Genomic DNA, 56630 nt, shown 5'->3' with positions numbered 1-56630 from the left:
GGAGGTTTTGCATGATGATATTGTCTTTATGTGTGTCCGCACGTAAGCTTGGATATTGCTTGGCGCACCAATTTAAACAGATATCGCCAATGCCTTTATGACTTCCGTCGGAAGCGATACGGTGAATCACATAATAGGGATCATCATTCAGCCAGGCTCCATCTTCGATAATGGCATAAAAGGGGTCGGGACTCGGAACAAAACAAAATGTTCCGATGATTTTTCCGTGCTCATTTTCACATGCATAGCAATGTCCGTCGGTGATTTCTTTGGCAATCAGTTCACGCTGCGGGTAGCCGTTGATCCACTGGTTTCCGTTTCCTACGGATGCCATAAACTTGCGGGCATGATCGAATATCTCCATCAGGCGGTCTAAGTCAGAAAGTTGGCTGGGACGAATTTGTATCATATCTGTAAACTTGTTAAGTTGCTTAATTCCAAAATACAAATGTACATCATTATTTTTTATATTATCCTTTTCTTTTTCCTTTCATTAGAAATTCTTCAAAGAATGTATCGCGGTAGCTGTTGCCTATGGCAATCTCATAATTGCCTATATAGATGTCATTGTTATCAAATGAATCGATGTGACGGGTATTGACGATATAGGACTTGTTTACACGGAGGAACAGATCCTGGGGCAGGAGCTCGGAGATGCCTTTCATATTCATACGGGTTATGATGCGCTGCTCCGGTAATTGAAGGATTACATAGTCTTTCAATCCTTCGATGAAGAGAATATCGGCATAGTTTACTTTGAAATATTTCCGTTCGGACTTGACAAAGAAATACTCGGAAGATACATTGGCTTCGATGGCCTCTTTTTCTTCTTTCATCAATAATGAATGATAGGAGAGAGCCTTCTGTACAGCTTTCTGGAAACGTTCTGTTTCTATCGGCTTGACCAGATAGTCGATGGCATCGACTTCATAGCTATCCAGTGCATATTCCGTATAGGCAGTGGTGAAGATGATAAGTGTTCGTTTGGAGACAGTATGTGCGAACTCTATGCCGGTGATACCGGGCATCTGGATATCCAGAAAGATTAGATCGACAGAATGTTCTTCCATAAACCGTGCAGCGGACACTGCATTGTTGAACATGCTCAGTAAGCAGAGCTCTTTATTTTCTTCTACCAGCATTTCCATAGCCTCGCGTGCCAGGGGTTCATCATCTATTATAATACAATTCATAAGTTCAGCTTTAAATTTACTACATATTTGTTTTCTGTCTCGGACACTTCCAGTAAATAGCGACCGACATATAAGAGTTCGAGCCGACGTCGGATGTTTGTTAGTCCGATTCCGCCTACACGGCTCTTGCCTGTTGCTACGGCAGGCTTGGAGTTTTCACATTGGAATTCCAATTGATTATCATCAACCTTGAAGAAAAGGTGAACGTATGACGGATGTTCACTATCGAAATTATGTTTCACTGCATTCTCTACAAAGGGAATGAATAGTAAGGCCGGCAATTGTATGCCATCGATATTACCTTCCTCTGTGATATCGTAGTCAAAGTGGTCACGCCGTACTTTTTCCAGATTCAAATAATCGTTCAGGAAATGGATATCGGAACGGAGAGGTACATGTTCGCGGAAATTATCATTCATCTGGTAACGCAATAAATCTTCAAGCTTGAATAATACTTTAGATGCTTCTGCGGGATTTTTTCGAATGAGTACATTGGCATTATTCAGCATATTGAATAAGAAGTGAGGATTTATCTGGTTTTTGAGAAACTTCAATTCAGAATGCAGAGTGGCAGATTGGATCTCATCTACACGCTGGTTATAGAGTATCCAGTGACGGAGCAGGAGTATGGCGGACATTCCGGCTACGGTAAATCCCATGGCTAATACTCCTGATATAGCATTTACCACGATAGGCAACAGACCGTTATCGGATGAGGGAACAGAAATGTCGATGGTGAAAATTTGGAATATGGCTACAGCTATAATGACTATCAGACTAACTCCGGATACACCGAGGGCATATATCAACAGGCGATTTTTCAGCAGGAAGCGAGGGAATAGCCAATAAAGATTGATATAGAAAACTGCATCAATGGAAATAAAATAGATGGCCCATCCCAGCAACCTTTGAGGGAAGCTGAGTGGTCGCATGGGGACATTCCAAAGTATGTTTACTGTAATCATAAATACCACGAATTGCAGAAACAGATGCCTTGCCGTCCGATAACGTGGAGCAAGCAGGAAATTGGTAAAACGGTTATTGATCATTTTCCACCTCCTTTCAATTCAAGCTGAATGCTTTGGTCGGTTAATTCCAGCCGGTAGTTCTCTCCGTATTGCAAATCAAGACGTTGCCGGATTTTATTTAATTCCTGTTCCGGTTCCAAGCAAGGTATGGATACCTGGCAATTGAACTGAATATTCTCATCTTCTGCGTGCAGATGGATGTCAATGGATGCAGGATGTTCTTCCTGCGTTTCGATTTGTTTTACGGTGTACTGTATAAAAGGGATGAAAAGCAATGGGAATACAAAAGTGCGTCCTGTCTCTCCCGATGCGTTCATGTGGAAATCAAATTTGCCGGAGACAAGTTGTTCCAGTTCCAAATAATTGGTGAGGAATTTGATTTCTGTATTTAACAGCACTTTTTCCCGGTTACAGTCATACAACTGATACCGGAGTATCTGGCTCAGTTTCATTAACATTTTCGAAGCCTTTCCCGGATTTACCAATGCCTGCTCTCCTGAATAGTGGAGTACCCGGAATAACATGGAAGGACTAATTTGTTCTTTCAGATGTTCTATCTCAGACTGCAACCTGATTTTTTCCAATTGCATCACTCGTTGGTTTTCCAGTATCCAAAGCCGCAGCAAGACAGTCATGCCACCGCCCATGATACTGAGGAGCGTTAATGGGAAAGAGGAAAGATAGTCCATCACAAATGCCACTTTAGAGTATCCGACATAAATGTTAGGAACTAAAAAGATATCGGATACAATATACTCCTGTGTAGCTTGAAAGATAAAAACTACGATTAAAGCGGTTGAGAGGGAAAGAATATATGTCAGATATCTTTGTTTGAGCAAGTAACGGGGTACCAGATAGAGCAAATTGAAGTAGAAAATGGAACCATAGAGCAGAAACATATTGAAGATAAGAAGATAGGTCCACTTACCCAACATCTCTATATAGCCCTGACAACTGAATAATACCAGATTACAGGCTATGACAAGTAGTGCCGCGATGACAGTGATATGTCTGGCTACCCGGAAGTGCGAACTGACGAGGAAGCGGTATAGAAAAGAATTATCATTGCCTATAATAGGTATTACTTTCATGGAAGTATCTTTCATTTGAGATGACGAAGATAGAATAAATTCATATAAAACACTGGATTATCCTAAATTAAAACTCTATTTTGTAGCTGATATTGGTCAGACCTGTTTTCTGTTCACTTGCCTCTATCTTTCCTGTTTTTATATTATAAAGATGCTGGATGAACTCTTTGCTGCCCGTAAAGTTGAGGCCTTTCACGGAGAATTCATGAGATACATGTCGTTTATTGATGCGGTAGCTTACTGTATAATTACCAATCAACATTGGAGAACGCTGAATGGAATATGCCCGCGTTTCATCATACTGCACTTCTTTATCGGGGTGATCCATCGTTGCTTCCACGTCTATCGGAGCATAGCGTTCTCCGCCTTGCAGAGTGAGCTTCAGGTTGACACTGAGAATGTTTTGTTTGTTGCGTCCCAGCATCCATTCTTTGCCGATTAGCCCGTTCAATACATATTTTCGGTTAAAGCGTGTGTTGTGCCAGACACCGTCGCCACCGCAATAACGGGAATCGAACAGGGAGGCAGTTATCATGTAGTAGAGGCCTTTGTTCAGTGCCCGTTCCCAAGTGAAGTCTACACCGAAGTTGCGCCCTCGTCCTTTGTTCACTAAAGCATTTTCCACGAAAAATTCATCTCGGTTAAGTACTGAAAAAGAACTATCGCGCATGACAGGCACATCGTATAGGAACTGAATGTAAGGTTCCACTTTCAGACTTGTATTTTCTGAAACCTTATAGGCGAATGAAAGCATCAGATGGTGTGCTTTGGTGAAATCGAGGTTTTTGTTTACTGATCGGTCACCGGTACTTTGCGTCTTTACAAAGTAAACGTCCATTTTTTCCATACGGCTATACATACCATAAGCCAAAGCAAAGGAAGTCCGAGTATTTGTTTGCCATTTCAGGCTGGCACGTGGCTCAAGGGTCCAACGATTATTCAGTGTGAGTAATTGTCCGTGCAGGCCGAAGTTCAGGCTTAGTTTATCGTTTATTCCCCATGCAGAACTGTTGTAGGCTGAAATCAAACTGGTGTTTCCGTCTCCTTTTGAGATTGTTTCCAACGGTTGATCAATGAATGGAGCGAGTTCTAAATTCATGTTGTAGAACATTTGTGTAAAGGTTAATCCGGTTTTATTGGTAAAACGGTTATTTACTTTCCGGTTCAGTGACGAAGTCAGTATCAGGTTTGTGCTTCTGCTATTCTGATCGATGTTAGGTGAAGGATTAAATTCTCTGTCATAAGTGGTTTGTATGGCCTCTTGGTCGGAATAGGTTCCGGCAAGTGTGGTTTTCAGCAACGTGTTTTCATTAAAGAAGTAGCGATGGGTAACACCTCCGGCTGCCATGTACTGCGTAGAACGTCCCTGTCCGGCATCTTCCAGGTAATCCCATTTATCCGGATTCTTCTCGAGTGAGCTTTTATATTTGTCAAGTAATGCAGTACCCCATACGGCAAAGGTACCTGCGTGGCGGGTGGGGAAGTTTAGTTTGAAGTTCAGGTCTTGATAGTCCATCTTTCCACCTAAGTCAACGTTCAGTAATCCTGTAGTGGAGTAGCGGTAATTGAAGATATACGAAGCCTTATGTTTCTTGTTTAACGGACCTTCGGAGGCGAAATCTATTCCCATGATGCCTATCTGGAATGTGTTTTCATTTCGCTGGTTGTTTCCGTTGCGTAGCTTCATGTCGAAGACACCGGAAACAGCATTGCCGTATTCTGCCGGAAAAGCACCTGTGAAGAAGTCGGAGTTTCCTAAAACCTGTGCACTGAGTGAGGACAGAATTCCACCTCCTAAAGTGGCGATATCTGCGAAATGGTTTGGATTGGGAATTTCCACATCTTCCAGTCGCCACTGCAATAAATGCGGGGCATTACCGTGGATAGATATACCATTATTGGAAACGCTTGGCGTTACTCCGGCAAATGAAGCAACCAGTCGGGCCGGATCATCAAATCCACCTGCATAGCGACTCGCTTCTTCCACGCTGAGCATACGTGCTCCTGCAACAGCCATTTTATTCATGGCTTCGTTCCGGTTGTGCGCACGGACCACTACTTCGCTCAGTTCGTTTACGCTTTCCTGCAAAGCTATTTCCAGATAAACTTCCTTAGCGGAAGTCACCAGGATTTCCCGTACAGTCGCTGACTCATATCCCATGAAAGAGGCTTGTACAGAATGACGGCCTACCGGAACTTTTGGAAGTGCGAAACGTCCGAGACTATCGCACATCATCCCTAATCCCGGAATATCCGTCAACTGTATCGTAGCATACGGAATAGGATGTCCTGATGCCCGGTCATTGACTACTCCTCGCAGTGTTTGTACGGGGCGTCCACTACTTTGTGGGATATTCTCATTATCAACCGATGCTTGTCCGGGGATATTAGAAATTTCTTTTCCGAAAGAGCAAATTGAAATTAGTAATGCAATTATTACTAATACTTTAGTTTTATCCATCTTTATCGTTTTTGGTTTAATGCGACAAAGATAGGTCTCTGCAATACGCTACTCTTTTATTTGAGACGAACCGGATGGCTTTGTAGACGAAACTCGGAAATAGCGGCTAAAGCTTGCTCTGCTTTTTCTTCAGGCACAAAAATGTGATCATGGTAGTACGCAGCAACCACATTGGCACTAATATTCTTTTCTGCCAATTTAGTTGAAAATGCGGCTGTTAATCCAACAGCGTCCAAGCTTGAATGTACATTTAGGGAAATGAGCTTATAAACAGATTCATAATCTATATTTTTATCAATAGCCTCTTGTTGGGTGATGATAAGCGTCAGTCCCTCTTTTTCATGGAAAAAGCCGATGGGGTTCAATTGATGTACATCATCCCAATGGAATTCGGGAAAAGTACAAAAAACAAAACTGCGTTCATCCAGAACAGGATCGATACTGGATAATAATGTCCCTAAATCTTTGATGCCTGCCATAACGTATTGATTTATATTCTTTTTCTTCTCGTTGATGAAGTGATTCTTAATATGCCTTCAATTGCAAAAATAGTACTTTTTTTATGATTTAACGGAAGAACCTTTATACTTATGGCTCCTTCTTGTCTTATCTATTACAAAAACCTTACCAGTTGTATAACTCATACGTGTTGAGTTGTATAACCCAGGCTGTATAAGTTGTACAACTAGTAAACCTTTCGTAGTAAGTAAGAGAAAAAAGGTAGTAAGCTATTTGCTTTCTAACTTAACCCATGATTTACAGTTTATTTCTTTCAGAAATTCCTTATCATGTGATATGGCGATTACCGTTCCTGTATAGTCCCGGATAGTTGCTGTAATGATCTCGATACTTTCAATATCCAGATTATTGGTTGGTTCGTCCAGTATGAAAACATCCGGGGTGTTATCTGCAATCATCAGGCAACAGAAGGAAAGGCGCATCTTTTCTCCACCACTAAGTAATCTGCAAGACTTGTTCCATGTAGCTGCCGGGAAGAGATAACGATTCAATATCGTTTTCAGCTCATGCTCCGGCAGATGGCGCCGATTGAAATATTCCGCCTGTTCCAGAATACTATATTCATTATGGATAAGAGAATATTCCTGATCCAGATAAACTGTGCTGAAATCAATACGGTCAAGTGTTCCACTGACGGCAGAAAGATCTCCGCAAAGTAGTTTCAACAATGTGGTTTTGCCGCTGCCATTATTGCCTTCAATATAGCAGCGGTTGCCACTCCGTAGTTGAAAACTCAACGGGATTTTCCACATAGGCTGGGGAGCGTCCGGATATTGAAAGTTCAGTTCCTTCGCAGTAGCCAATATTTTACCTTCATGCAGGGTGGAAGCATTGAAATTCGTTTTTAATTTCTCCGCAAGAGGTAAAGCACTCTTAATGTGCTGCATGTCCTGTTGCAACTTCTCCGCTTTTTCAGTATGCACACTTTTCAGTTTATTAGTGCTTGCTTCCGCTCTGTTCTTCATAGCACCCATCATAATACGGGGGATTCCTTTTTTGATGGCAGCTTTCTCACCCCGTACATTTTGTTTTGCCTTCTGTTCTGCCAATTCACGGGCTGTTTTCCGGGCAAGTCGCAGAGCTTTTTGCTTTTCTTCTAATTGTTCTTGCAAAGCATTCAACCGGATGCCCTTTTGTTCTTTAAAAAAATCATAATTACCACCATAGAAAGTCAGTCCGGTAGAAGATAATTCACAAATGGTAGGTAATAGGTTTAGTAAAGCCCGGTCGTGGCTGATGACAAGTACAATGGCAGGAGTACGCTGTACAAGATCATATAGCCGTTGTCTTCCTGCTGTATCTAGATGATTTGTTGGTTCATCCAGTAAAATAGCGGCAGGTGAGTGTAGTTCCATACCGGCAAGGAAGATACGTGTTTTTTCTCCTCCACTTAATCCGTTCATCAGGCGGGAGAGGGGAATACTATCCATTCCCCAGGCCGACAAGGCAGCTTGGGTACGTTCTTCAATATTCCAGTCATCATTTAGTGCGGTGAAATGTTTTTCGGATACATCTCCATTCAGGATGGCATGTAAAGCTTCCAGTTTGCCATCTATCCTTAAAGCCTGTGCAATAGTCTGATCATCATATTGCCCGAAATGTTGTGGCACATAGTAAAGATGTTCCGGATGACTGACAGTTCCCCTTGTAGCGGATAAATCTCCTGCAATAATCTTCATTAAAGTGGACTTTCCACAACCGTTGTTTCCGGTCAGTGCCATTTTATCCCCCGGATTGACAATGAGGTTCAAATGTTGGAACAGGATTTCTTTGTCGGAATGGACATAACTAAGGTCTCTGATAATAATACTCATGGTAAATACTGTGTTTAAAGAAGTGAATACACTGTATCAAAAGGACTTCTGATACAATAAAATCTCGATTTTGGAGGGAATAGACAAACACAGTATTGGCTAAACATTCACGTTTGTGATGCTCAGCATTCTGAATTATAAAGCATGTGAAAAGTGATGTTTACCGAAATGTTTGTCTTTACTTAGAAATTCTCATCGTAGCAATTATTAGTTAGTGGGCGCAAAGATAAACATTTCTTTTGGAAATAGCTTTTTATAGGAAAATTTTTATTTGTAAAATAAATCCATATATTTGCAAAATATGTGATATGGCTCGTTAGAGTTCAAGTAATCATTTTATTCAATTTACAGTTATCAATCAAATATGAAATCTACTGATTCCGAACAAGAAGAAGTCGGTATGGAACTGGAACAGTACCGTACCCGGCTCGAACAGATGGTCGAAGAGAAATCCAGAGACCTGATTGCCATTCAGGAGAATCTGGAAGCAACCAATCGGCGGCAGGCATTGTTTATTAAGGTACTGCAAATACTTCAATTGGAACCAGATATTCCCACAGCCATGAATATGGCACTTGCAGAAATCGGTCGTTATACCGGCGTTGATCGTTTGGCAACATGGGAAAACCACCTTGACGGAATTACGTACGGATGCACCAATGAATGGTGTAACGATGGTATTGAACCGGCTATAGATTACTTGCGGAGTATGACTATTGAAGCGGGGAAGCCTTGGTTCGACATGCTCGAAGAAAACCATATCATCTGTACGTCTGATATTTATTCACTCGATCCCTTTATTACTCAGATGCTTGAAATTCAGGGTGTAAAAGCTATTGCTGTTTTTCCTTTGTCACAGTTGGGGGTGCATTTCGGCTTCCTGTCATTTAACTTTTGCTGGAATAAGCAGTGGGACGAAAAAGATGTGGAACTAATGAGCCAAATATCGCAAATTGTATCTACCGCTACGAAACGCTGGCAAGTAGAAACTTCCCTGCAATTGTCTCAGCGAACCATGCAAAAAGTATTGGATAATATCAATGCCAATATCTTTGTTTGTGATTATGATACACAGAAGGTGCTTTTTGCAAATAAGCCTTTCAGGGAAGAAGCCGGACAGGTTTCGGAAAATGCAGAATGCTGGAAAATGCTGAATGCAGGGTTGAATGGATTGTGTGCGCATTGCCCGAAACCACAGTTGCTCGATGCTGATCGCAAATTTACAGGTGTTCATTTCTGGGAAGACTATAATCCAATTACTGAACGTTGGTATACCATCCAGAGTATGGCGATAAAATGGCTCGACGGACGATGGGCAATCATGGAATTGGCCACTGATATTACTACTCGTAAGCAGGTGGAACTGGAGCTGATTCAGGCTAAGGAAAAAGCGGAGGAGTCGGATAGACTGAAATCAGCATTCCTTGCGAACATGAGCCATGAAATACGCACTCCTTTGAATGCTATCGTGGGCTTTTCAAGTCTGCTTGCCGAAGCCGATGATGATGAGCGTGAATCGTACATGTCTCTGGTAGAGGAGAACAACGAACTGCTGCTTAATCTTATTTCTGATATTTTGGATATTTCTAAAATTGAGGCCGGTACAGTAGAGCTTATTATAACAAGAGTGGATGTGGCCCGACTTTGCCGCGAAGTCATTTCCACCTGCTCGCATAAAAAACATGATGAGGCGGTGGGGTTACGTTTTGACGAAAGTTCACCGCAGATAATGGTTGATGCCGATAAGAATCGAATTATGCAGGTGCTTTCTAACTTCATAACCAACGCTTTAAAATTTACAACCAAGGGATCGGTCACTCTTTCCTATAGATTGGAAGATGACGGTCTGTTGCATTTCTGTGTAACGGATACCGGTAAAGGTATTCCTGTTGAACAGCAGCATGAGATTTTCAGTCGTTTTGTAAAACTCGACTCTTTTTCACAGGGTGCCGGTCTTGGTTTGTCTATATGTCAGAGTTTAGTAGAACAGATGGGAGGACAGATTGGAGTAAACTCCCGTGAAGGAGAAGGTTCGTGTTTCTGGTTTACACATCCGTATACACTCGATGCTTCATTGGATTCGGATGCTGCAATAAAGGGTGGAGAGCAAGTTATAAAGATCGTTTCAAGGAACTATAAACCTCTAATTCTGGTGGCCGAGGATATAGATAGTAACTATTTGTTGATCGAGGCGCTTCTCAGAAAGGATTACCGTCTGTTGAGAGCACATGACGGCAATGAAGCTATAGACCTTTTCAATACTCAAGCTCCTGATCTCATTTTTATGGATATGAAGATGCCGGGTATGAACGGGATAGATACAGTCGTTATGTTAAGGGAAGGCGGTGCTCAGGTGCCCATCATTGCACTTACGGCATTTGCTTATGACGATGATAGGGCATTGGCACTCAATGTGGGTTGCAATGACTTTTTGACCAAACCTGTTTCGCCACTCGAGTTACGTAGGATGGTCAGTAAATGGATAGAGAAATAAGTTTTGGAAGTATTATTCCATAGAAGACGCGTCAAATGACAAAGGCAGCAAAGCGCCTACACTCTTCATTTCGTAAATACCCTTTTTCCCGAAGAGTAAAATGCGCATCGGTTGTTTGAAGCGTTTTTCTGTTTCAAGCATCACTTGACGGCATGCACCACAGGGTGGAATCGGATCATCCAAAAAATCCCGTTCATTGCGTGCAGCAATGGCAAGTGTTTCTACTGCCTGATCGGGATATTGGGAGTTTGCATAAAACAGGGTAGTACGTTCGGCACAAAGTCCCGATGGATAAGCTGCGTTTTCTTGATTGGTACCTGTGACAACTGTACCATTTGCCAAATGTGCAGCGGCACCCACGGAGAAGTGTGAGTAGGGGGCATAACTGCGTTGGGTAGCTTCGCGTGCGGCATCCATCAGTTGGCGGTCAGCATCACTTAATTCATTATAATCGTATATTTTAATGTCAATTTGTAAGGTCAAATCTTTCATAAGGTAGTGATGTATATTGTAATTAATGTTACAAAGTTAGAAAAGAGATTGGTAATTCCAATTCTTTTTAAGATTTTTGTACTTCAACTTTTACTGATATGAATAGAATTAACGCTATCAGACTCACTGCGATCCTGGCACTTCTGGTTTGTACCGTTGCCGCCCAGGCGCAGCGTCGGAATACCCGTTACGTGGAATATATAGAGAAGTATGCTCCGCTTGCCGTACAACAAATGAAGGAACACAAGATACCTGCCAGTATTACCCTGGCACAAGGGCTTCTTGAAAGTGGTGCCGGACAGAGCGCACTGGCACGCAAAAGTAATAATCATTTCGGCATTAAATGCGGTAGTAACTGGCGTGGGCGTACGGTGCGTCATGATGATGATGCTCGCAATGAATGTTTTCGTGCATACAGCAATCCCAGGGACTCTTATGAAGATCACTCCGCTTTTCTGAAAAGGGGCGCGCGTTACGCTTTCCTGTTTGATCTGAAAGTTACAGATTATAAAGGTTGGGCACGTGGTCTGAAGAAAGCCGGATATGCAACTGATCCCTCTTATGCTAACCGACTGATAACAATCATAGAGGATTATGATCTTTATAAGTATGACAGTCGTGGCATGAGTAAGCGTGAAGCCCGTAAGTGGGCAAAGGAATTGAAGAAGAAACCCTGGCTGGCTAATCCGCATCAGGTATATATAGCTAATGACATAGCTTATGTTGTAGCTCGTGATGGCGATACTTTCCGTTTTCTGGGTAAGGAATTCGATATCAGTTGGAAGAAACTGGTGAAGTATAATGATTTGCATAAGGATTATACATTGGAAGCGGGTGATATTATCTATTTGAAAAGTAAGAAAAAGAAAGCCTCTAAGCCACATACAGTTTACATTGTGAAAGATGGTGATTCCATGCATACCATTTCACAAAAATATGGTATACGGTTGAAGAACCTGTATAAGATGAATCGGAAAGATGATGAATATATACCGGAAGTAGGTGACAGATTAAGATTAAGATAAAATAGATTGCATATACTAAAAATGACCGCTCATAAGCGGTCATTTTTAGTATATGGCAGAGACTTGTAACAGAAATATAATTTGCTTGTAACCGGAAAGTCCTTCTCTTGGGCATACTTTTGCATTTTCTTTTAAAATATTCCGATTATGGCGACAGGTGACTCTTTTTACGAGGACGAGTACTTGCTTTCCTTGCTCAGACAAGGCAGTCAAGATGCATTTACGCAGATATATAATAAGTACTATTCTATGCTATACTCCTTGTCTTGCAGGTATTTGCAAGACAGAGAACTCGCTGAAGACGTGGTTCAGCAGGTATATTTGCGCTTATGGGAATCCCGTTCTTCTGTTTGCATTACGGTGAGTCTGAAAAATTACCTTTATACAATGGCGAAGAATCATGTTCTGAATATGATTCGTGATAAAAATGAATGGATAGTCAGGCAATATGAAAACATCCAGCAAGAAAATGATATTGTAGACGATGGTTTGCAGGAAAAGCTGGAGGAAGAAAGAAAACTGAGTTGCTTCTACCGGGCTGTGAAGCAATTGCCGGGAGCTAAGCGGGAGATATGTTTGCTGAAGATATATGAAGGGTTGAATAATCAAGAGATAGCTCATAAACTGAATATACCTGTGGGAACAGTGAAGAACTATTATACACAATCCATACAGTTATTGAAATACTACCTCAAAGAATTATATTGATGAATGCAATAAAAGATGTAATGATGAATAAGGTACTTGCTGGTGAAGCCGGTAAGGAAAAGGCACGGGAGTGGGGACGTTGGCTGGCTACGAATGAAGGGCAGGCGTATCTTGCTGCGCAAATGGATGCCGATTTCTTTGAGGAAAGAGAAAATATGGATGATGGTGTCTGTGAAGAATCCCGTAAAAGGGTATTCTGCAATCTGCAAAAGAAAATTTCGAGAAGACGTTTTGCCGGACTAACTCTAAAAGTGGTAGCGGTGGTGGTACCCGTTGCAGCTGTTATAGCCATATTACTCTATCTTAATACGCAGGTTTCTCTTTTTGAACCTCCGTTTTACCAGGATATCCGTGTGGCGAAGGGAGAACGGATGCAAATAGCTTTTCAGGATGGTACCCGTGTTTACTTGTATCCCGGTTCCCGTCTTTGTTATCCAGATAAATTCGGTCTGACGGAGCGTAGGGTGACTTTGGATGGGGAAGCTTATTTTGAGGTGAGCAAGAATTCTCACAGACCCTTCATTGTTGATTTGGATAAAGCTTCTATCCGAGTGACAGGAACTTCTTTTCATTTGCAGGCCTATGCTTGCGAACCGGACATCATAGTTGAACTGGATGAAGGGCAGGTAGATTTACTTTATGGTGACCGGCAAGAATACTCTTTGCGTCCGGGCGAATCACTTATATATAATAAGGTGAAAAACGCTTGTATGCTTCAATTACAGGAAGGAGTAAGCGGGCTTATTCGTTGGAAAGAACAGGAGATCGATTTCCGGAATACTCCGATGAAGGAAGTGCTGAAAGAATTGGATTTGCATTACGGTGTCCCTTTCTGTGTCGGAGATACGGTTGTCTATCAGTATTCTTATACTTTTTGCGTGAAGAAAGCCTCTTTGGAAGAAGTGATGGAGACACTTGAAATAATCTCTCCTGTCCGTTTTCAGAAGGGAGATACCATCCGGGTACGAATGAAATAGCATTGACATGTAAAAGACATGTTCCCGTTATACACTTTAGCTTACCTTTTGTGTCAATAGTACGTATAAAGATCATATTGAATTAATTTCATTAATCATTTAACGTATAAAAATGAAACGAGGTATTTTGATTGTTTTAATGGCTTTTCTGGGCTTGACTTCTGTTATGGCTGCTCAGAAAGTAACTCTGAAGTGTAGGGAAGTTGCCTTAAAGGAAATTTTCGCCAGAATTACGAAACAGACAGGGCTGACGGTAGCCTATAGTTCGCAGGTGCTTAATGTAGATACAAAAATCAGTATTGAGACAGAGAATGCGGAAATTGCAGAAGTCTTGGAGAAATTGCTACCCGCTACAATAGGGTATAAGATCGAAAACAATTCAATTCTGATATTCAAAAAAGAAGTTTCCAAGAAAGCTTCTACAATCAGGATGAAGGGAATTGTTTTTGATAAGAAGACGCGGGAACGGTTGGCAGGCGTAACACTGGTTTTGAATGATAATCCATCCGTAGGTACCATTACCGATATAGATGGAGTGTTTCAAATAACTGCTGCCCAAGGGAGCAAGTTGAAAGTGTCCTATATAGGATATGAAACGCAGCTGGTTGCTATAAGTCCGGTCGATGAATTGAAAGTGGAACTTGATCAGGATAACTTCAAATTGGATGAGGTTGTGGTAACAGGCCAGGGGGCTGAGGTGCAAAAACGCCGGTTATCATCGAATGTAACCACTGTCAGCAGTAAGGAACTGGAACGTATGAAACAGGGGCGTATAGAGCAGGTGTTGCAAAATGCTCTCCCCAATGTGCAGATAACGATGTCCAGTGGTCAGGCAGGTGCAACTTCACTGGTAAAGTCAAGAGGTCTATCTTCTGCTTTCTCTAACTCTACTCCCGTGATTTATGTAGACGGAGTGCGTGTGGATAATATGAACACAGGTGCAACTTTGAATAACTCATTAAGCGGAAACAGTGCAGTGACCGGTTCTATCGGTGATATTCCGATGGAGAATATCGATCACATTGAGTATGTGACGGGTGGTGCGGCTACTACCCTCTATGGTTCAGATGCGGCCAATGGCGTTATTCAGATTTTTACAAAGAAAGGAGCAGAGCAGAAGACTACGTTCTTTGCCGAAACTCAATTGGAGGCGGATATTGCTTCTTCCCAGTTTTATCATTTTAAACGTACCAAAGAGCTGTTGCATCAGATAGGATTCACACAGAAGTACCGTATCGGCTTTGACGGTGGAACAGAGAAGTTCGGTTATAGTTTTGGCGGCAGCATGAGTAACGGTACGGGGACTCTGATAAAGAATGGTAACGAGGATCGTAAATATGACTTGCGTTTCGGTTCAAGAATGAAATTCAATGAACAGTTTGAATATCAGAATTCATTTGGTATGGTGATAGAAGACTTTGCGAGAAGCCGCAATGGTAACCAGGGAGGATATACCGGATTATGGTTTACGGAAGGCGCTGCGGCTACCAATTTCAGGTATACGGATGCAGCGGGCGAACTGGTGAATTATGGCGCTGATCTGGACGCTTTGGATGACTATACTTTTGCTCAGATGAAGGCTTTTGTTACGAAAGCAGAGGTATTGCAAAACAACCGTGAGTCCGTAAAGCGTTTTCAGACTTCCCAATCTCTGAGCTATGCTCCTCTGGCTAATCTGACTTTCAAAGGGGTATTAGGAGTAGATTATCGATTGAATACCAATAAGAACATCATAACTAATGAATATCTGATTCACACCCAACAGAAGCCGGAAGGAACTTCAGATGCAGGCAGTATCTCCAACTTCGACCGCAACTATTTCGGTCTGACTTTGGATTTGAACGGACAGCATAAATATCGTTATAAAGATGTTTTTAGTCTGATCTCTACGGCAGGCTTCCAGTTCTTTAGCACTTATGACCACCAGTCGGTATATAATGGAACAAACGTACGTGATGGTGCCCAGATAATAGAGGGTGCGGGAACGTTAACTTCTAATGAATGGCTAAGCTATCTGTATAATTACGGTTACTTTATTCAGGAAAATATCGGTTTCCTGGACCGCTATTACATTGATTTGGGATTGCGTTCGGACTATAATACTGCTTTTGGTGACAATGTAGGCTGGCAGTATTATCCCAAAGTAGGACTTTCTTATGTTCTCTCTGAAGAACCTTTTATGCAGAGACTGAAAGAGAATAATCTTGTAAGCAGTTTCCGTATTCTGGCCAATTATGGTATTGCCGGTAGTTATCCTCCTGCTTTTGAATATCAACGTACTGTGGCGTTCAATTCTTTCCAGGGAGGGCAAGCCGCTTCTTTTGGTAAATATGGAAATCCGGATCTGGCACCTGAAAAGAAACATTCGTATGAAGCCGGTTTTAATGCTGTGCTTTTCAATCGTGTATTGAATTTGGGATTTACTTATTATTATGCTCTGACCAAAGACGCTCTTTTCAGTATCCCGTCCCTCCCTTCATCCGGTCAGTCTGCCAACTATTTGTCTAATGTCGGTGAAATAGAGAATAAAGGTATTGAATTGAGCCTAGGGCTGCAATTAGTGGATACAAAAGATTGGAATGTTCGCCTGAATGCATCTTATAATACGAATCATAATAAAGTATTGAGTATTGGTAATGCAGTGCCTTTTGCTATTGGCGGTTTCTCTTCGCGAACGGTTCAAACGGTGGTAGCTGAAGGAGAACCGGTAGGTTTCATCCGTGGTTATAAGGCCGTACTGAATCCGGATAACTCACTGAAGGAAATTCTGCCTTTACAGAATCTGGGCTCTACACTTCCTACAGCTTATGGTAACTTCTCTTTGTCGGCAAGTTATAAGAATCTTTCGTTCATGCTCAGCGGTGATTATCAATATGGAGCTTATGTACATTCGTTCGACCGCCAGTTCCGTTTCTCAAAGGGTTTGAAAGACGATGCTATTCCAGAGAAAGCACTGGAAGGACTTGACCAGGGTGCTAACTGGCTTAATTTCACTAACTTTTTCGTAGAGAAATCAGATTTCCTGAAAATCAGGAATATCGGAATAGCTTATGATTATAAGCTGAAGAAGTATCTGAAATCAGTCAATCTGGCTTTCAATGTTTATAATCCGTTTGCCTTTACAGCCTCATCGGTAGACCCGGAAGCTGCCTTGGCAGGTGCCCGTTCGCAAGGTGCAGTAGCGGTAGGTGGATTGAACTACTCTTCTTATTCCACTCCCCGTCAGTACGTGGGAACGATACGTGTCTCTTTTTAATCATTGGTTTAACTCGTAAATAAATATAGATATGAACATTAAGAATTATATATTGATAGCTTCTCTGGCTTGTGCCTGTTCGTCTTGTGAACTTTTACAACCGAATGAGATCATTAATCCGAATGTAGATGAAGATACATTTTTGAAGACTCCTAATGCCATGACTACTTGGGTGAACGGAGCCAACCGTTCGTTTGCCACGATTATCGGTTCGTATGTGGAATTGACTGAAATACTCTCCGATAATTATTTTAATAACTATAGCCAGAGTAGTAAGGTTTTCGATTTTCCCACTATCCTGTATACGGATATAGATGTAACCAATTTGCAGCGTCACGTAGGTACATTGCGGGAAACGGCGATCCAGGGATTAGAAGTAGTGGCTAAGGCCGATGCAACTACTACAGATGAACAACGCTATAATCTCTATTATATCAAGGGATATTCTTATCTCCTGGCAGGAGAATATTTCCGGGCGCTCCCTGTTGAAAACGGGGGAGAGATAAAGGGCTGGAAGGAGAACCTGAATCTGGCTATCTCTACATTTACGGAGGCTCTGAAATTTACAAGTGATACGGATGAAACAGCATTTATCAACACCTTGATAGCCCGTGCCTATTATCGGCTCGGAGATAAAGTAAATGCAGTGAAGTATGCCAGCAATGTCTTGACGTTGTCGACGGATTTCACAAAACAGGTGACATTTGATGGGGAGAATAATGTGATAAGTTCTATTCAGGGATATATTTATGGCACCAATTTCCAACCACTGCCTCGTTTGGATTTCCTTGATCCGAAATATTTTCAGACTAAGGCAAAAGAGGCACGTCCTATCTGTATTGCCAAAGCGGAAGAACCCTATTTGATTTTGGCTGAAGCTGCTTTAGCTGACAACGATGTAAACGGAGCAAAAGGTTTTCTGAAAACATTGTTGAGGCTTGTTAACAATCGTCCGGTAGCAACAGATATTAATGATCAGTTGGAAGGACGTTATAACGGAGGGTATAAAGAATATCCTAACAGTTCGGAATACCGGGTAGCCGCATCTTCCGAGGATGAATTCAGGAGCGGACTTGTGCTCGACCGTCAGTCACCTCATTTAATTTCTGTTCCTTATATTTCCGGTACTTCCGTTACAGAAGAAATGATTGATGCCCCAACCACAGTCGATGGGCTTTTAGAAGTTCTTTATCTGATGCGACAAGAAATCTTTATGGCAGAAGGCAGACGTGCAGCCGACTTGGGCATTCGTTTTCCGGTATGTGAAACGGAAGCTGCAAATACACCTTCGGCAGCAGAATATACCACTGCACAAATTCCTTCTTTCATTCCTTTGAATCAGGATATGGATGCTTTTGAGATGGATAAGGAAGCGAAAACGGTTGTGATTAAATATAATATGAATCGGATTATCGTACAAAATAAATCTTCGGAATATGTAGCACCTTTCTTCAATTAAATAATAATCCCCTATGTAGGCATTACTAATATATAATGCCGGCATAGGGGATAATTTGTATAATATCCGGAGTTATAACTGAAGAAGTTGAGATATTAGAATGATAGTCTCATTGTACAACGTATTCCCTTTGTCTGAATGTCCGGATGATTGCGATAGTTTAATCGCCAGACATAATCAACGCGAAGGAACTTAAAGATATTCTCAACGCCCACACTTGCTTCCATATAAGGAGCCTTTCCTAATATATATGAACCCTTTGGAAAAAGATATAGCCCGTCCCCTCCATTCTTAGGATTATTCTTCTCCGTCAGATGTCCCCATAAACCACGGAAACAGAACATCTCCCTTGCTTTCAATTTCTTGATGAGAGGCAGACGATTCAGAAGATTTCCATTCATATAGTATGTCAAATCCCAGGAAACATATTCGTCACTGATAAACTCCATGGCGTTCATATTCGTATAAGCTTCCGGCTGAATGGTATAAGAAAGGTTTGCATTCGGCAGAATTAACAGCGGATACGGAACTTTGCTCCATACCTTTCCGGCTTTGGTGATAATGTCGATATATCCAAAAGCTGAAAACCAGAAACGTTTCTGTATGCCGATATCCGTACGATGATAATCGTAGGATGAGCCAAGCAGGTTTTTCTTTGCCATGCCATGACTGAAATTAAAGATTAAAGCATCAAATGTAATTGGAACACGACTATTGCGAGTCTGATAGAATTTTTCATTTTTGCCATAACGGAGCTTCAGTTCCAGTTCCGTCATATTATAGTGCTTGACATCGCTGATGGTTCCGTCTGCATTGATACGGTCGAAAACAGCATATTCCGTGGCATATTCGCGACGGTTACGAACAATGGCATTATATGCCAGTCCGTTATACTGTTCGTAAGAGTAAGTCAGCTCAGCCTGTCGCAAATAAGTTGCCCGTGTATCCTTCTGACGTCTGATACTTAGAAGGACATTATTTTTGTTGGTGTACATGTACTGCTGTCCCAACTTGTTAATATCATACATATATTCAAGCCGGATTGAATTTATCGGAAATTCCTTGCCGTATTCTTTGCGTTCATTGAATGAATATTCAACAAGGGCATTATACTTCAGCTTTTCATCTCTCGTTCCATACGCCATATAGCCATCGAAGAACCAATTTTTATTGAGTGCGGGCGTCGTTGTGCCTCTCACCCGAAAGCGTGCCCCTTCGATTGCACCAGCCATCCACATCTCATGCCCTGTCTGGCTTTTGGTGGAGGTTACAGGAACCCTGCAATCGCCGAATATCTGAGCTGTGGCTGACGCTTCTCTGCTATCTCCGATACGTGTAGAGGTGGCATGTGCATTGATATAACCTATTTGTTGGGGAGATATACCCCCTTTGTTCAGACACAATTTAAGCGAACGGGCCGGCCCTGCTACATTGGGAGTGGAAATATGATCCCCATTGCCCCAGAATCCCCAACTTACTATTTCTGCGAGTATGGGTGCCCCTCGCTTCACGGCATGTTCGTAACTCTCTATGATTACTGTTGCCGCACCACTGCCGGGTACCAGACCGTCGCGGTCGAACGGACGGCTGGCCTTGGCGGGATTGTCTTCACGTATAGAGAATGATTGGATGCCGTCGAATGAAGCCACGCTGTATAAGTTGGTTTCCTGAGCACCGCCTCATATAATGCAATCCTGCATTCCGCTACGTATAAGTGTGTATGCTAATCCTATAGCCTGGGAACCGGATGCACATGCGACTGAGGCCGTCAGGTTAATACCGCGCAGTTTGAACAGGCAGGCAAGATTCATCGTCACGGTAGAGTTCATCGACTGAAAAATGGCACCGCTGCCGCAAGCTGATGTATCCTTGAACTCACGAAACTTATCGAGCGCCTGCATGGTAGCTTCAGCTACGGAGTCGTTTCCATAGATAATGCCAATCTCATTTCTGTCCATATAATCTTGATCCAGCTTTGCATTTTCGAGGGCCGACCGTGTGGCCATATAAGCATATTGAGCTTCCTCGGGCATGAAATGCCGTAAATTGCGTGGGATGAACGGTTTAAGGTCAGGACGCTCTACCTCTGCACATAATGCGGAACGGAATCCGGCATCTTTGCGTTCCTGGCGGAAGATAATGCCGCTTTTTCCGGTATATAGCGAATCGCGTACATCTTCGAGTGTTTTTCCGAGGTATGACGGGCAGCATTTGCTTGTCTATCAGCAGGAAGTATCGTTTGACATACATATCCACTTGTTTGTCTGATAATTCTGTATAGCCGAAGAGGGGAGCATAGGCAGTGTTTAAGAGTTTGAATACTTTCCTTCCATAACCGTGCTTTACAACATCAGCGTTGGTTAATTTTTTCACGTGTAGTCTGAACATCTCTTTCGAAAGTTTGGTCACACGGGCATATTTAGACGATATTTCTTTGGGTACTTCAATGCAAACCTGCCCCCAATCCACTTCCTTTTCATATCCTAACATGGCCATGTGTTTGGGATAGTAGGGGTAGTTATATATTGTAATCATTGATCCCAGCTTATCGAAATCTTCAATAAGCATCCCTTCCTTGTCGAAATCGAAAATGCCCATCGGATCTTGTATATAATCCATACCATGTTCCTTGCCCCATTGCTCCACGGCTTTCAGCAGTGCGGCTGATACTTCCAGATCATCAATAAAGTCTATGAATCCGAATCGGACGTTCTTCGTTTGCCATTTTTGGTTGGCTCGATAGTTGATGATACCCGCTATGCGGCCAACCGGTTTTCCAGCTTCGTTATATGCAATAAAAGGTTGTAGGACGGAGTATTCCAGTCCTGCATTCTTACGCGGGTTAAATGTATTACGAATATCCATTTCCAAGTCAGGAACGTAGTATGGACAGTCTGCATACAACCAGTTTGTGAACTTCACAAAATCGTCCATTTCACGCTTCGTTTCTACTTTTTTTATACTGATATTTTCCATAATGAGGGTAAAAATATAAAAGGATTTTCTTATCACAAGGAGGATGAAATAAGTTGCGCCTTATTAACCAATGTTTGAGGGTTTCAGAATATCGTTGACCGCTATGATGTGTTTATATGGGAAACTATGACAATATTATTGATACACATATTGTCCTCTTTTTAGTTTGATTCTAAGCCATTCATTTGTTTTACATGAGGGATCATTTCGTGCAGGACTAATGAATAGTATGTTTATCCTTAGGAACAATTGGGTACCAACCTTGGTCAACAGGCTTGTTAACCAAGGTTGACGGATTCGTTAGCCAAGGTTGATAGGCCTGTTAACCAAGGTCAACACCCAATAAGACTTACTGTGGAGATGAAAAACAAGCAGGGCAAAAGTAAACGACTGCCTGTCTGTTGCTAAATAACTGCTGATGCTTTTATTGCGAATGGCATGGGATGAACTTCCTGAAGTATGATATACTTATCCGAAAATGTACAGAGTGTTCGATATCGGACACTCTGCTTTTTTCTCTATCGTCTTGTTTTCAGTTACTTACATTTTTGGCACGCATTTAGTATATATAAATAATGTGAATAATATGCCTGTTCGTTTTTAAAAGCGGAACAGGTTGAAAACTAATAAAATAATAAATAACTCAATATTCAACATGGACAGAGAAATTCCGAAAGAAGTGCGTAACAAAGAGCGCAACAAGAAATTTATTCGCTACGGTGGCATCGGCGTGGCAAGTGTAATCGTTATCAGCGTACTCATCTCATTTATGCGTACGGGAGTGAAAACAAAAGATCTGGTGTTTTCTACGGTTGATAAGGGTACGATTGAAGTCAGTGTTAGTGCATCAGGAAAAGTGGTGCCCGCTTTTGAGGAAATCATCAATTCACCTATCAATACCCGAATTGTCGAGATATATAAGAAAGGTGGAGACAGTGTGGATATAGGTACACCGATCTTGAAACTTGACTTGCAGAGCGTGGAGACGGACTACAAGAAATTGCTGGACGAAGAGCAGATGCGCAGCTATAAGTTGAATCAGCTTCGGGTGAATAATCAGACCAAACTGAATGATCTGGCTATGAAAATTAAAGTATCGGCCATGCAGCTGAACCGTAAAAAAGTGGAATTGCGTAATGAGCAGTATCTCGACAGCTTGGGTTCGGGAACTACGGATAAAGTACGTCAGGCGGAACTCAGTTATAATGTGGCCCAGTTGGAATATGAGCAGCTGAAGCAGCAGTATGATAATGAAAAGGAAGTGCTTGCTGCCGAATATAAAGTTCAGGAATTGGATTTCAGCATATTCCGCAAGGGACTTGCCGAGATGAAACGTACGCTGGATGATGCACAGATTCGCTCACCGCGTAAAGCTATTCTTACCTATATAAATAATCAGATTGGTGCGCAGGTTTCACAGGGTAGCCAGCTTGCAGTGATTTCCGACCTCAGCCACTTTAAAGTAGAAGGTGAAATAGCTGATACATACGGTGACCGTGTGGCAGCGGGAGGTAAAGCGATTGTAAAAATAGGCAGTGAGAAATTGGAAGGTACGGTGAGCAGTGTGACGCCGTTGTCGAAGAACGGAGTAATCTCTTTCACTGTACAGTTGAATGAAGATAATAACCGCCGCTTGCGTTCGGGATTAAAGACGGATGTTTATGTAATGAATGCTGTGAAAGAAGACGTGATGCGTATAGCAAATGCTTCTTATTATGTAGGCCGTGGTGAGTATGAGCTTTTTGTACGCGACTCTGATAAGGAAATCGTAAAACGCAAGGTACAACTGGGAGACAGTAACTTTGAATTTGTAGAAGTTGTCAGTGGCTTGCAGCCGGGTGACCAGGTGGTAGTGAGCGATATGAGTCAGTATAAGAATAAGAATAAGCTGAAATTGAATTAGTTCGTAACTAAAAATAAGGGTATGCTGAGGATATATTTAAAACAGGCCTGGAGTCTGTTGAAAGAGAACCCGCTAATCAGTGGACTCTCTATTGCAGGTACGGCACTGGCAATAACAGCTGTAATGATGATTATTCTCGTGGTGCAGGTACGTTTGGCTGAGTATGCACCGGAGTCCGGGCGTGGGCGTATGTTACACATCACTGCAACCCGCGCTTTTATGAAGAGTAATGAAGGAAACTGGAACAACGGAGGAATGGGAAAACGTGTGGTACGCGAGCTTTTCTATAATCTGAAAACTCCGAAGGAGGTGAGTGGCTATGCCCGCAAAACGGTCTCCGTCAGTTCGGTTGCCAAACGCACCTTTACTAAATACCGGGCTACTTATACTGACGACCGCTTCTGGAATATATTTAATTTCACGTTTCTCGATGGCACTCCTTTTACCTACGAAGACAATGAAAGTGGCATCCGCAAGGCGGTTATCAGTGAGAAACTGGCACGCCGCCTTTTCGGTAAAACGGAGGCAAGAGGGCAACAACTGCTCATCAACCGGACAGAATATACCATATGCGGTGTGGTGAAAAATGTGCCCCGAACAGCCCGTTATGCTTATTCGGATGTATGGTTGCCTTATAATTCGAGTGCCGGTATGGAAACGCCTGCCAATGTGTATGAGGGAATGGTAGGGCCTTTCAGTGTGGTGATGCTTGCACATAGTACGGACGATTTTACTGCTATCCGTGCAGAAGTGGAAAAAGTTACTAAACAGCTGAATGCAAATACATCAGAGTATGGCGTCAGCTTCTTTAATGGACCGATGAGTAATCTGGATATGGTGGTCACCAGCAACAATGGTTTTATTGATGAAATTCCCTATGGAAATTGGTTCTTGCGTCAGGGCAGCTTTATCTTTTTCCTGCTATTGCTGCCGGCACTCAATATGGTTAGCATTACGCTGACTAACTTCCGTAAGCGCCGTGGAGAGATAGGAGTGCGTAAGGCTTTTGGAGCGACAACGGGGAATATCTTCCGGCAGGTTGTCGATGAAAATCTGATTATTACCTTTATCGGTGGTGTATTCGGTTTGCTGCTTTCTATAGGCGTGTTGTTGCTGACACGCGATATCTTCTTTCCATCGGGCACACAGTTTAATTCGGATATGCTGATACGTCCGGAGACATTCCTGATAACTCTGGTCTTCATCTTCCTGCTGAACCTGTTGTGTGCAGGCATTCCTGCCTGGCGTGCCGGAAAGTATAACATTGTCAAATCGCTGAATAATCAAGAATAAACTATGATACGTCATCTCATCACTCTGATATGGAACCAGCGCAAACAGAATGGCTGGATATTTGCCGAATTAGCTTTGGTTCTGCTGGCTGTCTTTATGATTACGGATGCCGGTTACAGTAAATATACACTCTATCACGAGCCTTTGGGTTATGATATCAGTCGTTGCTGGAGTCTTCATCTGGAAGAAAAAGAATCCGGCAACGAAGGCTATACCGGTGAAGACGAACGTGGAGCCAAATGCTGGGAACGCATCACGGAATTATCTCAACGCCTGATGAATACCGGTGAGGTAGAGGCCGTGGGATGTAGTTTCTATAGTTGCCCTTACAGTCAGGGAAATTCCTGGACGAATATTGAGCCTGCCGGTGCGGACAGTGTCAATGCCTATTCCGAATCCATACATCGCCACTTGGGAGATGCAGGCTTCTTTGAAGTTTTTGGAATCCGCGACGTAAATGGTACGCGTATTCGTGACTTGGAGAACCCCGCTAAAGATGAAGTGATTATCACGGAAAAAGTGGCGCGGAAGTTCTTTGGAGATAAAGAAGCTCGTAATTGTCTGGTAAGTACCGGTGAATTGGATGAAGCTCCCGTGCTGGCCGTTGCACCCACGATTCGTGAAAATGATTTTGAACCGGCTACACCTACTTTCTATATCAAGGCTTCAGCTTCTACAATGGAAGACCTTTTTAAGTGGTATCGCCCTTCTTCACTGGAATATTCACTCCGCATGAAACGCGATATGACACAGGCTGAGATGGAAGAATGGCTTGCCTCGCTGGGTGACCGTCTGACATCGGGCAATATCTATGTAAATGCCGTAACAAGTTTCGAAGAAATGCGTGCCGACCGGATAGATTATGTTGTAACTGACTGGCAGATGGTGCAACTTATCATTGCATTCCTGCTATTGAATGTATTTTTCGGAGTTACTGGAACATTCTGGATGCGCACACAGGCACGCCGTTCCGAAACAGGATTGCGTATGGCTGTCGGTGCATCGAAAGGGCGGGTTGTATCTTGGCTGAATATGGAAGGTTTGTTGATTCTATTGTTGGCATTGGTTCCTATTGCTATCATTGTATTCAACTTCTACCACATGGATCTATTGAGTACGAAAGTACCTCATACGGCAGAACGCTGGATCATCGTATTTGCTATTTCATTGGGAACTCTCGCAGTGATGATTCTATTGGGCATTGCAGTACCTGCTCGCTGGATCATGAAGGAGCAACCGGCCGAGGCGCTGCATCACGAATAAATTAGAAATCTAATACACACAAGATGATAAGAATCTATTTGAAGCAAGCTTGGGAACTGATGAGGCAGAATCCGCTCTTTAGTACCCTTTACGTAGTCGGTACAGGCCTGGCTATTGCTATGACTATGGTTATGGCTGTGGTCTATTATGTAAAGATAGCTCCGGTATATCCGGAGGTGAATCGTATGAATACGTTATATCTTTCTAATTCACGCTTTCAAAAAGGGACGGAAGAGAATAAACATACCTATCAGTGGGCTGTATCATACAAAGCACTGCAAGATTGGTTTTATCCATTGGAAAATGCTGCCGTAGTGTCCGGAACGTTAGAGAATGACATGTCGGAAAACAGCTATATCCAGCCTGCTGACCGTAGTGGAGATTTTCAGGCAGATATAAAACTGACTGACCCTAATTTCTTCCGCATCTACTCTTTCCAATTTCTGGAAGGAAAAGCCTTTATGCCCTCTGACCTTGAAAGTGGCATTCATACGGCAGTCATTACCGAAGATTTAGCCCGCCGTTTATTTGGTACTTCCGAAGGAGTGGTGGGGCAGTCGTTTAGCCTGAATTATATCAATTATCGTGTCTGTGGCGTGGTGCGTAGTGCCAGTTATCTGACGCCCAAATCATACGCTCAGGTCTATGTGCCTTATAGTGTTTCACCGGGATATCGCGATCCTAAATATGGCATTCCTTATCTGGGTGCTTTTTATATTACTTTTCTTGTAAAGGATGATGCGCAGGCAGATGCATTGCGTGCCGAGATTCAAGAGATTATCCGCAAAGAAAACCAGATGCATCCTGATGACTGGGTAGTGGACTTCTGGGAACAACCAACTTCGCATTTGGTTAAGGTCTTCCAGTCCTATGCCAGTGAAAAGCTTGATATATGGGCTACGGTGCGCTATTTCTTGTTGATACTTCTGGTGTTGCTGCTGGTGCCTGCCCTCAACTTGAGTGGTATGATAGCAAGCCGCATGGAGAATCGTTTGCCGGAAATGGGAGTACGTAAATCGTTTGGTGCCGGGCGTAACAGTTTGCTTTCGCAAGTGATGTGGGAGAATCTACTGTTGACATTACTGGGAGGGCTGCTCGGATTATTGTTGGCCTGGCTGGCACTTTACGCTTTTCGCGAATGGGTATTTACAGTGTTCGACCGCTGGCCCGATACCGTCCCCGAAGGAATAAATGTCCGTGTTTCCGGAGAGATGTTGTTTGCTCCGGCAGTGTTTGCGTCGGCTCTGGTATTATGCATAATATTGAATTTACTGTCGGCATTGATACCAGCATGGTATTCATTGCGGAAACCGATTGTATGTTCATTGAATGAAAAAAGATAAAGGCTATGCTGAAACTTATATTGAAAAATCTTTGGGCGCGTCGCCGTCGCAATGGTTGGTTACTGGCGGAATTAATCTTGGTGAGTGTTGTTTCCTGGATCATCCTTGACCCGGTTGTGGTAGTTACTCACGATCGTAACATCCCTTTGGGATATGATGCGGATCGTCTTTGTCTTATTTCGCTTAGCACCTTGCAGCCGCAGGCACCTGGTTATGATGAACAGGCGGAAGACTCTACTGTGATTATAAATTCTTATCTGAACCTTGTACGTCTTGTTGAAAATTATACCGGAGTAGAGTCGGCTACACCTATATTAGGCTTTTGCTATCCTAATTCGCAGGGTAATAGCAATAGTCAGCTCCGCGCTGAGGGAGACACACTTGATTTGTCTATAATGTCTATCTATTTTTTGCCTCATACCCGATTCTTTGAAACCTATGGTTTCCGTCCCGTACAAGGTATGATACCGCAACAGTTGTCGGACTATAACTATACGCAGAATGATATTGTGCTGACGGAGAATGCGCTTGAACAGTTATTCCACACAAAAGATGTGCGTGGCAAGCGTTGCTGGCATCGGCAGGGAGCTGACACGGTTTATGTAGCCGTTACTGGAGCAGTGGGTACTTTTAAAACTTACAGTGAGTGGCGGCCAGTGGCAGTGAAATTCATTCCTTTGCTCTCTATTGATATGGAAGATATTGGTGAAGATGCTCAAATACTTCTGCGGTTGAAAGAAGAAGTCAGCATGCAGCGATTCTTGCACGAGTTCCAACCATGGATGGTTAAGGAGTTACGGGCCGGTAATCTTTTTGCCCGTAGTGTGAGGTCGTATGATAAACTGATAGAAGATAGTGAGGCCAGTGGTGCTACGGCTATATATCGTCGTAACCTGGCAATGGCAGCTTTCTTTTTAATCAATCTTTGTTTGGGCGTCATCGGTACTTTCTGGCTACAGACACGTACGCGCCGCGAAGAAGTAGGGGTGATACTTTCCTTTGGTGGTACACCAGGACATATCATGCGTCTGCTGATGGGAGAAGGACTGGTACTGACTTTCATTGCTACACTTATCGGGTGCTTGCTTTATTTGCAATATGCCCTCAAGGAAGGACTGGAGAAAGGCAGTAACTGGATAGATAGTACGGAGACATATTGGGTGACGGACTTCACACAGCATTTTCTTATCGTATCATTCATTGTTCTCTTTATCATGCTGGCGGTGGTATTGATTGGCATCTATATTCCTGCCCGTAAGATTAGCCGTATTCCGCCGACGGAAGCGTTGCGCGACGAATAATATCGTGGTTGTTACTACCAATTAAAAACGGACAGAGTGTTCATTATCGGACACTTGCCTGCAAACTTAAATAGTTGATAATGAATGGATGTTCCTTTTGGCATACCATTTGATTAATAAATGTGAAGAACGAATAAACAACGAATAGAATCAATTAATAACAATTAAATACTTACCATTATGATTAAATTGACTGAGATAAACAAGATTTATCGTACGAATGAGATTGAAACCGTAGCATTGGAAAATGTAAACCTCGAAGTAGAGAAAGGTGAGTTCCTCAGTATTATGGGCCCTTCCGGTTGTGGAAAATCTACGTTGCTGAACATTGTAGGCTTGCTGGATGCTCCTACAAGTGGCATCATTGAGATTGACGGTACTCGTACGGATGGTATGAAAGATAAGGAATTGGCTGCGTTCCGTAACAAGAAGTTAGGGTTCGTGTTCCAGTCTTTCCACTTGATTAACTCACTGAATGTGCTCGATAATGTAGAACTTCCTTTATTATATAGAAAGGTGTCCGCTAAGGAACGTCGTCGTCTGGCCGAAGAAGTGTTAGCAAAGGTTGGATTAAGCCACCGTATGCGCCACATGCCTACGCAGCTCTCCGGTGGTCAGTGCCAGCGTGTAGCCGTTGCCCGTGCCATTATCGGTAATCCGGAGATAATCCTTGCTGATGAGCCGACCGGTAACCTGGACTCTAAGATGGGTGCTGAGGTAATGGAACTGTTGCATCAGTTGAATAAGGAAGACGGGCGTACTATCGTGATGGTAACCCATAATGAAGAACAAGCTAAACAAACAAGCCGCACGGTACGCTTCTTTGATGGTCGCCAAGTGGAATAATCTATACGGTAATTTGTAACTTGTAATTAATATGAAGTCAACTATTCGTCAGGCCTTTACGATTCTGAAGCAGAATCCGTTGCTGAGTACCATATCCATACTGGGTACGGCTTTTGCCATCACCATGATTATGGCTATCGTGATTACTTGGCAGACGAAGTATGCAGATTTGGAACCGGAAGTAAATCGGAGCTGTTGCCTGTATTTCTCTGCTATACACATACAGGGAAAGGAGAATAAGAATTGGAACAACTTTGGCAAGCCTTCGGCTGCATTTATGAAAGAGTGCATACAACCGCTTCCGGAAGTAGAGGCTTGCACGGCTTTCGGTACGCCAAATGTGGCTCTGGTTTCTCTGACTGATGGGAACAACCGGTTGAAAGTGGATGCCATGAGTACTGATTCCGATTTCTGGAAAATCTTCAAACTACAGTTTCTCGATGGAAGAAGTTTCACAGAGGCGGAGCGGGGAGGAGACATGCAGTCGGTGGTTATTTCCGCTTCCGTAGCCCGTAAATTGTTTGGAACGGTGGAGGCTGCGGGACGGCAGATGTTGCTGAACAGGGAGGTAGTACGGATCATCGGAGTCGTGAAAGATGTTTCGGTTACAGCCAAAGATACTTATGCACAGGTGTGGAGTATGTACCATCCGGGTGAACTGGACGTAACAGGTTGGTGGAGCTATAACGGAAATAGGACTATTGCCGTATTGGCGCGTACTCCTGATGATTTCCCTGCCATCAAACAAGGAGTCGAGAAACGGGTGAAGGACATCACAATGCAGGTATGGAAGAGATGCAGATAGATATTATGGAACAACCCGATAACATTGTAGCACACGTAAACCATGTATGGTCCAATATAGGACCGGATTTGCCGATGCTGTATCTGCAATACGGAATCGCCTTGTTTATTATCTTGCTGGTGCCCTCGCTCAATCTGTGCGGACTGAGTAATAGCCGCATGCAGCAACGTGTCGGCGAGTTAGGCGTGCGCAAAGCTTTTGGGGCTACGGATGGCACGCTTATCCGTCAGATCTTGAATGAGAATCTGGTGCTGACGTTGATAGGAGGCGTGGTGGGATTGATATTCAGCTATCTTGCAGTCTATGCCATGCGCACGTGGTTGTTCACCAATAGCGATAATGTTGGTACGGCGGGCGATTTCAGTCTGAGCATGGACGCATTGTTCAGCCCGATGGTGTTTGCCTTGGCTTTTGTATTCTGCCTGGTGATTAATCTGCTGAGTGCGGGATTGCCTGCTTGGATTGCTACTCGCCGCACGATTGTGGACTCATTGAACGATAAATAGAAGGAGGAAAGCTTTATGAAATTCATATTACATAATTTGCGCATGATCGGGTCGCGCCTGCATAGCAACGGATGGGCGCTGGCCGAACTATTCCTGGTATTCATCGTGATGTGGTTCCTTTGCGACTCGCTGGGGTGCCTTAAATATACCTTTTACCGCCCCCTGGGCTACAACATCGACCACGTTTACCGGCTTAACACGATTATAAGCGGTCCCACCAGTGACACTACCCTGACGAATGCCGACAGATATTTACGCGCCTTGCAGAAACTGGAGCAGGAACCCAGCGTTGAAGCGGCCGCCCTGTGTTACTGGAGTCTGCCGATGAGTGGAAACAATAGCAATAACTCACTGGCTGCTCAGGACACTATCTGGGTGAATGGGCGTATTATCAATACAACTGGTGGATACATTGACGTCTTCCGCATGAGCGATGACCCGAAACGCCCCTTTGCCAAGATGCCTGCGGGGTGGAATAACGTAATGCTGAGCCAAGCTACTGTTGATCGTTTCAAGAAGAGAATGCCGGCATTTTCGCTGGATACTCCGTTGAGTAAGCCTGGTGATACAACTTCAGTTGTTGTACAAGCCGGAATGGTAGGTGCTTTCCGGACCTACCGCTATGGAAGCGATGCCGGTTGGTATTTTTACCGTCTGGACGAGAACTTACTAAAAACGCAGTTTGCCGATGAATGGGCGGAAATAGTCTTCCGTGTGAAGCCTGCCGCCGATGGTCCGGACTACCGGGCGAAGTTCGTCCGTGAGATTGCACCGCGACTGGATGTAGATGATTTGTTTGTGGCGGATGCCGTGCCCTATACTGAGCAGCAGTTGGAGTTTGAAGTCATGAACGGTGATACGGATAAAGTGAATAGCCAGGCTATTGTTGTGCTTTTCTTGCTTGTGAATGTATTTTTGGGACTGATAGGCACTTTCTGGTTCCGCACTCGTCGTCGTCGCAGTGAGATTGCCTTACGACTGGCAATGGGGAGTACAAAGAATCAGGTGTTCAGGTTACTGGCGGGCGAAGGATTATTGTTGCTGGCATTAGTAACAATACCTGCCATGATTATCTGTTATAATATAGGAATCGCAGAATTCACCATAGGACGAACGGAACTTATTTCTACCTGGCCGGTAGAGTGGAGTTTTGTACGCTTCCTGCTTGGTTCCTTAGGGGCTTGGTTCTTGATAGCACTTATGGTGATGGTGGGTATTTGGTTTCCGGCGCGGCAGGCGATGAAAATACAGCCGGCTGAAGCTTTACATGAAGAATAGAAAAGAGAAATAGTAAAAACAATTTTAAATAGCAAAACTTATGAAGACTTTATTTATAACTTTGAGTTTATTATTTGCCGCAGTAGCCGGCACAGTATATGCAGCTAACGAAAAGGACCCGCAGGTAAGCGAAGTTCGTAAGGTGGAAGCTTTCTCTTCTGTAAAGGTAACATCTGTAGCGACGGTGTATTTCACGCAGAGTAATTCGTATTCTCTGAAAATAGAAGGTAGGGAAGAGTATGTAACCACTACTACTACAGAAGTGAAAGGAGATTGCCTGATTATCGGTTTCAAGAATAAGAAAGATGGTGATAATAATCGCAACAAAGGTGTGACCATCTATCTGAGTGCACCCGATCTGAAAGATGTAGAGTTTACTGGTGTAGGCTCTTTCAATTGCGAAGGTGTGCTGAAACTGAATGATGTCAAGTTCGAGATAGAAGGCGTGGGTAAAGTGAATGTGAAAGACCTGACCTGTAAATCTTTAGTTGTAAAGATGGAAGGTGTAGGTAAAGCTGATATTCATGTGGATTGTGACCGTTTGCGTGCCAGTATGGAAGGCGTAGGCAGCGTTACCCTGAGCGGACAGGCACGTCAGGCAGACATCTCTAAGGGTGGCATTGGTGGAGTGAATACACGTAACTTGAAGATTGGAGAATAATGATAAAGCAATATTTTACTCAGGCCTGGGCACAGCTTCGGCAACAGCCGCTGATAAGTGCTGTCAGCATAGCCGGTACGGCACTTGCCATCTTCCTCATTATGTTGGTGGTGATGATGCAGCAGGTGAAGGTGGCGCCTTTTGCTCCGGAGAGCAACCGTGATCGTTTTCTGCATGTCCACTACATGAGTATTACGAATAAGAATTGGGGTGGTGGTAGCAGTAACGGTCCGATGGGACTCAAGACGGCACGCGAGTGTTTCCAATCCCTGAAAACACCCGAAGCTGTGACTATCTACACCTGCATGGTAGTTTCTACGCCTGTAAACTTGCCGGGACAACCCGGCACAGGAATCGACCTGCTGCAAACGGATGATGCTTTTTGGCATGTGTTCGATTTCTCTTTCATTGCCGGAAAACCCTATGATCGGGCTACATTCGATGCCGGACAGCCTGTAGCAGTGATTACCGAAAGCGTGGCACGCCGATTGTTTCAGACGTCGGATGCTATCGGTCGTGAGTTCCTCCTGAACCATGCGCCATACAAAGTGGCGGGTGTGGTAAAGGATGTTTCTACACTGGCTACCGTTGCTTACGGGCAGGTATGGGTACCTTATACTTCAACGGAAATAACCAAGGATACTTGGAGTGATGAGCACATGGGTATGATGAGTTGTACCATCCTGGCACGGAGCCGCGATGACTTCGAAACTATCCGTGAAGAAGCGGAACGACGCAGGCAAGAGTACAATGTCATTCTCGGCGAGGATGGCTATGAACTGATTTATCGTAATCGTCCTTATGATCAGGAGAAGAGTTCGATTGCGTTCAGTGCCAATCAGGAGCCCGACGTGGAGCAGCATCGCCGTCAGCGTATGATTATTTTTATAATCCTGTTGATAGTACCTGCCATCAATTTGAGTTCGATGACTCAAAGCCGCTTACGCCAACGTGTGGCAGAGATAGGCGTACGCCGTGCATTCGGATCTATGAAGATGGAACTGATGGGGCAGATTATTTCAGAGAACTTGGTCGTGACGTTGCTGGCTGGTGCTTTGGGGTTGTTGTTGAGCGTGGCGTTTGCTTATCTGGGTAACTCGTTGCTGTTTGCACAGGAATTCAGCCAGACGCTGAGTCCTCCGGCAGTGGATGCTGGTATATTGCTGCATGCGTCTACTTTCGGTTGGGCATTGCTGTTTTGCTTTGTGCTGAATTTGTTGAGCAGTGGGTTCCCGGCATGGCGTGCTTCGAGAGTGGGAATTGTAAACGCATTGGGCGGTCGCCTACATTAATCACTAAACATTAATCATTAAAGAAAATGACCAAGAAACTTCTTGTACAAATAAAGAATGAATGGCGCAATAATCTCTGGCTGGCGCTGGAGCTACTTGTGGTGAGCGTAGTGATGTGGTATGTGGTAGACTACTTGTACACCCGTGCTGCCACTTATCTGGAACCACGCGGATTTAATATAGAAAATTGTTACCTGATAGAGCTGGGTGAACTGACGCCAAAGAGTCCGGATTACATTGCCGATCGGAAATCCGAAGATACTCACAATGATATTGCCGAACTGGTAGAAAGGTTGCGTCGCCGCCCAGAAGTGGAAGCTGTCAGCCTTTCACAGAACTCCTATCCCTATAATGGAAGTAACAGTAGTGGAGAGGTGAAAATCGACACGTTGAACTCTCCCGGTTGGACTATCCGTCGCATGGTGACCCCCGACTTTGTCCGTGTCTTCCGTTATCAGGGTGCACAAGGTGAGACGCCCGAACAAATGGCTGAAATGCTGGAACGTGGTGAGATTCTTACTTCTAACAACCTTTATAGTAAATATAATCGTAAAATGACTGAATTCCTAGGTCAACGCTTTCAGCTTTTTGGTGATACAACGAGGACCTATCGTCTGGGAGCTGCATTACAAAACGTGCGTTATCATGACTATGATCAGGCCCGCAATTCGTACTGTTTCTTATGTAAGCAGTCATTCTACTATGTAGGTATGGAACTTTGTGTTCGTGTTCGTGAGGGACAGGACCATGATTTCATTCAACGGCTGAAAGCAGACAGTGAAGCTCAGTTTCGCGTAGGTAACCTCTTTATTTCAGAAATTCGTTCTTTCCATGATATACGTCGTAACTTCCAGCAGGCATGGACCAATGATATCCGTAACTATGTAATGGGTATGGGATTCCTGCTTTTGAATATCTTCCTCGGATTGCTTGGTACATTTTGGTTCCGTACCCAGCAACGTCGTTCAGAGATTGCATTGCACAAAGCCCATGGGGCGACGGACCGTGCTATCTTCAGCCGATTGCTGAGTGAGGGTTTGCTGTTGCTGGCAGTTGTTACGCCTATAGCATTGGTTATAGACTGGAATCTGGCACACATGGAACTGAATTCATGGAGAAATAACACCACGCTGGAGTGGGATCGATTATTACTTTGTGCAGCTATCAGCTTTGTATTGATTGCTCTGATGATTGCCATTGGCATTGGTATTCCGGCACGTAAGGCAATGAAGGTACAACCGGCTGAGGCTTTACATGACGATTAAATTACTTTAAAATATGATACGACTCTACTTCCTTCAAGCCCTCTATCACTTGCGTGAGAACCCTATTATTACCTGGGTGTCCGTGTTAGGTACGGCAATGGCCATCTGTATGATTATGGTGCTTGTCATCATTTTCCAGGTGCGTCTCGTAGATTGTGAGCCTGAAGTGAATCGCTCACGTACACTCTACGTACCTTATATGTCCGTCAAACTGAAAGGGAAATCGGACAATGAATCGGCTAATGCTTCTATGTCAGTGCGTACTGGACGTGAATGTTTCCGTGCGTTGACTACGCCCGAAGCCGTGACTTTAGTCAGTAGTGCTGGCAAAGTGCGTGCCTCTGTGCCTGCCGGATCGAAAGCTACTGCTGATATGGTACAGACTGATGAAGCTTTCTGGCGCGTTTTTAGTTTCCGTTTTCTCTGTGGTGCAGGATTTACCCGTGCTGATTGTGATGCCGGATTACCGCGTGCCGTGCTGAGTGCTACGATTGCCCGCCAACTCTTTGGTACTACCGATGTTGTCGGGCATACGGTGCAATTAAACTATGTAGATTACACAGTTGCAGGTGTTGTGGCAGACGTATCTATGCTTGCTACAGCCGCTTATGCACAGATATGGGTACCTTACACTGCAGCCGATGCGGAATCTCTCTCTTGGCGGGATGACACGATGGGGCCTATGCATGCGGTTATCCTTGCCCACTCATCGGCGGACTTTGATGAGATCCGAAAGGAAACAGAACTCTTACGCCAAAAGTATAATGACGGATTACGGGATGTGGAGATCTTTTATCGCGGGCAACCCGATACACAACTGGCTTATCTCTATCGCCGTTGGTACGCCGAACCTGATATTCCCGGAGTTATGTTACGTTATGGTATCGTTATCGCCATCTTATTATTGGTTCCGGCAGTGAACTTATCCGGTATGACTCTTTCACGTATGCGTCGCCGTATGGCGGAGATAGGTGTGCGTAAGGCTTTCGGTGCTACTGGCGGTGAACTGATGCGGCAAGTTTTCTTTGAGAATTTTGTACTGACGTTGCTGGCCGGTGTTGTCGGATTAGCATTGAGTTATGCAGCCACATTCCTACTGAATGATTTTCTTTTCAGTAATTCGACGAATGCTTACCTCAGTGGAGAGACAGCACTGACTCCCGGTATGTTATTATCACCGTGGGCTTTTGTAGCAGCTTTCGCATTCTGCCTCCTGATGAATGTACTTTCTGCAGGTATTCCTGCATGGCGTGCGTCGCGGATGAATATTACTGATGCAATTAACCAAAGATAGCTATGAAGAATCTACTTACACAAATTAAAAATGAATGGCGAAGTAATCTCTTTCTGCTCGTGGAGTTACTGCTGGTTTTTGCTGTACTTTGGTACATTGTAGACTGGGTTACTGTCACTGCGCGCGTTTATCGCGCTCCGATGGGCTTTGATACGGAACATTGCTATAATTTGTCTTTCAGTACCTTGACATCCAAGTCGGCGCTTTATAATCCGGAACTCACAGTTGAGGATAATATAGATGCTTTTCTTGAGATAACCGAACGTTTACGGCATCGTCCGGGTGTAGAGGCTGTCTCCATTTCACAGAACTGTTACCCTTATAATGAGGGAAGTAACAGCGCTCAGTTTTATTTGCAGGATAGTATTCATGTGGGTGCTTATCTGGTTTGGTCTGATCCAGATTTCTATCGTGTTTTCCGTTATCAGGCAGTTGATGGAGGCTCTTCCGAGCAACTGGCTGCTGCTATTTCCGACCAAACCATGATTATCACGTCCAATGTCACTGAGGATTATCCGGTACTTGATTTACCCGATGCACGTCCGCTATTGAATCGTGAAGTGGCTCTGACTTATCCCGATCGTGGGTATCATCGTCGTATTGCTGCCATTGCCGTTCCTGTGCGCCGTTCTCATTTTGAAACATCGCACGAATGGGGTGGGGCGTTTATCGGGCATAATCTGAATAGAGATGAGCTGATTAATGAGCTGGGTAACGTGCGCTATGTCCAGGTGAGTCTCCGTGTTTCTCCTGATGCAGACAATGACTTTGTAGATGCACTTATGGCAGATGCCGACCGCTTATATCGGGTAGGTAATATCTTTCTGTTGGAGGCATCTTCTTTCAGCGATATTCGTCACATCAGCGAACTTGAAGATGTGAACGAAGTGAAGACACAGCTTTGCATACTTTTCTTCCTGATGCTGAATATCTTCTTGGGAGTGATTGGTACGTTCTGGTTCCGTACGCAACATCGTCGCCGTGAAGTGGCATTGCGTATGGCAATGGGATCCAGTCGTCGCGGTATCTTTCTGCGTTTGATGGGAGAAGGCATATTACTCTTGACGGTAGCTGCCATTCCTGCTTTGATTATTGCTTTTAATGTGGGTATTGCCGAGTTGGTGGATATCAGTAAAATGCAATTTACGGTCGGCCGGTTCATGATTGCAGCTATACTTACGTGGTTGCTTATGGCGTTGATGATTGTTGTCGGTATCTGGTATCCTGCTTATAAAGCCATGCAGTTACAACCTGCTGAGGCACTTCATGACGAATAGTATTGTTTTCTTAGAAAAAATATACCTATGATAATCAGACAATCATTTACACTTTTGCGACAAAATCCGTTTTTCAGCGTCGTTTCCATCATCGGTACGGCGGTGAGTATTGCTTTTGCCATGGTAGTCTACATGGTTTATGACATTCAGACTGCCAATATTCGTCCCGAATCGCATCGTGATCGGATGGTTTATTCGTCTTATGGTTATAGCTATCGTAAGGCAGACCATAGTAATGCAAACACTGGCATGTCTTACCAGGCTGCTAGGCGTGTTTTCGGGGACCTACCCGGCGCGGAACTTGTTACTTATACCAGCTATGTCACCATGGAGTATTGCGGTGCTTCACCGGAGCAAGGCCGCCGTTGCGAGAAGCGTCGTGTCGATCTGAACTTCTGGCGTCTTTATGACATTCGTTTCGTAGCCGGTCGTCCTTTCGATCAACAAGAGTTTGATGCTTGTTCGGATGTTGTTGTCATTGCCGAGCGGTTGGCACGTGAAGCTTTCGGTTCTGCTGAAGAAGCTATTGGCAAGAGTTATTTTGTCGGTTTCCGTCCAAAACGTGTAGTAGGGGTTACGGAAGATGTAAGTTCCCTTTTCACCTTCGCTTATGGCGAGGTGTGGGTACCTTATTATACTAAAGACTCGGCTTGGGGGAGTGAAGGTTTACGTGGTGGCTTTGAAGCGATGGTATTGTGTAAACCTGATGTCAGTTTGGATGAAATGAAACAACAGATAGAAAGTTCACTGGATCGCTTGAATGCGTCACTTACTGAATATGAGTTGGCACTCCCCGACCTGAGCACTTACACTGAGCGCCAGTTCTTCCGTGATGATTTTCTTAACCCTATGGTTACTTGCATCTTTCTGGGACTTATTTTACTCATTGTGCCTGCAATCAATGTCAGTGGACTTATCTCTTCTCAGATGTCACGTCGCCTGTCGGAACTTGCGGTACGCAAAGCTTATGGTGCCAGTCGTCTTACCTTGATGTCACAGTTACTAATTGAGAACTTGCTGATGGCATTTATCGGTGCATTACTGGGCTTCCTGCTTTCATGCCTATTGTTATGGTTGGGTAAAGATTGGATGTTGGCAGGCGGATATACCAGTGGAAACTTTGAGGTTAGTATTTGGCTTTTCTTACGGCCTGCTGTATTCCTGATGGTATTGGGGGTATGTCTGCTTTTCAATTTGCTATCCGTATTTATTCCTGCATGGAATGCCACCCGCCGTCCGATAGCAGAAGTTATCAGTGGAGAATGATTGTTTAAAAACTAAAGATAAACTATTATGATAAAGTCCATTCTGACCCAAATCTGGAACCAACGCCGCTTGAACGGTTGGATCTTCGCAGAGCTGCTGATTGTTTTCGTGCTGTTATGGTATTGTCTTGACATGCTCTATGCCTTTGCTTATGCAGAACGTCAGCCTAAAGGGTATGATTTGGAGCATGTATATAAAGTCCGTATTTCCACGAATCCCACTCAGCTGGTGCTTTGTTCTTCCGAAGATAGTTTGCAAAATTTCTGGTTCAAGCCTATGGAGGAAGTATTCCGTCGTATTAAGCAAAATCCGGACGTGGAGAGTGCCTGTATCTGGCTTGGTTCTGATGCTTATACTCGAAACACTGTATTTCAGGGATACACCACAGACAGCATAAGTGTGAAGGAGGCTAATATTCGTTATGTATCTCCTGAATACTTTGATGTAATGCGTATTCCAATACAAGAAGGCACAGGAATGTTTTCTGCTGATATGAATGCCTTTGAAAGTACTTCCGGCTCTTCGCTGTCATTTGCTTCAGCCGAGTGGAATCCTGCTATCACTCCATTGCCCGCTGTCATTACATTAGAGCTGGCTGACAGTCTTTTTCACGCTCATAACGGAGTATTGGGGAAGGAATTTTTCGATTATTATACAGGTAGTAGTCTCCGTTACCGGGTGACTGCCGTATGCGACCATCAGAAGACAGATGATTATGCCCGCTATGAATCTTTCATCCTAACCCCTCTTCCGAATTGGTTTTACAGAATGCAAACTATTCCTTTTATTTCCATTCGCGTGCGTCCCGAAGCTGATACGAATGATTTTGCTACCCGCTTCTCCCGTGAAATGACTTCACGGTTGCAGGTTGCTCCGTTCTATCTGTTTGAAGTCCGTAGCTATGATGAACAGAAAGCGGAGCGTGATGCATCCGAAGGGATTACTCCGTATATTCGCAGTGCACGGCTTATCGCTGTATTCTTTAGCTTCAATGTTTTTATCGGGTTGATGGGGACTTTCTGGTTCCGTACCCGCCATCGCCGTAGTGAAATAGCTTTGCGTATGGCGATGGGAAGCAGTCGTTCCCGGATACGTTCCCGATTATTGGGAGAAGGGTTACTGTTGTTGGTGCTGGCAGCCGTTCCGGCTTTGATTATTTGTGGTAATCTGGTTATGGCGGAAGCTGTAATGACGGAACAGGCTGACGCTACCGGACTTCGCTTTGTAGTAGTCTCATTATTCACTTTCTTTCTTATGACTTTGATGGTAATTGCTGGTATCTGGTTCCCTGCAGCACAAGCGATGCGGGTGAAACCGGCGGATGCCTTGCACGACGAATAGTCAGATTTTCTTCTATATGGTGCACCTTTTCTTTTGCATAAGGTAAAAGAAAAGGTGCATCCTGTTCTGTATTTCAATATAATCCGTATATTTGCGTGGAAAATTCATAGCACATTTATTCATAAACAGAAGAAAAACGAGATATGAAGAGACGCTTATTCCTCGTGATGCTGATAGGTCTGTTTCCTTGCATTGTTTTTGCCGGACACTTTTATGCTGCAGAACGTACATACAACGTGCTTTTTATCCAGTCATATAATCACCGTACTCCTTGGAATGACCGTTTGACGGAAGGAGTGCGTGATGGTTTGTCACGTGGAGGTATAAAAGCGAAAGTTGCGACAGAATATCTGGATGCCGATTACTGGGCTTTTTCATCAGAATGTGTCATTATGCGGCGCATTTGCGAACGGGCACGTCAACGAAATACCGATATTATTGTTACAAGCAGTGACGAGGCTTTCTATACGTTGATGCATTGTGGAGATTCCCTGCCCTATAAACTACCGGTTGTGGTATCAGGTATCAAATATCCCAATGAAAAGCTGATGTCGAAGTTACCCAATGTCTGTGGATATGCATCCAAGATTGATTTCGCGCATCTGCTCGAAAATGCACGACGTGTATTTCCCAATCGTACAGAGGTTATTTGTGTTTCGGACAGCAGTCTTTTAGGGCTGAAAGGTGTTGCTGAACTGGAGCGTACATGGCTCGATTTCCAGCAGCTTCATCCGGAATATAAAATGAAAGTAATGAATGTACAGGCACAGGCTTCTAATCCTGTCATTTCCTCTATATGTTATGATTATAATGCCTATAACCGCATTGTCATTGTCCCCAAATGGACACCTTTCCTTTCTTTCATCGGAAAAAACTCTAAAGCTCCGGTTTTTGCCGGACAAAGTCTGGCATTGACAAACGGAGTATTCTGTGTGAACGATATGGAACCTTACGAAGGAGCTAATGCGGCTGGAAAGTGTGCTGCACAGGTGTTGCAAGGAGCTATCCCTTCCGTGATAGGGGTCGTGGACCTTCCCGGTAAGCTGCTTTATGACTTCAAACAGTTGGAATTCTTCGGAGTGAACTCGGATAAAGTGAGTGATAGCGGCATTATCATGAATGCGCCGCTGATGGAGCGCTACCGTGTCTGGTTTGTGCTGTTTTACTCTGTCGTGGTAGGTGCATTGGTCTTCCTTGTAATCTGGCTCTATCGCTTGAACCGTCATGAATCACGTCGCCGTATGCACGCCCAGACACGTTTGCTGATACAGAACCGCTTGGTGGAGCAGCGTGACGAATTTGATAACATCTTCTGTTCTATCCGCGACGGACTGATAACTTACGATACGGATTTCCGTATACATTTTGTCAACCGTGCTTTGATGTTGATGCTTGAACTGGATCCTGATACTCATACGGCACGCTCTTACGAAGGGCAGATGGCGGGTTCCATCTTCCACATTTACTCAAACGGAGAGGACATCCTGCAATCATTATTGAAACAAGTGAGGACAGAGTGCCGTGTAATCCCCATTCCGGAAGAGGCTTTCATGCAGGAAGTCCATAAGGGAACCTATTTTCCTGTTTCCGGTGAAATTGTGCCGATTTACTCCAAGAACAAGATGACAGGTATGGCTATTTGTTGCCGCAATATCTCGGAGGAGGAAATACATAAACGCTTCTTTAATCTGGCTGTGGATGCAAGTTCCGTATATCCCTGGCAATATGACATACGCACGCATAGTTTCCACTTCTCGGGTGCATTGCTTGATTACTTCGGACTTCCCGGCAAGCAGACTATCTTGCAGAAAGAATTGGAGCTTTTTATTCATGCGGATGATTTGGAAGAGGCTCACCGGCATTTCACAGCCATTTTCAAAGGTGAGAAACTGGACACTCGTATGAGTTTCCGTATGCGTAGTGGTGAAGGTAAATATGAATGGTGGGAATTCCGTAGTGCCTCTTACAATGGTCTGGATTCTGAGGCACCTTATATGGTACTGGGTGTTTGCCAAAGTATACAGCGCTATAAGACTACCGAAGAAGAGTTGATAGCGGCCCGTGACAAAGCTTTGCAGGCTGATACTCTGAAATCGGCTTTCCTTGCCAATATGAGCCATGAAATCCGCACTCCGTTGAATTCTATTGTCGGTTTCTCCGACTTACTGAAAGATATTGATGCATTCAGCCCTGAAGAAGTAAAACAGTTTGTAGATACGATCAATACGAACTGTACTTTATTGTTGGCATTGATTAATGACATTCTCGATCTGTCTCGTATCGAGTCCGGTTCAATGGACTTCCGTTTTGCCGGATATAACCTTACGTTTGTAATGCAGCAGATTTATGACTCTCAGCGTTTGAGTATGCCTCAGGGAGTAGAACTGGTTATGAAGCTGCCCGAAGGTGAGAGTAAATCGATAGTAACGGATTCTGTCCGTCTGAAACAGGTGATTAACAACTTCATCAACAATGCCAAGAAGTTCACTACTCAAGGCTCTATCACTTTCGGTTTCCAGACAGAAGATCCGGGCTATACCGTTTTCTTCGTGGAAGATACCGGAAGCGGCATTTCAGAAGAAAACCAGCGACGCATATTCGAGCGTTTCTATAAAGTGGATAGCTTTACGCAAGGTGCCGGTCTAGGACTGAGTATCTGCCAGACTATTGTAGAGCGTTTCAGAGGGGAAATAAACGTATCTTCTGAATTAGGAAAAGGTACACGTTTTACAGTACGTGTACCCGATTTTAATGAATAGTATTATTCAACTCTTTTGCATCCGTTCGCTTGCAGGAATTCATCCAGCAGTATTTCGTAATTCCCCTGTATCAGGGTATGGTGGTTTCCCAATGGATTTTTGAGGAAATACTCTGCCGGTGTGTCCATTTTTATGCGTACCTGTGTGCGGCACATATTGATGTAGTTGGTGTTCTCGGTCAAGGTGCCTGTACTCAGGTAATACTCGTCCAGGCATTCTCCGCCACATTTTACCAGTGTCACCTGGCCTGTAGGCAGGATTCCTTGAATGCCGATGCCCATTTCAGTTTCAAAATGGCTGCGGATAATGTATTGTTCGGTTTGTGCAATACCTACGGTGCAGTGAGCAAGTACGATTTCGTTGGTACGTGCATTGATCATGGAAGGGTTTGCCATGAACGAAGCCTTGCCGGTCAGCACTTTTACGGCAAGTTGGGTAAAGACAGATTGCAGGTCACCTTCGCATCCGGCAATGATACCGTCATCGTTCAATAGGGAGAGAGCGAGGCATCCGGTGGTTCCGGTTTGTTCTATGAGCTTGAAGCAACTCAGAGTGAGTGCGCTCAGTTTTTCTTCTTCCACAATCCGTTTAATGGCGCGATACAGACGCATGGCTTTTATCAGATCCTCCGGTGTAGCTTCGCGGCAGGCAAGCGCTTTACCGGCAAAAGCAGCGCAGGCTTCGCCCACTTCATCATCTGTGATCTGATTGTAATACTCGTAAACGCGTTCCAAGGATATGTCGGTGTATTCAATTCCCCAGCGCCGTTTGGAGAGAAGGTAATCTACATTGCTGGCAACAAGCCAGGAAGAGGGGGAGCCTATTACGCCGATACGCGATCCGGAGAGTGCCCGTTGGGCTTTGAAGTTACTGTGGAGTACGAAGATACGTTTGATGATTTCGGGTAGTTCTCCATGGAGGATTTCACTTTTCATACCCCGGCCACGTAGCCAGGACGAGATTTCGAGAGCGGCGGCCAGTGAGTTTTGCATACCGTCTGCCAGTAAGATTGCAGGGCGGGGCAGAGACTCGAAGTGCTGGATAACCAACCGTTCTACACCGCCGGTAGCAATGAAAAGCAGGCTGAAATCGTCTTTAGTGAGTTTGTTTATGTTTTGATATTCTACAATATTTACAGTGAAATATTTCTCCAGTTCGTTTAATATAAGTTCGTGTGAGCCGAGAATGGATGCTTGTTTATGAAGCAACGATGCAAATGTTATCAGGTTTAATACCATGGCATTGTATATGATTTACGATTTGATACTCAAAGGTACAATTTCTTTTGAATTCATCACTATCTTTTAAGTCATAGCTAGTGTTTTTAAACTTTTTTGCCAATGCTTCCCCGTCATTTCAAATAAAGTGTTACTTTTGCACCTTCGATTGCATATATATGGAAGTGTATCATCAATCGTTAACATTTATTTGTCAAATTGTAAAAACTTAGACATGCCAGCAATATCTATTCGCGGAACGGAGATGCCCGCGTCTCCTATCAGAAAACTGGCTCCTCTGGCTGATGCAGCCAAGCAAAGGGGAGTGCACGTATTCCACCTGAACATCGGACAACCAGACCTGCCCACGCCGCAAGTCGCGATTGATGCTATACGCAATATCGACCGGAAAGTTCTGGAATACAGCCCCAGTGCCGGATATCGTAGTTACCGTGAAAAACTGGTGGGCTATTATGATAAGTTCAACATCAAGTTGACGGCAGATGATATCATCATTACGTCCGGCGGTTCGGAAGCTGTACTGTTTTCTTTCTTAGCGTGCCTTAATCCGGGTGACGAGATTATTGTTCCCGAACCGGCTTATGCCAATTATATGGCGTTTGCCATCTCTGCCGGTGCCAAGATACGCACCATTGCCACTACCATAGAAGAAGGCTTTTCGCTTCCTAAAGTAGAAAAGTTTGAAGAGCTGATTAACGAGCGCACCAGAGCTATCCTGATCTGTAATCCTAATAATCCGACAGGTTACCTTTATACCCGTCGCGAAATGAACCAGATACGTGACCTTGTGAAGAAGTACGATTTGTTCCTCTTCTCCGATGAAGTGTATCGTGAGTTTATTTATACGGGGTCTCCTTATATCTCTGCCTGCCATTTGGAAGGTATTGAAGACAATGTGGTACTGATTGACTCTGTATCCAAGCGTTACTCGGAATGTGGCATCCGTATCGGTGCTTTGATTACGAAGAATGCGGAAATCCGTAGTGCTGTAATGAAGTTCTGCCAGGCACGTCTCAGTCCTCCGTTGATTGGTCAGATTGCTGCCGAAGCTTCTCTGGATGCCGATGAGGATTACCTGCGCGATACGTATGATGAATATGTAGAACGTCGTAAGTGCCTGATAGACGGACTGAACCGTATCCCCGGTGTGTATTCGCCTATTCCTATGGGAGCATTCTATACAGTGGCAAAACTTCCGGTGGATGACTCCGATAAGTTCTGTGCTTGGTGTCTTTCCGACTTCGAGTATGAAGGACAAACCGTATTCATGGCACCTGCTTCCGGCTTCTATACCACTCCCGGTTCCGGTCGGAATGAAGTGCGTATAGCCTATGTGCTGAAGAAGGAAGACCTGACCCGTGCGCTTTTTGTCTTATCAAAGGCATTGGAGGCATATCCGGGAAGAACGGAATAAAGTGATTATATCACCCTATCACTCTGTTATTTAATTAATTAGCGCTATGAGCCTGCCGTTGTTTTTGGCCCGACGTATTTATCGTGACAGCGATGCCGGAAAGCAAGTTTCCCGTCCTGCCGTGCTCATTGCCCTGATAGGTGTTGCTATCGGTCTGGCGGTGATGATTATCACGGTGTCGGTGATTGTTGGGTTCAAGAACGAAGTGCGTGGTAAAGTAATAGGTTTCGGTGCGGACATTCAGATAACGAATTCGAATGCTGCACGTTCCTACGAGACGCGTCCTGTGGTGGTGAATGACAGTATCATCTCCATTCTATCCGAATATCCTGAGGTGAAGCATGTGCAGCGCTATTCCACCAAACCGGGCATGGTAAAGACTGCCGAGGATTTTCAAGGCATGGTTCTGAAGGGGATAGGACCAGAGTTTGATCCTGCTTTTTTCCGTGAACATCTGGTGGAAGGAGAGTTACCGCAGTTCAGTGATACGGCTTCTTCCAATCGGGTAGTCATTTCTAAGGCATTGGCTACAAAGCTGAGGTTGAAACTTGGAGATAAGATAGATACCTATTATATCCAGGATGATATCCGTGCCCGTCGGTTGCAGGTTGTGGGAATCTACCAGACTAATTTCTCGGAATACGATAACCTCTTTCTCCTTACAGATTTATATCTTGTAAATCGTCTTAATAACTGGGAGTCGGGGCAAGTGAGCGGTGCAGAACTACAGGTACGCGATTATGACCGTCTTGAGGAAACTACCTATCAGATTGCTGCCGACCTGAATGGAATAGAGGATAAGTACGGAGAAGACTATTGCGTGCGCAACGTGGAGGAACTGAATCCCCAGATATTTGCCTGGCTCAGCATTCTGGATGTGAATATCTGGGTGATATTGATATTGATGGCTGGCGTAGCAGGTTTTACCATGGTATCCGGTTTATTGATTATCATCATCGAACGTACTTCCATGATCGGCATACTGAAGTCTCTTGGCGCTAACAACACCACCATACGAAAGGTATTCCTTTGGCTCTCAGTCTTTCTTATCGGAAAAGGTATGCTATGGGGCAATGCTATCGGATTGGCGTTCTATTTCCTGCAAAAGTGGTTTGGAATCTTCAAGCTTGATCCTGAAACGTATTATATGGATACTGTTCCTGTATCTTTCAGTATCCTGTTGTTCTTATTACTGAATATTGGCACTTTACTGGCATCCGTTCTGATGCTTTTAGGACCTTCTTTCCTGATTACACGCATCCATCCTGCCAATTCTATGAGATATGAATAGAAATGCCACATTTCATTGTCCCAAATGCCACACCTCAACAAGTGAAATGCCACACTTCGTGGGTGATAAAGTGTGGCATTTGTTCTATTGAGATGTGGCATTTGGGACGATGAGGTGTGGCATTTGAAATGCTAACCTGCGGCATTGGAAAATAGTCATCTTCTTAGGAAATCACTTCTCTTTCTGAACTGGCAATAAAGCTTCCAGCGAAGTGATTGCATCGGCTGTAAAATATCGAATACCGGAAGGGTAAAGAAGTAACGCCGTTTTTCTCCGAGATCTTTTGCTGTCTTATTGATAATTAAAGCTTGCATAGTGTATCGCAAGGCGAATATCAGAAATGCAATGCCGGCTGTCAGCCAGTGAAAATTCAGTATTCCAATCACCAGGGCTGCTATCCATGCTGCATGAAACAGTAAACGCGTAGTTGTTTCAAAGCCCGATAAATAGCGTTGGATACCCCGGTAGAAGTGCGCTGTAGCCATATAGCTGATTTTCTCTTCCCGCCAGTCTTTGGCGCGGAAAACGGGTTGCACACGTACAACTGCATTTGCATCTGTTTCTACTCGTGTATTCTCTGAGGTAGCCGTTTTATTGATAAATAAGTCATCATCCCCACGTTGCAGATTCAGGTGTGCAGAAAAGCCTTTCTGGGCATAGAATAACTCTTTCCGGTATGCCATGTTGCGTCCGATGCCCATATAAGGCTTTCCTGCCAGTGCATAGCCCAGATAGCGCATGGAAGTGAACAGATTATCAAAAGACACCCGTTTGTGCAGCCAGCCTTTTCCACGTTCATACCCACTGTATCCCAATACGATTTGTGTACGCGAGGTAAAATTACGTGCCATAGTGCGCAGCCATTGGTTGCTTTCGGGCAGACAGTTTGCATCGGTAAACACAAGCCAGTCATATTTGCTTGCTTTTATCCCAAGAGTAATGGCCAGTTTCTTGCGACTGATGTAACGTGAAGAGCTTGGAACGAAACTATGGTACAGTTTCGGATACTTTTCTCCTTGCAGCGTCAGATAATCTTCGCTTTCATCCGTGTTGCCATCATTGATGACGATCACTTCGAATTGCGGGTAATCCTGTTCCAGCACAGCAGGCAGATTACGGCGCAGGTTTTCCACTTCCTCGCGGGCATAGATGATGACCGATAAAGGAGGCAACTCTTGTGAAAAATGTATATCACTTCGCTTTACGGCACGGCTACGGGCATGTATACGATTATAAAGACAAAAGTAATAAAGGAGTTGAATCAGGAAAAGGATACCGACAGCGGCAAGTAATGCTTGTTCTGTAGTATTGAATGTTAATGCTTCCATGTGGTCGTATGACGTTTTTTGTGTTGCAAATGTACACAAAAAATATGATTATACGACAGGTACCACCACAAACTTGCTTTCTGGGAAATACTTATTCAGATACCGGTGGATATACTGCATCGTATCTTCTTGTATTGTAGTATCTTCTACGGTAGGATAGAGATTATACAGCACCGTATCCAGTTGTATTCCTCTGCTTCGGATTGCCTCGAAGCTGAGCAATGTATGGTTGATGCTTCCCAGTTTGCCGGAAGTCACGAATATCAACGGATATTGTTTTTCTGCAATGTAATCAATCGTCAGGTAATCCTCGGTAAGCGGAACCATTAATCCGCCTGCACCTTCCACGAGCACCACATCGTAGCGTCGGGCAAGTTCTTGCGTGGCACGTTCTATCTTTCCGAAGTCAATCGGGCGGTTGTCGATGCGTGCAGCCAGATGAGGGGAGCAGGGATAAGAGAATATCTCAGGCATGGTCAACCCCTCACGGTCTTCCTCCGTCATGTCGATGCCCATGAGGCGGCGGTGCAGGTCTATATCCTCGGAATGCCCGACGTTACCTGTCTGGATGAATTTCTGCGTGATAACGCGTTTACCGCTGCCAATCAGTTGACAGGCATAATAAGCTGTACAATAAGATTTTCCGGCATCTGTATCGATACCGCTGATAAAATACACATTCTTTTCCATTTCCTTTAATGCTTAATACTTTTTCTTCGTGTAACAATATAAATAGGATGATACGTCAGAGTGACGTTTCCGTCTTCCCGGCTGAACTGTCCGGTATAACTGTTGCAGAAAGTCTGTAACCGTCCCCGTGTCCATACTTTCTTTTCCGTTCCTGTCACTCCGGTTTCCTTCAGATGTTGCAACACCTGGAGTGGGGTGCTGAAGGGGAGGGAGACTATTTCCTCTTCAGCATACACAGTCTCAAAATGAGGGGCAAGGAGTTCTTTCAGCGCTTCTATGGGCAGATAATCAAGTCCATGTCCTGTGAGTGTGCGGATTTCGCGCATATTTTCAGCACCGAAGGTACTGAAAGCCAGATAACCGTCTTCCGACAGGAAACGATGACAGCGGGTGAAGAACTCCTTCGGATCATTGAACCATTGCAAGGTAGAGCAGGAAGTGATTAAATCCGTCTTTTCGGGGAAGTCCAGCGTTTCGGCATCTCCGGGAATGAACTGCACGGCATCTTGCGGAAGCAAATCGTCGAGGCACTCTTTCATCTCCGGACATAGATCATTCAGCAGCAGGCTTTCCGGTTGCAACCTGTGCAGCAATAACCTGGAATAGCTGCCGGTACCACATCCGAACTCCACGATACGGCGAAAGATCGGAGAAGCGCGCTCCGTCAGCAGTTGCAGCATTTTCTCGGCTACCTGTTGCTGTACGCGTGCTTCGCGCGAGTAAGTATCCCGTGCACGGGCAAATCGTTCCGCAATCAGTCTTTTGTCCATATTTCCTGCAAATAGTATCGGAACAGTTCTACTTGATAATGGGCATCTTCCGTGTAATGCACCCGTATGCTTTTCCGGTTATTCTCTTCTTCTTTTCGCCAGGCATTCAGTTGATTATCGGGAGGAATGATGCGGTCGTTGTTTCCCACTACCGCCTGTTGCCAATAGAACGAAGCGGCGGGCAGTGAGAGATACATACGTTCTATTTCCACCAGTTCCTCTTTCAGTTCCTCTAGCGGTCGCCTGGGCGTAATGTTCAGGAACTCTTTGAAAGCCTCCCCGTTGAAGCACATTCTTCTCAGAAACTTATGCAGGGAAGGGCCGGTCAAACCTTCCAGGGTTCCGTGATAGATTGCAGTCGGAATACCGCATGTATCATCAATAGGATAGGGGGTTCCATTGATGGCTATACTGTTTTTGATGACGAGAGCTGTATCCGTTTCCTGCAATTTACCCATTACCTGAGTCGCCGCCCATACTCCCATTGACCATCCGATGACGTTGATCTCACGGTATCTTTTCAGCAAGGAAGCGTCAAACTCCAGCGTCCGGTAATCATAGCAGAGCATGTAGTCACTGTCCGCAGGTTGATAATCTTTGAACGGTGTTTCGTCGGCTCCCCATCCGGCAAAGAATAGTAATAACCGGGGATGTCTGTCTTTTATGATATAAACTTGCTTCATAATTCTGTATCTTTTTTCTAAAGTACGCGGACAACACGGATAAAGCGAACGAATGCGGAAAAATAAATCCGTGTAATCTGCGTCATCTGCGGATGAAAAATTAAAACTCCGCGTTCGTCCGTTTCATCCGCGTCGTCCGCGTACCTGTATTATTATTATTTAATATATTTTACTAACTTCCTGACTTCTTCCTCCCTTATTTCCGCCGTCAGCGAAAAGCGGATACGCGATGTTCCCTCCGGAACCGTAGGTGGCCGTACAGGCAAGGCATAAAAGCCATGCCGTTGCAACTCCTCGGCCTTCAGAATAGTCTCTGAGCTTTTCCCTACAATCATAGGAACTATATAACTGGCACTCGGACACTCATATCCCTTCTCTTTCAGAGCTTCGCGAAGAATATTGCTGATATTTTCCAAATGTATTCTTCGCTCCCTGAAACCACCCAATCGGCGGACGATAAACAAAGTCCATGCGATATTTACCGGAGGAAGAGCTGTTGTAAAAATAAGTGTTCGCATTCTGTTCACCAGATACTCCCGAATGGTGCGTCGGCAAACGATGTATGCTCCGGCTGATGCGGCTGCTTTGCCAAAAGTGCCTACCAGAAAATCAATCTCCTGGATGCACCCGGTTGCTTCGGCGCAGCCCAGTCCTTGTTCGCCCCGTGCTCCGAAAGCGTGCGCTTCGTCCACGTAGAGCAATACATTTTCGTACATCTGTTTCAGCCGTACCAGTTCTTTCAGATCGGCAGTATCTCCGTCCATGCTGAAAATACTTTCGGTGACGACAATTACCTGTCTGTATGCCGCATGATTTTCGGCGAGCAACCGTTCTAATTGTTTCAGGTCATTGTGTCGGTAGCGGATACATTTGGCTGACGAAAGCCGGATGCCGTCAATCAGGCTTGCGTGTACCAGCTTATCCGCCAATATCAGTGTTTGCGTATCGCTCACGGCGGGCAGGATACCCGTATTGGCATGATAACCGCTGTTGAACACCAGTGCCGCTTCCGTTCCGAACAGTTGTGCAAGCGTCTGTTCCAGTTCCATGTAGACGGTAAAGTTACCGGTCAGCAGGCGCGATGAGGAAGAGGTGGGCAGAAAACTGTCGGCTGTCAGTTCTTGCAGAAACTCTTCCCGCAAGGTGCGGTCGGCAGCCAGCCCCAAGTAATCATTCGAAGAAAGATTCAGCATACGCTGTCCGCCTGCGATAACCTCCCGTCCTTCATGGATTAGCGCGGGCAGGGTTCGCAGGTTGCTGCGCTCTTTCAGTCCTTGCAGTTCTTGCTGCATTTGATCTGTTACATTCATCCCATTTCTCCTATAATCTTCAATAATCCGTTTGTCAGCTTTGTCAACTGCTCCGGCTCTATGATGAACGGTGGCATAATGTAAACCAGCTTGCCGAAGGGGCGCACCCAAATTCCTTCCTCCACGAATCGTTTTTGCATCCACGCCATGTCTACCGGCTCTTGTACTTCAATCACACCGATGGCGCCCAACACCCTCACATCTGCCACCTGTGGAAGTGCCAGCGCAGGTTCCAGTTCACGCCACAACTGTTCTTCAATGCGGCTCACTTTTCCCTGCCAATCGTATTCGGGTGACGTCAGCAGGCGTATGGAGGCGCATGCCACTGCACATGCCAGCGGATTTCCCATAAATGTGGGGCCGTGCATGAAAGCTCCCGGTGCATGATTGGAAATTGAATCCGCCACTTCGTTTGTAGTCAGCACGGCGGACAGCGTCATGTATCCGCCCGTCAGCGCTTTGCCTATGCACATGATGTCCGGTTCCACGCCTGCATATTCCCAGGCAAACATCTTGCCTGTGCGCCCGAATCCGGTGGCTATCTCGTCAAAGATCAGCAGAATGTCATATTCCTTGCATATTCTGGCGGCTTCACGCAAGAATTGCGGATGATAGAACCACATGCCGCCGGCACCCTGAACGATGGGTTCCAGAATCAGTGCAGCCAATTCCTCGTGATGCTTTTCCACAATGTCCAGCAGTTCCAGTGCGTCGTCGGCATCCCAGTCGCCATCAAAGCGCGATTGCGGACGGGAAGTGAAATACCGCACCGGCAATGCTGAGCCGAACAGGGAGTGCATTCCGGTCACCGGATCGCATACGGACATTGCGTTCCAGGTATCTCCGTGATACCCGCGACGGATGGTTACGAAATTACTTTTCTTTGCCAGATGCGCCCGTCCGGGAGCCGACTGACTCTTGGCATACCAATACTGTACAGCCATTTTCATGGCTACTTCCACAGCTACCGAACCGGAGTCGGCATAAAATATCTTTTGTATGGATGGCGGCACCAGTGGCAACAGCAGTTTGCCCAGTTCTATCGCCGGATCATGCGTCAGTCCGCCGAACATGACGTGTGACATCTTTTCCGTCTGTTCCCGGAGAGCCTGGTTCAGCACCGGATTGTTGTATCCGTGCACCATGCACCACCAGGACGACATACCTTCTATGAGCACCTGTCCGTTTTCCAGTGTGATGGTTGCTCCGTCTCCCCGTTTCACCTTATACACCGGTAAGGGGTTGGTGGTAGATGTGTAAGGATGCCATAAATGTTCCTTGTCGAATTGTGAGTCGCTGAAGCGGTAGCCTGCATCTTCTATCAGTGCTTTGTCTTCTGATACTTTCGATCCGAGGGTCGTGAGCAAATCTCCCACGATGGCGGAGTTCACACCTATGTACAGGGATTTTTTCACGGCTTCCTTTGTCAGTTGAGAGCGTCCGCCCGCAAAGCGCAGGTAGGCTGTGGGGTTAATGAAGCGGAACAGGGCGATGGTGGTCAGCACTTCTTCCTCGGTCAGCCGGGTTTGGCTTTCCAACGGCGTTCCCGGAATGGGCTGCAACAGGTTCAGCGGGATCGAGGGCACTTCCAGATCTCTCAGTGTAAAAGCGAATTCAATCCGCTGTCCGGCTGTTTCGCCCATGCCGATGATGCCGCCGCAACAAATATCCATTCCTACGCGACGGGCAGCTGCTAGGGTTTGTCGTTTTTCTTCCTGCGTGTGCGTGCTGCACAGGGTGGGGAAGTGGCTTGGGGCGGTTTCCAGGTTGCAGTGGTAGCGCGTCACGCCTGCTGTATGCAAGGCACACAGTTCGTCTTCATTTAGCAGTCCCAGCGAAGCGCAGAGTTGGATGGAGCTTTTCCGTCTCATATATCGGGCTGCTTCACACAGCTTCTCCATGTTTTTCCCCGAAGGTTTCCGCCCGCTGGTCACCAATGAGAAGCGTGCTACGCCTTGTGATTCGTTGTGCAGTGCATGGCGCAGGCACTCGTCCTTATCCACCAGATCGTAAACATCCGCTTTCGTCTTATAGTGTAATGATTGTGCGCACCATTTGCAGTTTTCGGGGCAGCGGCCGGACTTTGCATTGATGATGGAGCACATATCGAACTCCTGCGATGCCCGTGCGGCGGTGATCTCGTGTGCCGCTTCATAGAGGGCTTCCTTATCCGGCTGTGTGGCCAACCATTCCGCTTCTGCCTGTGTGATGGGGACATCTTGCAGTACTTTGTTTTTCAATTCTTCTACTGTCATATTCTTACGTTGTTTTTATGAGCATACAAAATACATATGACGCGAATCGTGCAAATCTGAAAACAGCATTTGCATGATTCGCGTCACATGTGTTCCACTCTTATTTATAATGGTGTTTATGTTCACCCCCTGTCTTGTTCTGAGATAGGGGGGATTTACATACTTTTTCCCTTTAGGACCGATTGTAACCGGGCACAAAACAGGCGTCAATCCTCTGAAACCAAAGATTTCGAGCTTTGTTAATCCGTTCTCGCTTCCCAACGGTATGCCTATGTCAGTTTCCTGTCCTTTATCGTTGTCTGTATCTTCCAGACTTTGCCTGCCGCTTTTGCAACCGGCTGATGTTCCGGACTTTTGTTTGGAGAGCGAAGAGTCCGCCACACTTTTGGGCAGGCAACCGATAGTGACGCAACGTCCCAGGCTGGCAAATGCAGCATAGGCTTTCCGGCTCCATTTCCTGAAGCGCAGGGTCGTTCTATTGAGTTGTCTTTTCCTCATGGTGTTTCTGGATCGGTTCAATGCCGTTTTTCGGTATTATTCTTGTTAATCGGCTGCAAATGTAACAAAAATATTCTCGTTTGTGCGACTTCTTGCAGATTTGTGGAGAGTATAAAAGTGCTTATCTTGCTCAAAGGATGCGGAAGGACTAATTTCGTATGCGGAAATAAATGCCGTACTTCGCTGCCGATATCGGATGACAACCAGCACGGAATCATGTCCGTCCACGATCCCCGCCTGCAAGTTATGATAGAGCAGGAGGGTGGCAAGTCCTACGGTACCTCAAAGCTTTCGCCTGCCGCGGATTCACCTTTGCATACATGATGAAGATTGTCCGGAACTTCGGCTTTTTCACTTTCGAGGGTGATTTCTTCATGCCCGCAGAACTGAACGTTTCCCCCGGCTGCCCGGGGAGTGATCATATAGTCATGTGAATAAGATGTTTCCTACAGGCTTTTCTTTTTTCGCTGTTTGCCTATCAAGATCTATTCCGTTAGGCATTTTTTATTCGTTATACTATAGTTTTTCTTACGGATAACAATTGTGTAACGTAAGAAAGACTATAGTGATCCTTTCGTATAACTATAGTTATACGAATAAATAGTAGGCAATGAAGACAATCTTATTAGGCAATGAAAGGTGTTCAAACAGCATCCTGACGAAGAATCTGTCGTGGAACCTTATGTACATATCCATACATTCTATTCATATCCGTACAGATATGAATTCATTCAAAACCGCTCAGATACGAATTAGCCCATAGCCCATTCTCACACTTACTTGTGCGCCCATCGCGCGCATGTATATATATAATGTATTCCTTTCCACCCCCTTTCATACTTCCTTTCAAATTTATGTTCTACAACATCCTTATCAATCAGCCATTTACAAAATTGTTTCAGAAATATGGTGAAAAAGTGATAGATATATTTGGATTGAATCGTAATATGCCCTACTTTTGCATCCGCTTTCCAAGAGACGGTAAGCCTTGAAATTGACATTCTGACAGAAACGGTGTAGGAACTCCAACGTTTTTCTTTTCTTTTGCCTTAATTCCAACCAAGATTACAGCATTCTAAAAGAAAAAAGAAAAAAAACTTCCGGAACATTTGGAAGTAATGCTTAAAAGTTCTTACCTTTGCACCCGCTTTCCGAACGAAGGCAATCGATAATTGACTTGCTGATTAAGAAACCGGTGTTGCTAAGAACTCCTTTCTCTTTCCTCTTTTATCTCCCTTTCGCAAAGAGAGACGACGAGAAAAAGAAAAAAGAAAAAAAACTTCTGAAATTATTTGGAAGATATACTTAAAAGTTCTTACCTTTGCATCCGCTTTCTGAAAAGAAAAGCAGTTTTAAAAAGAAGCGATCTTTGAATAATTTACATAAACAATACAAGTAGTACAAGAGCAGAATGCTACAGTGGTTAGTGATGAATAATTAATAACCGAACGTACATTCTGGGTATAAAAAAAGAACCGTCAAGTAACTTATATATATAGGTGATTTGAAAACTTTTAATAGACCGAGCGTCCTGAACAGAGCAACATCACTAGTATTCATACTAGTAATAACAATACTTTTACAATGAAGAGTTTGATCCTGGCTCAGGATGAACGCTAGCTACAGGCTTAACACATGCAAGTTGAGGGGCAGCATAGTCTAGCAATAGACTGATGGCGACCGGCGCACGGGTGAGTAACACGTATCCAACCTGCCTACCACTCGGGGATAGCCTTTCGAAAGAAAGATTAATACCCGATAGTATGATAATAGGGCATCCTATTTTCATTAAAGAATTTCGGTGGTTGATGGGGATGCGTTCCATTAGTTTGTTGGCGGGGTTACGGCCCACCAAGACATCGATGGATAGGGGTTCTGAGAGGAAGGTCCCCCACATTGGAACTGAGACACGGTCCAAACTCCTACGGGAGGCAGCAGTGAGGAATATTGGTCAATGGACGAGAGTC

The 56630-nt window shown here is 44.6% G+C and carries 41 protein-coding genes, 1 rRNA gene and 3 pseudogenes; 25 read left to right on the top strand and 20 right to left on the bottom strand.

The genetic code is table 11. The features are described from left to right. From BN161_RS21600 to BN161_RS21570, 7 genes are all read right to left on the bottom strand, one after another. On the bottom strand, nucleotides 1-409 hold a 409-nt coding region (locus BN161_RS21600; RefSeq protein WP_044270170.1), incomplete at its 3' end, for an acetyltransferase. 61 nt (nucleotides 410-470) lie between these two features. After that, nucleotides 471-1193 (bottom strand): LytR/AlgR family response regulator transcription factor, encoded by a 723-nt coding sequence (locus BN161_RS21595; RefSeq protein WP_007216376.1) that lies wholly within the window; start codon nucleotides 1191-1193, stop codon nucleotides 471-473. Next, nucleotides 1190-2242, bottom strand: coding sequence for a sensor histidine kinase (locus tag BN161_RS21590; RefSeq protein ID WP_044270165.1), 1053 nt, complete (start codon nucleotides 2240-2242; stop codon nucleotides 1190-1192). The genes BN161_RS21595 and BN161_RS21590 overlap by 4 nt, the downstream gene beginning before the upstream one ends. Next, nucleotides 2239-3312: a sensor histidine kinase gene (locus BN161_RS21585; protein WP_044270163.1), complete on the bottom strand. Its 1074-nt coding sequence runs from the start codon at nucleotides 3310-3312 to the stop codon at nucleotides 2239-2241. The genes BN161_RS21590 and BN161_RS21585 overlap by 4 nt, the downstream gene beginning before the upstream one ends. A 67-nt stretch (nucleotides 3313-3379) precedes the next feature. Further along, nucleotides 3380-5773, bottom strand: coding sequence for a TonB-dependent receptor (locus BN161_RS21580; RefSeq protein WP_044270162.1), 2394 nt, complete (start codon nucleotides 5771-5773; stop codon nucleotides 3380-3382). 56 nt (nucleotides 5774-5829) lie between these two features. After that, a complete protein-coding gene (locus BN161_RS21575; protein WP_044270161.1) occupies nucleotides 5830-6252 on the bottom strand; it encodes an ACT domain-containing protein in 423 nt (140 codons plus the stop codon). 249 nt (nucleotides 6253-6501) lie between these two features. Further along, nucleotides 6502-8106: an ABC-F family ATP-binding cassette domain-containing protein gene (locus BN161_RS21570; RefSeq protein WP_044270160.1), complete on the bottom strand. Its 1605-nt coding sequence runs from the start codon at nucleotides 8104-8106 to the stop codon at nucleotides 6502-6504. 364 nt (nucleotides 8107-8470) lie between these two features. On the opposite strand from BN161_RS21570, the gene BN161_RS21565 reads away from it, so the two are divergent. Further along, nucleotides 8471-10600, top strand: a complete 2130-nt coding sequence (locus tag BN161_RS21565) for a GAF domain-containing hybrid sensor histidine kinase/response regulator (protein ID WP_044270159.1) — start codon at nucleotides 8471-8473, stop codon at nucleotides 10598-10600. 12 nt (nucleotides 10601-10612) lie between these two features. On the opposite strand, the gene cdd is transcribed toward BN161_RS21565, so the two are convergent. Further along, nucleotides 10613-11092 (bottom strand): cytidine deaminase, encoded by a 480-nt coding sequence (gene cdd / locus BN161_RS21560; RefSeq protein WP_044270158.1) that lies wholly within the window; start codon nucleotides 11090-11092, stop codon nucleotides 10613-10615. Nucleotides 11093-11190: 98 nt separating this feature from the next. Here cdd and BN161_RS21555 point away from each other — a divergent pair, with 98 nt between their 5' ends. The 5 genes from BN161_RS21555 (at nucleotide 11191) to BN161_RS21535 (ending at nucleotide 18517) form a co-directional block, all read left to right on the top strand. Next, nucleotides 11191-12117 (top strand): glucosaminidase domain-containing protein, encoded by a 927-nt coding sequence (locus tag BN161_RS21555; protein WP_044270157.1) that lies wholly within the window; start codon nucleotides 11191-11193, stop codon nucleotides 12115-12117. 147 nt (nucleotides 12118-12264) lie between these two features. Further along, nucleotides 12265-12825, top strand: coding sequence for an RNA polymerase sigma factor (locus tag BN161_RS21550; protein ID WP_044270156.1), 561 nt, complete (start codon nucleotides 12265-12267; stop codon nucleotides 12823-12825). Next, nucleotides 12825-13802, top strand: a complete 978-nt coding sequence (locus BN161_RS21545) for a FecR family protein (RefSeq protein ID WP_044270154.1) — start codon at nucleotides 12825-12827, stop codon at nucleotides 13800-13802. Before BN161_RS21550 ends, BN161_RS21545 begins: the two co-directional genes overlap by 1 nt. Nucleotides 13803-13914: 112 nt before the next feature. Further along, a complete protein-coding gene (locus BN161_RS21540) occupies nucleotides 13915-17058 on the top strand; it encodes a SusC/RagA family TonB-linked outer membrane protein (RefSeq protein ID WP_044270153.1) in 3144 nt (1047 codons plus the stop codon). A 31-nt stretch (nucleotides 17059-17089) separates the two neighbouring features. Then, a complete protein-coding gene (locus BN161_RS21535) occupies nucleotides 17090-18517 on the top strand; it encodes a hypothetical protein (protein ID WP_044270152.1) in 1428 nt (475 codons plus the stop codon). A 95-nt stretch (nucleotides 18518-18612) separates the two neighbouring features. On the opposite strand, the pseudogene BN161_RS21530 reads toward BN161_RS21535, so the two are convergent. From BN161_RS21530 to BN161_RS30865, 4 genes and pseudogenes are all read right to left on the bottom strand, one after another. After that, a pseudogene (locus tag BN161_RS21530) lies at nucleotides 18613-19740 on the bottom strand (DUF5686 family protein); the annotation flags it as partial. Nucleotides 19741-19743: 3 nt separating this feature from the next. Next, nucleotides 19744-20028: pseudogene (locus BN161_RS31095) on the bottom strand (beta-ketoacyl-[acyl-carrier-protein] synthase family protein); the annotation flags it as partial. 168 nt (nucleotides 20029-20196) lie between these two features. Beyond that, nucleotides 20197-20655, bottom strand: coding sequence for a beta-ketoacyl synthase N-terminal-like domain-containing protein (locus BN161_RS30870; protein ID WP_262483933.1), 459 nt, complete (start codon nucleotides 20653-20655; stop codon nucleotides 20197-20199). Next, complete coding sequence (locus BN161_RS30865; RefSeq protein ID WP_262483932.1) at nucleotides 20588-21493, bottom strand: hypothetical protein; 906 nt, start codon at nucleotides 21491-21493, stop codon at nucleotides 20588-20590. The genes BN161_RS30870 and BN161_RS30865 overlap by 68 nt, the downstream gene beginning before the upstream one ends. 655 nt (nucleotides 21494-22148) lie before the next feature. Between BN161_RS30865 and BN161_RS21515 the strand changes: the two genes are divergently transcribed. The 16 genes and pseudogenes from BN161_RS21515 to BN161_RS21440 all read left to right on the top strand — a co-directional run bounded on the left by BN161_RS21515 (nucleotide 22149) and on the right by BN161_RS21440 (nucleotide 43186). Beyond that, the gene (locus BN161_RS21515) at nucleotides 22149-23396 is read left to right on the top strand and encodes an efflux RND transporter periplasmic adaptor subunit (protein ID WP_044270151.1); all 1248 of its coding nucleotides are present in this window, start codon (nucleotides 22149-22151) and stop codon (nucleotides 23394-23396) included. Nucleotides 23397-23417: 21 nt separating this feature from the next. Beyond that, nucleotides 23418-24689, top strand: coding sequence for an ABC transporter permease (locus BN161_RS21510; RefSeq protein ID WP_044270150.1), 1272 nt, complete (start codon nucleotides 23418-23420; stop codon nucleotides 24687-24689). A 3-nt stretch (nucleotides 24690-24692) separates the two neighbouring features. Beyond that, nucleotides 24693-25952, top strand: a complete 1260-nt coding sequence (locus tag BN161_RS21505) for an FtsX-like permease family protein (RefSeq protein WP_044270149.1) — start codon at nucleotides 24693-24695, stop codon at nucleotides 25950-25952. 23 nt (nucleotides 25953-25975) lie between these two features. After that, nucleotides 25976-27295, top strand: coding sequence for an ABC transporter permease (locus tag BN161_RS21500; RefSeq protein ID WP_044270147.1), 1320 nt, complete (start codon nucleotides 25976-25978; stop codon nucleotides 27293-27295). 5 nt (nucleotides 27296-27300) lie between these two features. Beyond that, entirely contained in the window at nucleotides 27301-28596 is a 1296-nt protein-coding gene (locus tag BN161_RS21495) for an ABC transporter permease (protein WP_044270146.1), read from the top strand. Between the two features lie 180 nt (nucleotides 28597-28776). Continuing rightward, nucleotides 28777-29442: an ABC transporter ATP-binding protein gene (locus tag BN161_RS21490; protein ID WP_009132126.1), complete on the top strand. Its 666-nt coding sequence runs from the start codon at nucleotides 28777-28779 to the stop codon at nucleotides 29440-29442. A 31-nt stretch (nucleotides 29443-29473) separates the two neighbouring features. Further along, nucleotides 29474-30753: pseudogene (locus BN161_RS21485) on the top strand (ABC transporter permease). A 15-nt stretch (nucleotides 30754-30768) separates the two neighbouring features. Then, nucleotides 30769-32031 carry an FtsX-like permease family protein gene (locus tag BN161_RS21480; protein WP_044270144.1) on the top strand — a complete coding sequence of 421 codons (1263 nt, stop codon included), beginning with the start codon at nucleotides 30769-30771 and terminating at the stop codon, nucleotides 32029-32031. A gap of 40 nt (nucleotides 32032-32071) precedes the next feature. Further along, nucleotides 32072-32692 (top strand): GIN domain-containing protein, encoded by a 621-nt coding sequence (locus tag BN161_RS21475; protein ID WP_044270141.1) that lies wholly within the window; start codon nucleotides 32072-32074, stop codon nucleotides 32690-32692. Then, nucleotides 32692-33984, top strand: a complete 1293-nt coding sequence (locus BN161_RS21470) for an ABC transporter permease (RefSeq protein ID WP_044270140.1) — start codon at nucleotides 32692-32694, stop codon at nucleotides 33982-33984. Before BN161_RS21475 ends, BN161_RS21470 begins: the two co-directional genes overlap by 1 nt. A 26-nt stretch (nucleotides 33985-34010) precedes the next feature. Beyond that, nucleotides 34011-35249 (top strand): ABC transporter permease, encoded by a 1239-nt coding sequence (locus BN161_RS21465; RefSeq protein WP_044270138.1) that lies wholly within the window; start codon nucleotides 34011-34013, stop codon nucleotides 35247-35249. Between the two features lie 13 nt (nucleotides 35250-35262). Beyond that, nucleotides 35263-36543, top strand: coding sequence for an ABC transporter permease (locus BN161_RS21460; RefSeq protein WP_044270136.1), 1281 nt, complete (start codon nucleotides 35263-35265; stop codon nucleotides 36541-36543). A gap of 2 nt (nucleotides 36544-36545) precedes the next feature. Then, on the top strand, nucleotides 36546-37820 hold the full coding sequence (locus BN161_RS21455; RefSeq protein WP_044270134.1) for an ABC transporter permease: 1275 nt from the start codon (nucleotides 36546-36548) through the stop codon (nucleotides 37818-37820). Nucleotides 37821-37847: 27 nt separating this feature from the next. Beyond that, a complete protein-coding gene (locus BN161_RS21450; protein WP_044270132.1) occupies nucleotides 37848-39086 on the top strand; it encodes an ABC transporter permease in 1239 nt (412 codons plus the stop codon). 27 nt (nucleotides 39087-39113) lie between these two features. Continuing rightward, a complete protein-coding gene (locus BN161_RS21445; RefSeq protein WP_044270130.1) occupies nucleotides 39114-40427 on the top strand; it encodes an ABC transporter permease in 1314 nt (437 codons plus the stop codon). A gap of 143 nt (nucleotides 40428-40570) precedes the next feature. Beyond that, a complete protein-coding gene (locus BN161_RS21440; protein WP_044270129.1) occupies nucleotides 40571-43186 on the top strand; it encodes a sensor histidine kinase in 2616 nt (871 codons plus the stop codon). 2 nt (nucleotides 43187-43188) lie between these two features. Here the strand turns inward: BN161_RS21440 and BN161_RS21435 are convergent, their stop codons facing one another. After that, nucleotides 43189-44424, bottom strand: a complete 1236-nt coding sequence (locus tag BN161_RS21435) for a fucose isomerase (protein ID WP_044270128.1) — start codon at nucleotides 44422-44424, stop codon at nucleotides 43189-43191. A gap of 214 nt (nucleotides 44425-44638) precedes the next feature. Here BN161_RS21435 and BN161_RS21430 point away from each other — a divergent pair, with 214 nt between their 5' ends. After that, a complete protein-coding gene (locus BN161_RS21430; protein ID WP_044270127.1) occupies nucleotides 44639-45838 on the top strand; it encodes a pyridoxal phosphate-dependent aminotransferase in 1200 nt (399 codons plus the stop codon). Between the two features lie 46 nt (nucleotides 45839-45884). Next, nucleotides 45885-47129, top strand: a complete 1245-nt coding sequence (locus tag BN161_RS21425; protein WP_044270126.1) for an ABC transporter permease — start codon at nucleotides 45885-45887, stop codon at nucleotides 47127-47129. Between the two features lie 155 nt (nucleotides 47130-47284). On the opposite strand, the gene BN161_RS21420 is transcribed toward BN161_RS21425, so the two are convergent. The 7 genes from BN161_RS21420 to BN161_RS21390 form a co-directional block, all read right to left on the bottom strand. After that, nucleotides 47285-48457, bottom strand: coding sequence for a glycosyltransferase (locus tag BN161_RS21420; protein ID WP_044270125.1), 1173 nt, complete (start codon nucleotides 48455-48457; stop codon nucleotides 47285-47287). A gap of 48 nt (nucleotides 48458-48505) precedes the next feature. Continuing rightward, entirely contained in the window at nucleotides 48506-49147 is a 642-nt protein-coding gene (bioD, locus tag BN161_RS21415; protein ID WP_044270124.1) for a dethiobiotin synthase, read from the bottom strand. Nucleotides 49148-49152: 5 nt separating this feature from the next. Then, on the bottom strand, nucleotides 49153-49917 hold the full coding sequence (gene bioC, locus BN161_RS21410) for a malonyl-ACP O-methyltransferase BioC (RefSeq protein ID WP_044270123.1): 765 nt from the start codon (nucleotides 49915-49917) through the stop codon (nucleotides 49153-49155). After that, nucleotides 49902-50600, bottom strand: a complete 699-nt coding sequence (locus tag BN161_RS21405; RefSeq protein ID WP_044270122.1) for a pimeloyl-ACP methyl esterase BioG family protein — start codon at nucleotides 50598-50600, stop codon at nucleotides 49902-49904. Before BN161_RS21405 ends, bioC begins: the two co-directional genes overlap by 16 nt. Nucleotides 50601-50755: 155 nt before the next feature. Then, nucleotides 50756-51910, bottom strand: a complete 1155-nt coding sequence (locus BN161_RS21400; RefSeq protein ID WP_044270121.1) for an 8-amino-7-oxononanoate synthase — start codon at nucleotides 51908-51910, stop codon at nucleotides 50756-50758. After that, nucleotides 51907-54165, bottom strand: a complete 2259-nt coding sequence (bioA, locus tag BN161_RS21395; protein WP_044270120.1) for an adenosylmethionine--8-amino-7-oxononanoate transaminase — start codon at nucleotides 54163-54165, stop codon at nucleotides 51907-51909. Before bioA ends, BN161_RS21400 begins: the two co-directional genes overlap by 4 nt. 15 nt (nucleotides 54166-54180) lie before the next feature. Next, nucleotides 54181-54663 carry a hypothetical protein gene (locus BN161_RS21390; protein WP_044270119.1) on the bottom strand — a complete coding sequence of 161 codons (483 nt, stop codon included), beginning with the start codon at nucleotides 54661-54663 and terminating at the stop codon, nucleotides 54181-54183. A 1581-nt stretch (nucleotides 54664-56244) separates the two neighbouring features. On the opposite strand from BN161_RS21390, the gene BN161_RS21380 reads away from it, so the two are divergent. Further along, nucleotides 56245-56630: ribosomal RNA gene (locus BN161_RS21380) — 16S ribosomal RNA — on the top strand; the annotation flags it as partial.

The sequence above is a fragment of the Bacteroides timonensis genome (assembly GCF_000513195.1).
Classification (GTDB): Bacteria; Bacteroidota; Bacteroidia; order Bacteroidales; family Bacteroidaceae; genus Bacteroides; species Bacteroides timonensis.
This window is presented reverse-complemented; position numbering and strand designations above follow the sequence as displayed.

What these genes read in the sequence shown, in the direction of transcription:
- BN161_RS21595 (WP_007216376.1), bottom strand. Translation starts at nt 1,193, where the DNA reads ATGAATTGTATTATAATAGATGATGAACCCCTGGCACGCGAGGCTATG.
- BN161_RS21590 (WP_044270165.1), bottom strand. Translation starts at nt 2,242, where the DNA reads ATGATCAATAACCGTTTTACCAATTTCCTGCTTGCTCCACGTTATCGG.
- BN161_RS21585 (WP_044270163.1), bottom strand. Translation starts at nt 3,312, where the DNA reads ATGAAAGTAATACCTATTATAGGCAATGATAATTCTTTTCTATACCGC.
- BN161_RS21580 (WP_044270162.1), bottom strand. Translation starts at nt 5,773, where the DNA reads ATGGATAAAACTAAAGTATTAGTAATAATTGCATTACTAATTTCAATT.
- BN161_RS21575 (WP_044270161.1), bottom strand. Translation starts at nt 6,252, where the DNA reads ATGGCAGGCATCAAAGATTTAGGGACATTATTATCCAGTATCGATCCT.
- BN161_RS21570 (WP_044270160.1), bottom strand. Translation starts at nt 8,106, where the DNA reads ATGAGTATTATTATCAGAGACCTTAGTTATGTCCATTCCGACAAAGAA.
- BN161_RS21565 (WP_044270159.1), top strand. Translation starts at nt 8,471, where the DNA reads ATGAAATCTACTGATTCCGAACAAGAAGAAGTCGGTATGGAACTGGAA.
- cdd (WP_044270158.1), bottom strand. Translation starts at nt 11,092, where the DNA reads ATGAAAGATTTGACCTTACAAATTGACATTAAAATATACGATTATAAT.
- BN161_RS21555 (WP_044270157.1), top strand. Translation starts at nt 11,191, where the DNA reads ATGAATAGAATTAACGCTATCAGACTCACTGCGATCCTGGCACTTCTG.
- BN161_RS21550 (WP_044270156.1), top strand. Translation starts at nt 12,265, where the DNA reads ATGGCGACAGGTGACTCTTTTTACGAGGACGAGTACTTGCTTTCCTTG.
- BN161_RS21545 (WP_044270154.1), top strand. Translation starts at nt 12,825, where the DNA reads ATGAATGCAATAAAAGATGTAATGATGAATAAGGTACTTGCTGGTGAA.
- BN161_RS21540 (WP_044270153.1), top strand. Translation starts at nt 13,915, where the DNA reads ATGAAACGAGGTATTTTGATTGTTTTAATGGCTTTTCTGGGCTTGACT.
- BN161_RS21535 (WP_044270152.1), top strand. Translation starts at nt 17,090, where the DNA reads ATGAACATTAAGAATTATATATTGATAGCTTCTCTGGCTTGTGCCTGT.
- BN161_RS30865 (WP_262483932.1), bottom strand. Translation starts at nt 21,493, where the DNA reads ATGGAAAATATCAGTATAAAAAAAGTAGAAACGAAGCGTGAAATGGAC.
- BN161_RS21515 (WP_044270151.1), top strand. Translation starts at nt 22,149, where the DNA reads ATGGACAGAGAAATTCCGAAAGAAGTGCGTAACAAAGAGCGCAACAAG.
- BN161_RS21510 (WP_044270150.1), top strand. Translation starts at nt 23,418, where the DNA reads ATGCTGAGGATATATTTAAAACAGGCCTGGAGTCTGTTGAAAGAGAAC.
- BN161_RS21505 (WP_044270149.1), top strand. Translation starts at nt 24,693, where the DNA reads ATGATACGTCATCTCATCACTCTGATATGGAACCAGCGCAAACAGAAT.
- BN161_RS21500 (WP_044270147.1), top strand. Translation starts at nt 25,976, where the DNA reads ATGATAAGAATCTATTTGAAGCAAGCTTGGGAACTGATGAGGCAGAAT.
- BN161_RS21495 (WP_044270146.1), top strand. Translation starts at nt 27,301, where the DNA reads ATGCTGAAACTTATATTGAAAAATCTTTGGGCGCGTCGCCGTCGCAAT.
- BN161_RS21490 (WP_009132126.1), top strand. Translation starts at nt 28,777, where the DNA reads ATGATTAAATTGACTGAGATAAACAAGATTTATCGTACGAATGAGATT.
- BN161_RS21480 (WP_044270144.1), top strand. Translation starts at nt 30,769, where the DNA reads ATGAAATTCATATTACATAATTTGCGCATGATCGGGTCGCGCCTGCAT.
- BN161_RS21475 (WP_044270141.1), top strand. Translation starts at nt 32,072, where the DNA reads ATGAAGACTTTATTTATAACTTTGAGTTTATTATTTGCCGCAGTAGCC.
- BN161_RS21470 (WP_044270140.1), top strand. Translation starts at nt 32,692, where the DNA reads ATGATAAAGCAATATTTTACTCAGGCCTGGGCACAGCTTCGGCAACAG.
- BN161_RS21465 (WP_044270138.1), top strand. Translation starts at nt 34,011, where the DNA reads ATGACCAAGAAACTTCTTGTACAAATAAAGAATGAATGGCGCAATAAT.
- BN161_RS21460 (WP_044270136.1), top strand. Translation starts at nt 35,263, where the DNA reads ATGATACGACTCTACTTCCTTCAAGCCCTCTATCACTTGCGTGAGAAC.
- BN161_RS21455 (WP_044270134.1), top strand. Translation starts at nt 36,546, where the DNA reads ATGAAGAATCTACTTACACAAATTAAAAATGAATGGCGAAGTAATCTC.
- BN161_RS21450 (WP_044270132.1), top strand. Translation starts at nt 37,848, where the DNA reads ATGATAATCAGACAATCATTTACACTTTTGCGACAAAATCCGTTTTTC.
- BN161_RS21445 (WP_044270130.1), top strand. Translation starts at nt 39,114, where the DNA reads ATGATAAAGTCCATTCTGACCCAAATCTGGAACCAACGCCGCTTGAAC.
- BN161_RS21440 (WP_044270129.1), top strand. Translation starts at nt 40,571, where the DNA reads ATGAAGAGACGCTTATTCCTCGTGATGCTGATAGGTCTGTTTCCTTGC.
- BN161_RS21435 (WP_044270128.1), bottom strand. Translation starts at nt 44,424, where the DNA reads ATGGTATTAAACCTGATAACATTTGCATCGTTGCTTCATAAACAAGCA.
- BN161_RS21430 (WP_044270127.1), top strand. Translation starts at nt 44,639, where the DNA reads ATGCCAGCAATATCTATTCGCGGAACGGAGATGCCCGCGTCTCCTATC.
- BN161_RS21425 (WP_044270126.1), top strand. Translation starts at nt 45,885, where the DNA reads ATGAGCCTGCCGTTGTTTTTGGCCCGACGTATTTATCGTGACAGCGAT.
- BN161_RS21420 (WP_044270125.1), bottom strand. Translation starts at nt 48,457, where the DNA reads ATGGAAGCATTAACATTCAATACTACAGAACAAGCATTACTTGCCGCT.
- bioD (WP_044270124.1), bottom strand. Translation starts at nt 49,147, where the DNA reads ATGGAAAAGAATGTGTATTTTATCAGCGGTATCGATACAGATGCCGGA.
- bioC (WP_044270123.1), bottom strand. Translation starts at nt 49,917, where the DNA reads ATGGACAAAAGACTGATTGCGGAACGATTTGCCCGTGCACGGGATACT.
- BN161_RS21405 (WP_044270122.1), bottom strand. Translation starts at nt 50,600, where the DNA reads ATGAAGCAAGTTTATATCATAAAAGACAGACATCCCCGGTTATTACTA.
- BN161_RS21400 (WP_044270121.1), bottom strand. Translation starts at nt 51,910, where the DNA reads ATGAATGTAACAGATCAAATGCAGCAAGAACTGCAAGGACTGAAAGAG.
- bioA (WP_044270120.1), bottom strand. Translation starts at nt 54,165, where the DNA reads ATGACAGTAGAAGAATTGAAAAACAAAGTACTGCAAGATGTCCCCATC.
- BN161_RS21390 (WP_044270119.1), bottom strand. Translation starts at nt 54,663, where the DNA reads ATGAGGAAAAGACAACTCAATAGAACGACCCTGCGCTTCAGGAAATGG.